The sequence below is a fragment of the Mucilaginibacter myungsuensis genome (genome assembly GCF_015222005.1).
In the GTDB taxonomy this organism is placed as follows: domain Bacteria; phylum Bacteroidota; class Bacteroidia; order Sphingobacteriales; family Sphingobacteriaceae; genus Mucilaginibacter; species Mucilaginibacter myungsuensis.
In genome coordinates this window covers 1-57,671 of the sequence record NZ_JADFFL010000010.1, presented here as the reverse complement: position 1 = coordinate 57,671, position 57,671 = coordinate 1, and the positions used below count along the sequence as shown (strand labels likewise).

General features: G+C 46.4%; 51 protein-coding genes (1 of these 51 running past the window's edge). 21 read left to right on the top strand and 30 right to left on the bottom strand.

Going from position 1 to position 57,671, the window contains the following annotated elements; all coding sequences use genetic code 11:
- From IRJ16_RS20095 to IRJ16_RS20050, 10 genes are all read right to left on the bottom strand, one after another.
- Positions 1-2 carry a 2-nt sliver of a hypothetical protein gene (locus IRJ16_RS20095; protein WP_194113442.1) on the bottom strand. It extends 370 nt beyond the left edge of the window, so just 2 of its 372 coding nucleotides fall inside the window; the start codon is cut by the window's left edge — 2 of its three bases fall inside, at positions 1-2; its stop codon lies beyond the left edge, outside the window.
- A gap of 160 nt (positions 3-162) precedes the next feature.
- Positions 163-1,731, bottom strand: coding sequence for a ribonuclease Y (rny, locus tag IRJ16_RS20090; protein ID WP_194113441.1), 1,569 nt, complete (start codon positions 1,729-1,731; stop codon positions 163-165).
- 368 nt (positions 1,732-2,099) lie between these two features.
- Complete coding sequence (locus IRJ16_RS20085) at positions 2,100-2,393, bottom strand: cell division protein ZapA (RefSeq protein ID WP_194113440.1); 294 nt, start codon at positions 2,391-2,393, stop codon at positions 2,100-2,102.
- A gap of 23 nt (positions 2,394-2,416) precedes the next feature.
- Positions 2,417-2,704, bottom strand: coding sequence for a hypothetical protein (locus tag IRJ16_RS20080; RefSeq protein WP_194113439.1), 288 nt, complete (start codon positions 2,702-2,704; stop codon positions 2,417-2,419).
- Between the two features lie 27 nt (positions 2,705-2,731).
- Positions 2,732-3,100, bottom strand: a complete 369-nt coding sequence (locus IRJ16_RS23240) for a four helix bundle protein (RefSeq protein WP_194113438.1) — start codon at positions 3,098-3,100, stop codon at positions 2,732-2,734.
- 61 nt (positions 3,101-3,161) lie between these two features.
- The gene (pheT, locus tag IRJ16_RS20070) at positions 3,162-5,561 is read right to left on the bottom strand and encodes a phenylalanine--tRNA ligase subunit beta (protein WP_194113437.1); all 2,400 of its coding nucleotides are present in this window, start codon (positions 5,559-5,561) and stop codon (positions 3,162-3,164) included.
- Positions 5,562-5,856: 295 nt separating this feature from the next.
- Positions 5,857-6,186 carry a hypothetical protein gene (locus tag IRJ16_RS20065; RefSeq protein ID WP_194113436.1) on the bottom strand — a complete coding sequence of 110 codons (330 nt, stop codon included), beginning with the start codon at positions 6,184-6,186 and terminating at the stop codon, positions 5,857-5,859.
- Between the two features lie 41 nt (positions 6,187-6,227).
- A complete protein-coding gene (radC, locus tag IRJ16_RS20060; RefSeq protein ID WP_194113435.1) occupies positions 6,228-6,926 on the bottom strand; it encodes a RadC family protein in 699 nt (232 codons plus the stop codon).
- 160 nt (positions 6,927-7,086) lie between these two features.
- Positions 7,087-7,341: a 30S ribosomal protein S20 gene (gene rpsT / locus IRJ16_RS20055; RefSeq protein ID WP_194113434.1), complete on the bottom strand. Its 255-nt coding sequence runs from the start codon at positions 7,339-7,341 to the stop codon at positions 7,087-7,089.
- A 122-nt stretch (positions 7,342-7,463) separates the two neighbouring features.
- Entirely contained in the window at positions 7,464-8,162 is a 699-nt protein-coding gene (locus IRJ16_RS20050) for a DUF4397 domain-containing protein (RefSeq protein ID WP_194113433.1), read from the bottom strand.
- Between the two features lie 175 nt (positions 8,163-8,337).
- Between IRJ16_RS20050 and IRJ16_RS20045 the strand changes: the two genes are divergently transcribed.
- On the top strand, positions 8,338-9,300 hold the full coding sequence (locus tag IRJ16_RS20045; protein ID WP_194113432.1) for a zinc dependent phospholipase C family protein: 963 nt from the start codon (positions 8,338-8,340) through the stop codon (positions 9,298-9,300).
- Between the two features lie 136 nt (positions 9,301-9,436).
- Positions 9,437-9,751, top strand: coding sequence for a hypothetical protein (locus tag IRJ16_RS20040; RefSeq protein ID WP_194113431.1), 315 nt, complete (start codon positions 9,437-9,439; stop codon positions 9,749-9,751).
- Here IRJ16_RS20040 and IRJ16_RS20035 read toward each other — a convergent pair.
- The 3 genes from IRJ16_RS20035 to IRJ16_RS20025 form a co-directional block, all read right to left on the bottom strand.
- Positions 9,748-10,401 (bottom strand): DedA family protein, encoded by a 654-nt coding sequence (locus IRJ16_RS20035; protein WP_194113430.1) that lies wholly within the window; start codon positions 10,399-10,401, stop codon positions 9,748-9,750. The two genes, IRJ16_RS20040 and IRJ16_RS20035, sit on opposite strands and share 4 nt — an antisense overlap.
- 178 nt (positions 10,402-10,579) lie before the next feature.
- The gene (locus IRJ16_RS20030; protein ID WP_194113429.1) at positions 10,580-11,296 is read right to left on the bottom strand and encodes a DUF4397 domain-containing protein; all 717 of its coding nucleotides are present in this window, start codon (positions 11,294-11,296) and stop codon (positions 10,580-10,582) included.
- The gene (locus tag IRJ16_RS20025) at positions 11,293-11,997 is read right to left on the bottom strand and encodes a DUF4397 domain-containing protein (protein WP_194113428.1); all 705 of its coding nucleotides are present in this window, start codon (positions 11,995-11,997) and stop codon (positions 11,293-11,295) included. Before IRJ16_RS20025 ends, IRJ16_RS20030 begins: the two co-directional genes overlap by 4 nt.
- 99 nt (positions 11,998-12,096) lie before the next feature.
- Between IRJ16_RS20025 and IRJ16_RS20020 the strand changes: the two genes are divergently transcribed.
- From IRJ16_RS20020 to IRJ16_RS20010, 3 genes are all read left to right on the top strand, one after another.
- Positions 12,097-13,971 (top strand): M1 family metallopeptidase, encoded by a 1,875-nt coding sequence (locus IRJ16_RS20020; RefSeq protein WP_194113427.1) that lies wholly within the window; start codon positions 12,097-12,099, stop codon positions 13,969-13,971.
- 78 nt (positions 13,972-14,049) lie between these two features.
- Positions 14,050-14,703: a hypothetical protein gene (locus IRJ16_RS20015; RefSeq protein WP_194113426.1), complete on the top strand. Its 654-nt coding sequence runs from the start codon at positions 14,050-14,052 to the stop codon at positions 14,701-14,703.
- Between the two features lie 174 nt (positions 14,704-14,877).
- A complete protein-coding gene (locus IRJ16_RS20010; protein ID WP_194113425.1) occupies positions 14,878-15,513 on the top strand; it encodes a hypothetical protein in 636 nt (211 codons plus the stop codon).
- Between the two features lie 153 nt (positions 15,514-15,666).
- Here the strand turns inward: IRJ16_RS20010 and IRJ16_RS20005 are convergent, their stop codons facing one another.
- The 4 genes from IRJ16_RS20005 to IRJ16_RS19990 all read right to left on the bottom strand — a co-directional run bounded on the left by IRJ16_RS20005 (position 15,667) and on the right by IRJ16_RS19990 (position 20,670).
- Complete coding sequence (locus IRJ16_RS20005) at positions 15,667-16,008, bottom strand: MmcQ/YjbR family DNA-binding protein (protein ID WP_194113424.1); 342 nt, start codon at positions 16,006-16,008, stop codon at positions 15,667-15,669.
- Positions 16,009-16,219: 211 nt separating this feature from the next.
- On the bottom strand, positions 16,220-17,347 hold the full coding sequence (dnaN, locus tag IRJ16_RS20000; RefSeq protein WP_194113423.1) for a DNA polymerase III subunit beta: 1,128 nt from the start codon (positions 17,345-17,347) through the stop codon (positions 16,220-16,222).
- Positions 17,348-17,381: 34 nt separating this feature from the next.
- Positions 17,382-19,778 carry a gliding motility-associated ABC transporter substrate-binding protein GldG gene (gldG, locus tag IRJ16_RS19995; RefSeq protein ID WP_194113422.1) on the bottom strand — a complete coding sequence of 799 codons (2,397 nt, stop codon included), beginning with the start codon at positions 19,776-19,778 and terminating at the stop codon, positions 17,382-17,384.
- A gap of 457 nt (positions 19,779-20,235) precedes the next feature.
- A complete protein-coding gene (locus IRJ16_RS19990; RefSeq protein ID WP_194113421.1) occupies positions 20,236-20,670 on the bottom strand; it encodes an SRPBCC family protein in 435 nt (144 codons plus the stop codon).
- Between the two features lie 337 nt (positions 20,671-21,007).
- Here IRJ16_RS19990 and IRJ16_RS19985 point away from each other — a divergent pair, with 337 nt between their 5' ends.
- Together IRJ16_RS19985 and IRJ16_RS19980 are read left to right on the top strand one after the other, a co-directional pair.
- Positions 21,008-21,886, top strand: a complete 879-nt coding sequence (locus IRJ16_RS19985; protein ID WP_194113420.1) for a DUF4349 domain-containing protein — start codon at positions 21,008-21,010, stop codon at positions 21,884-21,886.
- A gap of 71 nt (positions 21,887-21,957) precedes the next feature.
- Positions 21,958-22,158 (top strand): hypothetical protein, encoded by a 201-nt coding sequence (locus IRJ16_RS19980; protein ID WP_194113419.1) that lies wholly within the window; start codon positions 21,958-21,960, stop codon positions 22,156-22,158.
- Between the two features lie 275 nt (positions 22,159-22,433).
- On the opposite strand, the gene gldB is transcribed toward IRJ16_RS19980, so the two are convergent.
- Positions 22,434-23,483: a gliding motility lipoprotein GldB gene (gene gldB, locus IRJ16_RS19975; RefSeq protein WP_194113418.1), complete on the bottom strand. Its 1,050-nt coding sequence runs from the start codon at positions 23,481-23,483 to the stop codon at positions 22,434-22,436.
- A gap of 74 nt (positions 23,484-23,557) precedes the next feature.
- Here gldB and IRJ16_RS19970 point away from each other — a divergent pair, with 74 nt between their 5' ends.
- Positions 23,558-25,207: an NAD+ synthase gene (locus tag IRJ16_RS19970; RefSeq protein ID WP_194113417.1), complete on the top strand. Its 1,650-nt coding sequence runs from the start codon at positions 23,558-23,560 to the stop codon at positions 25,205-25,207.
- Positions 25,208-25,260: 53 nt separating this feature from the next.
- On the opposite strand, the gene IRJ16_RS19965 is transcribed toward IRJ16_RS19970, so the two are convergent.
- The 3 genes from IRJ16_RS19965 to IRJ16_RS19955 all read right to left on the bottom strand — a co-directional run bounded on the left by IRJ16_RS19965 (position 25,261) and on the right by IRJ16_RS19955 (position 31,499).
- Complete coding sequence (locus IRJ16_RS19965; protein ID WP_194113416.1) at positions 25,261-25,500, bottom strand: hypothetical protein; 240 nt, start codon at positions 25,498-25,500, stop codon at positions 25,261-25,263.
- Position 25,501: 1 nt separating this feature from the next.
- The gene (locus IRJ16_RS23150; protein ID WP_194113415.1) at positions 25,502-30,817 is read right to left on the bottom strand and encodes a T9SS type A sorting domain-containing protein; all 5,316 of its coding nucleotides are present in this window, start codon (positions 30,815-30,817) and stop codon (positions 25,502-25,504) included.
- 232 nt (positions 30,818-31,049) lie between these two features.
- Positions 31,050-31,499 carry a hypothetical protein gene (locus IRJ16_RS19955; protein WP_194113414.1) on the bottom strand — a complete coding sequence of 150 codons (450 nt, stop codon included), beginning with the start codon at positions 31,497-31,499 and terminating at the stop codon, positions 31,050-31,052.
- 111 nt (positions 31,500-31,610) lie between these two features.
- Between IRJ16_RS19955 and IRJ16_RS19950 the strand changes: the two genes are divergently transcribed.
- On the top strand, positions 31,611-35,360 hold the full coding sequence (locus tag IRJ16_RS19950) for a S8 family serine peptidase (RefSeq protein ID WP_194113413.1): 3,750 nt from the start codon (positions 31,611-31,613) through the stop codon (positions 35,358-35,360).
- 39 nt (positions 35,361-35,399) lie between these two features.
- Here the strand turns inward: IRJ16_RS19950 and IRJ16_RS19945 are convergent, their stop codons facing one another.
- Positions 35,400-35,870: a hypothetical protein gene (locus tag IRJ16_RS19945; RefSeq protein WP_194113412.1), complete on the bottom strand. Its 471-nt coding sequence runs from the start codon at positions 35,868-35,870 to the stop codon at positions 35,400-35,402.
- A 161-nt stretch (positions 35,871-36,031) separates the two neighbouring features.
- Between IRJ16_RS19945 and ggt the strand changes: the two genes are divergently transcribed.
- The 4 genes from ggt (at position 36,032) to IRJ16_RS19925 (ending at position 39,945) form a co-directional block, all read left to right on the top strand.
- Complete coding sequence (gene ggt, locus IRJ16_RS19940) at positions 36,032-37,744, top strand: gamma-glutamyltransferase (RefSeq protein ID WP_194113411.1); 1,713 nt, start codon at positions 36,032-36,034, stop codon at positions 37,742-37,744.
- A 92-nt stretch (positions 37,745-37,836) separates the two neighbouring features.
- Complete coding sequence (locus IRJ16_RS19935; protein WP_194113539.1) at positions 37,837-38,268, top strand: MarR family winged helix-turn-helix transcriptional regulator; 432 nt, start codon at positions 37,837-37,839, stop codon at positions 38,266-38,268.
- A 164-nt stretch (positions 38,269-38,432) separates the two neighbouring features.
- Positions 38,433-38,945, top strand: a complete 513-nt coding sequence (locus IRJ16_RS19930) for an FKBP-type peptidyl-prolyl cis-trans isomerase (RefSeq protein ID WP_194113410.1) — start codon at positions 38,433-38,435, stop codon at positions 38,943-38,945.
- Between the two features lie 7 nt (positions 38,946-38,952).
- Entirely contained in the window at positions 38,953-39,945 is a 993-nt protein-coding gene (locus IRJ16_RS19925) for a hypothetical protein (protein WP_194113409.1), read from the top strand.
- A gap of 8 nt (positions 39,946-39,953) precedes the next feature.
- Here IRJ16_RS19925 and IRJ16_RS19920 read toward each other — a convergent pair whose 3' ends face one another.
- Genes IRJ16_RS19920 through IRJ16_RS19905 form a run of 4 tightly spaced genes read right to left on the bottom strand, consistent with a single transcriptional unit; the run spans position 39,954 to position 44,138 of the window.
- On the bottom strand, positions 39,954-41,267 hold the full coding sequence (locus IRJ16_RS19920; protein WP_194113408.1) for a cryptochrome/photolyase family protein: 1,314 nt from the start codon (positions 41,265-41,267) through the stop codon (positions 39,954-39,956).
- Positions 41,260-42,174: a TIGR01777 family oxidoreductase gene (locus IRJ16_RS19915; RefSeq protein ID WP_194113407.1), complete on the bottom strand. Its 915-nt coding sequence runs from the start codon at positions 42,172-42,174 to the stop codon at positions 41,260-41,262. Before IRJ16_RS19915 ends, IRJ16_RS19920 begins: the two co-directional genes overlap by 8 nt.
- 6 nt (positions 42,175-42,180) lie before the next feature.
- Positions 42,181-43,635 (bottom strand): SDR family oxidoreductase, encoded by a 1,455-nt coding sequence (locus IRJ16_RS19910; RefSeq protein WP_194113406.1) that lies wholly within the window; start codon positions 43,633-43,635, stop codon positions 42,181-42,183.
- Positions 43,636-43,670: 35 nt separating this feature from the next.
- Positions 43,671-44,138 (bottom strand): DUF4293 domain-containing protein, encoded by a 468-nt coding sequence (locus IRJ16_RS19905; RefSeq protein ID WP_194113405.1) that lies wholly within the window; start codon positions 44,136-44,138, stop codon positions 43,671-43,673.
- Between the two features lie 96 nt (positions 44,139-44,234).
- Here IRJ16_RS19905 and truA point away from each other — a divergent pair, with 96 nt between their 5' ends.
- Entirely contained in the window at positions 44,235-45,002 is a 768-nt protein-coding gene (truA, locus tag IRJ16_RS19900; RefSeq protein ID WP_194113404.1) for a tRNA pseudouridine(38-40) synthase TruA, read from the top strand.
- Between the two features lie 109 nt (positions 45,003-45,111).
- Positions 45,112-46,908 (top strand): ABC transporter ATP-binding protein, encoded by a 1,797-nt coding sequence (locus IRJ16_RS19895; protein WP_194113403.1) that lies wholly within the window; start codon positions 45,112-45,114, stop codon positions 46,906-46,908.
- A 143-nt stretch (positions 46,909-47,051) separates the two neighbouring features.
- On the opposite strand, the gene IRJ16_RS19890 is transcribed toward IRJ16_RS19895, so the two are convergent.
- The 4 genes from IRJ16_RS19890 to IRJ16_RS19875 form a co-directional block, all read right to left on the bottom strand.
- Positions 47,052-47,255 (bottom strand): hypothetical protein, encoded by a 204-nt coding sequence (locus tag IRJ16_RS19890; RefSeq protein ID WP_194113402.1) that lies wholly within the window; start codon positions 47,253-47,255, stop codon positions 47,052-47,054.
- A 32-nt stretch (positions 47,256-47,287) separates the two neighbouring features.
- On the bottom strand, positions 47,288-49,483 hold the full coding sequence (locus IRJ16_RS19885; protein ID WP_194113401.1) for a tetratricopeptide repeat-containing sensor histidine kinase: 2,196 nt from the start codon (positions 49,481-49,483) through the stop codon (positions 47,288-47,290).
- A 202-nt stretch (positions 49,484-49,685) separates the two neighbouring features.
- Positions 49,686-51,170 carry a glycine--tRNA ligase gene (locus tag IRJ16_RS19880; RefSeq protein WP_194113400.1) on the bottom strand — a complete coding sequence of 495 codons (1,485 nt, stop codon included), beginning with the start codon at positions 51,168-51,170 and terminating at the stop codon, positions 49,686-49,688.
- A gap of 339 nt (positions 51,171-51,509) precedes the next feature.
- Complete coding sequence (locus IRJ16_RS19875) at positions 51,510-52,340, bottom strand: DUF3667 domain-containing protein (protein ID WP_194113399.1); 831 nt, start codon at positions 52,338-52,340, stop codon at positions 51,510-51,512.
- 244 nt (positions 52,341-52,584) lie between these two features.
- Between IRJ16_RS19875 and IRJ16_RS19870 the strand changes: the two genes are divergently transcribed.
- The 6 genes from IRJ16_RS19870 (at position 52,585) to msrB (ending at position 57,405) form a co-directional block, all read left to right on the top strand.
- Positions 52,585-53,676 carry a serine hydrolase domain-containing protein gene (locus IRJ16_RS19870; protein ID WP_228080344.1) on the top strand — a complete coding sequence of 364 codons (1,092 nt, stop codon included), beginning with the start codon at positions 52,585-52,587 and terminating at the stop codon, positions 53,674-53,676.
- A gap of 395 nt (positions 53,677-54,071) precedes the next feature.
- Positions 54,072-54,779 (top strand): ATP-binding cassette domain-containing protein, encoded by a 708-nt coding sequence (locus IRJ16_RS19865; protein WP_194113398.1) that lies wholly within the window; start codon positions 54,072-54,074, stop codon positions 54,777-54,779.
- A gap of 58 nt (positions 54,780-54,837) precedes the next feature.
- Positions 54,838-55,395, top strand: coding sequence for a transporter (locus IRJ16_RS19860; RefSeq protein ID WP_194113397.1), 558 nt, complete (start codon positions 54,838-54,840; stop codon positions 55,393-55,395).
- A 4-nt stretch (positions 55,396-55,399) separates the two neighbouring features.
- Positions 55,400-55,933 carry a hypothetical protein gene (locus IRJ16_RS19855; RefSeq protein WP_194113396.1) on the top strand — a complete coding sequence of 178 codons (534 nt, stop codon included), beginning with the start codon at positions 55,400-55,402 and terminating at the stop codon, positions 55,931-55,933.
- Between the two features lie 279 nt (positions 55,934-56,212).
- Positions 56,213-56,890, top strand: coding sequence for a peptide-methionine (S)-S-oxide reductase MsrA (msrA, locus tag IRJ16_RS19850; RefSeq protein WP_228080343.1), 678 nt, complete (start codon positions 56,213-56,215; stop codon positions 56,888-56,890).
- Positions 56,887-57,405, top strand: coding sequence for a peptide-methionine (R)-S-oxide reductase MsrB (gene msrB, locus IRJ16_RS19845; protein ID WP_194113395.1), 519 nt, complete (start codon positions 56,887-56,889; stop codon positions 57,403-57,405). Before msrA ends, msrB begins: the two co-directional genes overlap by 4 nt.
- The last annotated feature ends 266 nt before the right edge of the window (positions 57,406-57,671 follow it).

The window sequence follows — 57,671 nt, the reverse complement described above, 5'->3', positions numbered from 1 at the left end:
ATGATGATCTTATTTAGGTAACATCACCAATCTACGAATAATTCGTAGAAAAACAAATATTTTATGGACTTAATTTTGGATCGGCACAAAAAACAAAACCCCGATGCTCATCGCATCAGGGCTCAATATTTCCTACCCCCCTTCAAGGGGGTCGGGGGGCTCCTACTTAGCGAACGCTACGGATCTGGTCTCCCTGATCACGGTAACTTTGATCTGACCAGGGTAGGTCATTTCGGTTTGGATACGGTTAGAGATATCAGCTGCTAAGATCTCTGACTGTGCGTCGCTGATCTTTTCGCTCTCTACCACTACACGTAACTCGCGACCGGCCTGTATAGCGAAGGTCTTCTCTACGCCAGGATAAGACATGGCCAATTCTTCCAATTCTTTCAAACGCTTGATGTAGCTTTCAACCACCTCGCGGCGTGCACCCGGGCGAGCGCCTGAGATAGCGTCACAAGCCTGAATGATAGGCGATATCATGCTGGTCATCTCGACCTCGTCGTGGTGGGCACCGATGGCGTTGCACACGTCAGGATGCTCTTTATATTTCTCGGCTAACTGCATACCCAGGATAGCGTGTGGCAGTTCCGGGTTATCATCAGGTACTTTACCAATATCGTGTAACAGACCGGCACGTTTAGCCATCTTCACGTTCAAGCCTAACTCAGCCGCCATGGTAGCGCAGAAGTTAGCTACCTCACGTGAGTGCTGCAACAAGTTCTGTCCGTAAGACGAACGGTAACGCATACGGCCTACCATACGGATCAGCTCAGGGTGCAAGCCGTGGATACCCAGATCGATCACGGTACGTTCGCCTATCTCTACGATCTCTTCTTCGATCTGTTTTTTGGTTTTGGCCACAACCTCTTCGATACGGGCCGGGTGGATACGACCATCGGTCACCAAACGGTGCATAGCCAAACGGGCTATCTCCCTGCGGACAGGGTCGAAACCTGACAAGATGATCGCCTCAGGGGTATCGTCCACAATGATCTCGATACCGGTAGCTGCTTCCAACGCACGGATGTTACGACCTTCGCGACCGATGATACGGCCTTTGATCTCGTCATTCTCGATATTGAAGATAGACACCGTGTTCTCGATAGCTGATTCGGTAGCGGTACGTTGGATGGTTTGGATAACCACCTTTTTGGCTTCTTTGGTAGCGGTCAGTTTAGCTTCGTCCACAATATCCTTGATCTGCATCATGGCTTTGGTACGGGCTTCTTCGCGCAGGTTATCTACCAGTTGGTTCTTAGCTTCTTCAGCAGACAGACCGGCAATGGTCTCCAATTGCTGAACGTGTTGTTGTTTTAAAACCTCAACCTCTTCCTGCTTTTTAACGGCAAGTTCGGTCTGCTTTTCTAAATTTTTACGGGTTGTGTCCAGCTCAGCTTCTTTACGGTTAAAGTTTTCCAGACGTTGGTTTACCGATTGCTCTTTTTGTTTAAGCGTGTTCTCGCGTTGATTGATCACGTTATTTTTAGAGTTAACCTCTTGCTCGTGCTCTGATTTTAGCTGTAAAAATTTCTCTTTAGCTTCAAACATCCGGTTCTTTTTAAGGATCTCGGCCTCGCTCTCAGCATCTTTCAGGATCTTTTTAACTTTATTCTGTGCTGATAATTCCTGGTTTTTGAATAGCTTCCTAAGCAGAAAGCGACCTATCACGATACCCGTTGGGATACCGGCGAGCAGGCCTATAATAATATAGAGTACTAAGTCGTTCATTTTGTTTGGTGGTATATATAGATCGTTTGTTTGGTTATGTGTGTTTATAAATTGCTTTAAATAAAAAGACCGCAACTAAACCTTAAGCGTCATTATTTAAAAACCTCTTTTCTCAGTTATTGGGCTTGGGTTTCGCATCAAACACCCCGGAGTGATGAATACCCTTTTTACTTGCCCGCTGATATTGAAGCGTTAAGTTTTTAATAGTGAAACTCAAGATCTAACTGCGGTCAGATCTTTATGTGCTCTTGCTGTGAGTTAAGTCTTAAGTCAAAAGTAAGAAGTCAAAAGCCATTATAGCTCTCGAAAATTCCCCTACCTTTTATCTTTAGCCTTTTACCTTTCAGCGTACTTTAAAGAACGTTCTATTACTGTTTAGAGAAAAACTCTGTCAGCAAATTATCTAACTGATAAACCTTGTCGGTTACGGCGGTATCCTCTACCGTTACCTTTTTTTCTGCCTTGATGGTTGACGTTGCGTAATGCAATACACACATCGACAGCAGATCTTGCTTATCCCTTACCGCGTAATTTTCCTGATATTCTTTTATACGGTCGTTAATTAATTTGGCTGCTCTTCTTATTATTTCTTCCTCTTCCATGTTCACCTTTAAAGGGTAAACGCGGTCAGCAATATTTATTTTTATAGAGATCTCTCCCATTTGAGCTTGTTCACTTTAGTGCATTACTTTTTTAGCAACACAATGCACTTATCAATTTCCCGGACAAATTCGTTAATTTTTTGCTTGATGTCAAGGCTTTTTTCATTTGTTTCTGAAAACGACTTAGCCAACTTCAATACACGAAGCTTTTCATCCAGCTCTTTTGTCTTATTCTTACTTGCATCCAAAGCCGCCGTAAACGACTGATTTTCCAGCTTCAACAAGTCATTTTCCTCCTGCAAAGCGTTGCAGAGCTGTATCAAACGCTCCGTCTTATCAAGGACTGAATTTAATTGTTCTGCTGTGGTCATTTTTTTCAGTGATCAGTTAACCGGTGATCAGTGATTGGTCTTTTGTGTTCTTAAGTAGTTAATATAACCGTTTATCAGTCTCATACATTCGTTGCATTCTGCATCAAATTTGTCGAAAGTAATTTTATCGATAAATCCCAAGTCCAAAGCAATGATCAAATGGTCGATCGTTTCTGCGGCCGAGCCTCTCGCATTTAGCATAAACTTAGCTTCGTCAGCATAATGAAACCGACCATGGCCTTCGGCGATATTATTACCTATCGACCTTGATGACCGTACGATCTGGTCTGTTAATCGATACTTTTCTTCATTCGGAAACGATTTAACTAAGGTATAAATATTATTCCTTAACGCCCTCGATTTTTTCCAAGCTTCTAAGTCCGTAAACGACCTCATATATTGACCTTAATTACTGATCACCGATTAACCAGTCACTGATTAACTGATCAACCAATCACTACTTCCTGATTTCTGCTCCTGCCTCTTTCCCTAAGTTAAGAATTAATTTTTGCATTAGGCTGTCGATCGCTTTATCGGCCAGGGTTTTCTCGTCGTCCTGAATGATGAAGCTTAGCGCGTATGACTTTTTGCCGGCAGGTAATTTATCACCCTCGTACACGTCGAACACGTTCACTTCCTTGATCAGTTTGCGATCGGTCTTTTGCGCTACTTGTTTCAGTTGGTTAAAGGTAACCGCCTTATCAACCAGCATCGAAAGGTCTCGCCTTACCGATGGATATTTTGGTATCTCCTGGTTGATGATCACATTTTTGCGAACTAATTGTAACAAGAAGTCGAAATTAAAGTCGGCATAAAACACCGCCTGATCAACGTCGGCCTTTTTCAAAGCTTTACCTTTTACCTCACCAAATTTTACGATACGTTTGGGACCACGCATGTAGTTCAGTCCGTATGATAATTTAGAGCAAGTGGTATCTTCGGTCGTAAAGTCCTTAATATTTAAACGCTCTAACAGGCTATCAACGACAGCCTTCAGGTTATAGAACGATACCGGCTTAACCTGCTGGTTCCATTGCTCGGCCACATTGCTACCGGTCAGGAACACCGATAGGTGCTGATCCTCTTTGTACTTACCCTCGGCTATGCTGTAAGTCTTACCAAACTCGTAGAACTTCAAATTACCCGCACGACGGTTAGCATTGTAAGCGATAGCCTCCAATCCCGAAAACAACATGGTTTGGCGCATGATATCCAAGTCGCTGCTCAGCGGATTCAATATCTTCACGGCAGTATCCAGATCATCCGAATAAGCCGACTTAGTCAATGAGTTTGATAATATCTCGTTAAAGCCATTGGCCGACAACCAGTCCGCGATAGCGTTCTGTACAGTATCTTTCTCCGGACGATTTGAGTTATTCAGCGATGCCCTGATCTGTGTAGGGATTGCGATGTTGTTATAGCCGTAGATCCGCAGTATCTCTTCTATCACGTCCACATCGCGGGTCACATCCACACGGTAAGGTGGCACTTTTAAAGACAGGCCCTCTTCGGTCTCGCTCACGATCTGGATATCCAAAGCGGTAATGATACCGCGAATTTCCTCGTGCGATATCTCCTGACCGATCAGTCGGTGGATGTTTTTATAAGTAACCTCCACATCAAAAGGCGCTACAGGCGCAGGGTAGTTGTCAAATATCTCAGACGATACTGTGCCACCCGCAACCTCTCGAATCAACAGGGCGGCGCGCTTAAGGGCATACACGGTCATATCAGGATCGGTACCACGCTCAAAACGGAACGACGCATCGGTCTTTAACCCAAAACGTTTAGACGTTTTACGCACGGCCACGGCGTCAAAGTAAGCGCTCTCCAAAAATATCTTAGTGGTCTTTTCGCTCACGCCCGACTTAGTGCCGCCGAACACACCGGCAATACACATCGGTTCTTCGGTGTTGCAGATCATCAGGTCATCGGCGTTCAGTTTACGCTCTACCTCGTCAAGCGTGGTGAACGGTGTACCTTCCGCGCAGTTTTTAACGATCACTTTGCCGCCGGTTATCGCGTCGGCATCAAAAGCGTGCAGGGGCTGACCTAATTCGTGCAGTACATAATTGGTCACGTCGACCACGTTATTGATCGAACGCACGCCGATCACGGCCAAACGCTCCTTCAACCATTGAGGCGATTCCTTCACTTCCAGGCCGGTCATGGTCAGGCCTGAGTATCTCGGGGCAGATGCAGTATTCTCTACCTCAACGGCGATATCCAGATCATGGTTATCAACCTTAAATGCCGAAACATCAGGCTTGATGATCTGCAATTTCAGGAACGCAGCGATATCACGGGCAGTGCCCAGGTGCGATGCCGCGTCGGCACGGTTAGGCGTAAGGCCTATCTCGTACATGTAGTCGTCGTTCAGTTTAAAGTATCCTTTGGCAGGCGTGCCTATCGGCGCATCTTCAGGCAGTACCATAATACCATCGTGACTTGCACCCAAACCGATCTCGTCCTCGGCACATAACATACCTTGCGAAACCTCGCCACGGATCTTTGATTCTTTTATTTTGAACGGCTCGCCGCTAACAGGGTGCACGGTAGTACCCACGGTAGCCACAACCACCTTTTGGCCGGCAGCCACATTGCTTGCACCGCAAACAACAGAAAGATCAGCCTCGCCGCCTACATCGACCTTGGTCAGGTGCAGGTGATCTGAGTTAGGATGATCTGTACATTCCTTTACGTAGCCTATCACCAAACCCTCCAAACCGCCGGGAACGGCCTGTACTTTCTCCAGGCTCTCCACCTCTAAGCCGGTGCCGGTAAGTATAGCAGATAGCTCGGCCGGGGTTTTATCTACAGCGATAAATTCTTTAAGCCAGTTATACGATATTTTCATTTAATGGCAAAGATACAATTTAGGGTGAAAGGTTAAAGGCGAAAGGTTAAAGGGGAAAGTAAACATAGATGATCGAGGAGAGTTAAAACACGACCTGACTGAAAGAAAGTTAAAAAAGGTTAACACAATTCAAGTTATAAAATATACAAATACCTAATAATCAAATATTTAATAAAATATTCGACAATATTTTTTCCGGATCGCAATTTGGGGTTGATATCAAAATTAGACTGAAGCAACCCGCTCCCTGCACCCAATTAGAGAGAATTTTAATTTCGGATCTTTTAAATCGAATCTAATCGACACCTGATAAAATCTTCAGTACAGTTGCTTCTCCTATCCGATGATGCGCTTCATTGACAAACCATTTACGTCCAACCTCAATATACCTTCCGGCTCCATCATTGCCTTTAAAAAATCTGACAACCACCTCTGCTTCATCGCCTGGAAGCATTTGTTCACGATCAAAAAAGGTGATATCGCCCATATGCGCCCTTATGACCCCATCTTCAAAGGTCTCAAAAACATGGTCAGGCCGATAGCCACTGGAGATAAAACATTTCCGCTCTCCACCTTCATCGGCGGTCAGCACTCTAAATTTTGCCTTTACAACTATAAGATCCATACTAAAAATTAAATCCGAAATTGAACATCCGACATCCGAAATTAAAGAAGCCCCTCATCCGCAAAACTCAAATACCCATCATCTGTAATGATCAAATGATCCACCACCTTGATATCCAGTATCAAACCGGCACTATGCAGCTTCTTGGTCAGGAAAATATCTTCCTGACTTGGTTTTTTATTATTGCTTGGATGATTATGCGCCAGTATCACACTTGATGCCTGGTGTTGCAATGCAATGTGAAAGATGATCTTCGGGTCGGCAATGGTGCCGGATAGACCACCTTTGCTGATGAGTTCTTTGGCGATGAGTTTATTGGATCGGCTTAAAAGTAGCAACCAAAATTCCTCGTGCGGCAGATCCACCAAATGGCGACGCAGGATATTGTAGGCGCTGCGACTGCCATCTATCTTATCAGGAACTTTCGTTTCGGTCTCTCCCCTACGGCGGCCAAGTTCAAGGGCGGCAATGATGGATATCGCTTTAGCTTCGCCGATGCCTTTGAATTTGGATAACTCGGCAATGGAGGCTTTGCCTAAGCGGTTAAGGTCGTTATCGTAATGGTGCAGGATACGTTTGCTTAGTTCTACAGCGGTCTCGTTTCGGCTGCCGGAGCCGATCAGGATAGCGATCAGTTCGGCATCGCTGAGGGAACGTCGGCCCTGGGTGCTGAGTTTCTCGCGCGGGCGGTCTTCTTCGGCCCAGGCTTTTATGCTAAGGTTGTTCTCGTAGGTTTCCACGATGTTAAAGTAGACAAAAAATCTCACCTCTCCCAACTCTCTCCAAAGGAGAGGACTTCATTTTACTCCCTCTCCTGCGGAGAGGGCCGGGGTGAGGTGTAACAAAAAAAGGGATAGCACTAAGTACTATCCCTTTTCAAATATCTAAATTAACTAAACCTTAGTTAAGGCCGTTAACAAATTTGGTCAACTTTGATTTGTTGTTCGAAGCTTTGTTTTTGTGGATAACATTCTTCTTAGCCAAACGGTCAAGCATCGAGATCACTTTTGACAAAAGAGGTTGTGCACTTGCTTTATCAGCTGTGCCTCTTAGTTTTTTGATCGCATTTCTGGTAGTTTTTGCTTGGTACCTGTTGCGTAGACGCTTCGCAGCGTTTGACCTGATCCTTTTTAATGATGATTTATGATTTGCCATTTTAGCTAATATTCTTTTCTTATTTTTCGGACTGCAAATATAAGGGGATAAATTTTAATTGTCAAATACAATTTAAAAAAAGATCAACTTAGTTTACTGACCGTGAACGTTATCCCCTGTTATTAGTTGCTTGCTACCACGTTAAGGGCCAGGGTAGCATTATTGCCGCTCACGCTTTGTGTACTCACAAACACCGTGTAATTTTTACCTGATGTTAAAGTAACCGACTGGCTGCTGGCCAACGTAATAGCTGTTACGCCATTACTCAGGTTAAAAGTGTACGCACCCGGTGCTACCTCTACCGAGTTGGTTATAGCCTTAAATGGCTGTGCCGTGAACAAGCTTGTTGACCCTGCGCTTAAATTAGCCGAATTTAGCTGAGATGATGTTTGCACAAACCGTACTTTAGCTTTACCTGACACAGCGGCAACGTCGTCTAAAACCGGGAACAAACTGTAGCTTCCGCTTACGCCGGTCAAGTAAAATGAATAATAAGAATTGGCATCTAACTGATTGCTAACCCTGGCCAAAACGGTACCCGCACCCGACTGCACTGTAACCTGTTGCTCGCCGGCAAATGCGTTAATATAACTCGAAGCGTTGCCTGTACCAACAGAGCCGGTAACACCCACCTCTTCTTCTAAAATTATTTTTGACGATCCTGCATCAGGGCTGGTGTTAACTAAGCGCAGTTTTGCACTACCTACGCCACCCTCTGCATCAGGGCTTGGTTTTTTGCACGATTGTATGGCGGCAATGCCGATCAATGCTATAAATAGGTAAACGAATTTTGCTGTTCTTGCTTTTGTAAATTGTTTCATAGTAAGCTGCTTTCTAAAAAATAGTGCGTCGCCCTGTACGGACGGATAGTTTTTACCCAAACGTCGGTCGGGTCGCTTTAGTTTTCCAAAAAAAACTAATTTTTACTTAACCTGCCTTATCGGCGTGTAATTAACTTTAAAAATATGTGGCCCAAAAGCGATATTTTAGCCGGGAATGAAAACCTTCTTGCGAGTTTGCTTACTGTTAACTATCTGCCTTATCTGCTCGTCGTGGGGATTTTTCGGGCACCGAAAGATCAACCATTTGGCGGTATTCACGCTGCCTAAAGGCATGGCCGAATTTTATCGTGCCAACATCGTTCACATCACCGAACACTCCGTAGATCCGGATAAACGCCGCTATGTAGATTCGTTAGAAGAGCCACGACATTTTTTGGATGCCGACCGCTACGGCAAAAAACAACCCTTTGCCAACCTGCCACCAAACTGGTACGATGCGGTGAAGAAATACAGTGCCGATACGCTTAACAAATATGGCACCGTCCCCTGGGTGATCCAGTATCATCACTATTGGCTTGTGAAAGCGTTTAAAGCGCACGACACCACGGCGATCCTGAAAACATCGGCCAACCTGGGTCACTACATTGCCGATGCGCATGTGCCGTTGCACCTAATATCTAACTATGATGGTCAGTTTACCGGTCAGGACGGCATTCACTCGCTTTGGGAGACCCGCCTGCCCGAATTATTCAGCGATCAGTATAGTTTGTACGTTGGCAAGGCCCGCTATATCGATAATCCTCTGACCGAGGCTTTCCGCATCTGCAAGGCGTCCTACAGATGTGTGGATTCAGTAATACTGTTCGAGAAGAAATTGAATGCCAAGTTCCCGCCCTACAAAAAGCGAGAGATGACGCTGCGCGGCAAACGCAAAGTGGAGGACTATTCTGTAAAATACGCTTCGGCCTATCACCAGATGCTTAACGGGATGGTAAAGCGCAGGATGCGCTCGTCCATATTAGCTATCGGCAGTTTTTGGTATTCGGCGTGGGTAGATGCAGGCCAACCTGATCTTAATAAGCTGATCGAAACACCATTGACGGCGGAGCAGAAACAAAAATTATTGAGGGAGGAAACTTTGTTTAAGGCAGGGAAGCCTTTAACTTTAGAGAGATGAATAACAAAGCCCAACCTTTCCTATATCTGATCTTATTGTTAGGCTGCCTTACTTTCCCGGCGTACGGAAAGAGGTGATCAGCCAGCAAAAACAAACGAAACGTAACACCGAATGGGCTTTAAAGCAAATAAAGGCCTTGCCTGAAGTAAAAGTATTTCTGTCGACCACACCTGCTTCATCAAAGCCCGACGTGGTGCTTGCTGGAGAACCAGGACAAGACACCCAATATTATTGGATAAAAGTTGGCATCAGCAACAACGACATATTCCGCACCAGTTTTGACCTTTATATTGAACCCGAAACATCACAGATATTTTATTGGGATCAACTTTGCACATCCGAGGGGCGTTATTTGATCACACTACAACAATGGCGCTATTGGCGCACCAAGCCCGAATGGATAAAATCACACATCTATAAAAATAGAAAGCTGATAGCCGTAAAAACCTAAGCTACCGTTTTCTTTTTACGGCTATTAATAGCCGCCACAACAGCCGGGATCACCGATACCAGGATGATACCTAAACTCACCAGCGAGAAATGCTTTTTAAAGAACTCCAACCCGCCTAAAAACTTACCGGCGAACAAAAAGATCACTACCCAGGCTACACCGCCAATAATGTTATACAAACTATAACGGCCAAAAGGCATACGGCCCACACCGGCGACAAATGGCGCCACGGTACGGATGATCGGCACAAAACGGCTCAGGATAACGGCCTTACCGCCATGCTTCTCAAAAAAAGCATTGGTTTGGTGGTAGTATTCCAGTTTAAGGATACGGTTGCCGGGTTTAAACACTTTGTCGCCCAGCCATGCACCCAACAAGTAGTTGACCGTATTCCCCGCAAAAGCAGCTACGATAAGCAGCAAAGCCAGCAGGTAAATATTCATCCCCGTGTTAGGATTTGCAGAGATGATAGCTCCCGCTGCGAACAATAGTGAATCGCCCGGCAGGAATGGCGTCACCACAAAACCCGTCTCGGCAAAAATGATCGCGAAGAGGATAAAGTAAGTAGTGGAGTTATAATCGTGGATGATATCTGCCAGGTGTTTATCAATATGCAGAATAAACTCGATGATGTGTTGTAGTATTTCCAATGGGATAACGTTTTGTGCTGTAAAGATAGGATTTGTGGAGGAAGTCCGAAAGGCGGAAAGACCGAAAGCCCGGAAGATCTTAGGGAACTGGCGGGAGGTCGAAGGAACTATCGCAAAATTTAGGTTGTAAAGTTAGATGGTTCTAACTTTCGGACTTCCCGTCTTTCGGACTAAAAACTCACCTATTAATAATGACATTCGCGTTGAACGCCGCACTATCGGTACGGCCTACCACGCCCTGGGTGTAAATGGTGTACAAGCGGCCATCTTGTATGGTTGTATTGGCCACCTCTTTATAAACGGTAGAAGAATTGGCCAGGTTGATGTTAAATTTATAGATACCGGCAGGTATCTCAATGTAATCGCTTATGGTTTTAAAGCCCCGGTTACGGAACGCCGCTGTACCATTGGCATAAACATCCAAACTTACAGTACGCGCGCAGGCGTTAATAAAGCGCACTTTTCCACGTCCACGGGCGGGTGCCGATGCAGTGTCTGCTACCAAAAAACAGGTATCTGTCTTATCGGCCACAAGTCCGGTCACAAAAAGGGTGTAAGTGCAACTGCGGGCCAGCGCCTCATTGCGACTCCAGAAAGTACGGTTAGCCTGCGTGCGTAATTGCAGCGGCGTCTCCTGGGTATTCATGTAAAAATACTCAGATGGTACTGAGTAATAATAAAACTTGGTGCTATTATAACGGCGCAAACCCACCCACAGGTTAATGGGGTAAATATCCGGGCTGATGTTGATAATGTTAAGCCGCGTATTTAAACCGGCGGGAGTTGCGTTGCTTTGTTTACTGCATGATGATAGCATAGGCACGGTCAGTAAGCCCAGCGCGCCGACCAGCAACAATGTCAATACGTTAATTCTTTTTATTTCTGCTATGCTCATCTGCTTATATTAACAGCCACATTAAGGGCATTTTTACCGGTGCCACCTTGCTCGCCGCTGGTGTACAAGGTGTAATAAGTATTTTGATTAAGGATCACCGTTCCGCTGAAGACCGGCGTATTAGTACCGGCGAGGTTCACTTTTACGGTTTTTTTACCTGGACCAACGCTCACAAACGCGGTCGAGTTTTTAAATGGCTGGTTTTTGAACGATAAGGTATCGCCGACAAAAACATCATAAGCCTGCACCCCTGTCGATGCCTGCACAAAACGGACGCGGGCATTATTAGCATTAGTATCAACTATAAAATTGTCGGCAATAAATATGGGTGTAAGGTTATTTTTACGTTGCTGCCCGGTGAGCACCAGTGTGTACGTAGTAGAATCGGTCAAGGGCATATTAAGCTTGATATCGGCCAGTACAGTCCGGTCAGTATCACTTTTGAACTGGTATTGCTGCTCGCCTTTAGTTACCGAAAGATAACCCGAGGCATTATATAAAAAGATCGCCGAGTTATTATTTTGCCGGGTACCGTTCAGGTAAAAATTAATAGCGCGGATATCGGTCACCGCGTTGATCACGTTCAGGCTTGCAGTAGGCAATATCGGCGGCGGGTCATCGCCCGATCTGTTGCAACCCCACATCCCTCCCATCATCGCACATATGAATATAAGGAAGCTGTATTTCTTAATTTCTTTCATTAGTTATAGCTAAAGCGGCATAGCCCTTGCCTTAGTAAACGCAAAAATAATTCTATTATTCCCTATTTACTAATTACTTTTATCGGCTATACTGATCTTATGGGTGTTAAGTTTTTTGCTTCCGCGCTTATCGCGTTAGCGGTTATTTCATTCGTTCCGGCCGTAGCCCAAACCGGGCTTAATATGCCTGTGGACATTGCGCGTGCTTATCAAAAAGGCACACGTGCCCACAACGGCAAACCCGGCCCCAAATATTGGCAAAATACCGCCAATTACAACATCAAGGTCAATTTCGATCCTAAGACCCGCTTGATCAAAGGCACGGTCGATATCGATTACACCAACAACAGCCCCGATACACTTACGCAGATCCTGTTTAAACTGTACCCCAACTATTATCAAAAAGGTGCGGTACGTGCCAGGCCGGTGCAACCTGCCGACCTGACCGACGGCGTGAACATTGCCAAAGTTGTAGTTAACGATGTAGAGAAACCCAAGAAACGCATCCGCACCTTAGGCACTAACATGTCGGTGCCCGATACTGTTATGCCGGGCCAAAAAGTGAACTGTAAGATCAGCTACAGTTACACGCTCAATAAAACATCTCACAACCGAACCGGACAGGTTGATGATGGCGCTTTCTTTATCGCCTATTTTTTTCCGCGGATAGCTGTTTATGATGATATTGATGGCTGGAACACTCATCCTTACCTTGGTTCGCAAGAGTTTTACAACGATTTTTGCAGGTTCGATGCCGAGGTAACCGTCCCCGGCGCCTACCTGGTTTGGGCTACCGGTGACCTTGTGAACCCTACCCAGGTGCTGCAACCTAAATATATTAAACGCATGGTCGATGCCGGCAATAACGATAGCGTTACCGACGTGATCACCGAGGCCGAAGCCAAAGCAGGTAAGATCACTACGCCCGGCAGAAACCATACCTGGCGGTTCGTTGCCGACGATGTGACCGACTTTGTATTTGCTACCAGCAACCACTACATGTGGAAGGCATCCAGTTTGGCTGTCGACCCTAAGAGTGGCCGGCGCACCCGTGTTGATGCCGTATTTAACCCCGAACACAAGGACTATTACGAAGTGGTGAACTATGCCCGCAAAACTGTGGAGGCCATGAGTTACCGTTTCCCTAAATGGCCGTTCCCGTACCCGCACGAGACCGTTTTTGACGGGCTGGACCAGATGGAATACCCAATGATGGTGAATGACAATCCCCTGCCCGATGCGGCAGATGCCATTGAGCTGACCGACCACGAGATATTCCACACCATGTTCCCTTTTTACATGGGCATTAACGAGACCAAATACGCCTGGATGGACGAGGGTTGGGCCACCATTGGCGAGTGGCTGGTATCGCCTATGATAGACCCTAAGATAGTGGACCTGTACGGCGTAGAACGCACCGAACAGACCGCAGGTACCGAAGAGGACCAACCCATTATGACGCTGACCACCCAAACAGCAGGCGCATCCGAATTTACCAACGCGTACCCCAAACCGGCCATGGCCTATTTGTACCTGAAGGATATGCTGGGCGATGAATTATTCACCAAAGCCCTCCACCATTACATCAGCAACTGGCATGGCAAGCACCCCGGTCCCTACGATTTTTTTAATAGTATAAATGCAGGGGCAGGCCGCGACCTGAATTGGTTTTGGCAACGCTGGTTCTTTGACCGTGGCGTGGCCGACCTGGCGATAGATAAAGTGACCGCCGATAAAGCTAATTACAGCGTGACCATTAGATCGGTAGGGAACAAACCTGTGCCTGTAGATCTGCTGGTAGAATACACCGACGGCACCAATAAGACCATCCACCACGATATGTCGGCTTGGGAAAGATCCAACACGTTTTTACTAAACTTTAAAGCTGAGAAGCCCGTAAAACAACTGATATTGGGCAGCATGTACGTCACGGATGCCAACCGGGCAGACAATGTGCATGTCATCGCTAAATAATATATCGGCATTAGTTAAACCGCCGTGCCGCTTTTTAAGTTTAATTACGATATTGGGACATAACAAAACATACGACCTATGAAATTTTACGCGCTTACCTTAACCTTAGCTATCGGTAGTTTTTGTGCATCGGCCCAGTCGACAGACCGGGTGTCGCCCTATGTGTTCCCGCAGTTTGTTAAAGCTACCGTGCTGCAAAAAGGCGGCGGCAGTACCGATGGTACGCTCAACTACAACACCTTTACCCAGGAGATGATGTTTATGCAGGGCAGCGAGAAGGCCGTGCTTGAGATGGATAACGTGGATACCATTTATCTGGAAAAGAAAAAGTTCGTCCCTGTTGGTAAACTGTATTACGAAAAACTGACCGATACCAAGATCCCGCTGTATGTTCAGCACCTGAATAAAAAACAACTGAGAAAAGATAAAGCCGAATTTGACAAGGTGACCGACAACATGAATTCGGGCCTGACCGCTGCCAACGGTTTTGTTAAAGCCAAAGAAGGCGCCGGCGAATACGATATGCTGTTGCCCGAGCAATACATGCTGCAATCGCAAAGTACCTTTTGGTTGCAGAACGGTAAGAACTTTGTAAGAGCCGACAGCCAAAAGAACATCGCCAAAGCTTTCCCCGGCAAGGAGAAAGCGATAGCCGACTATATTAAAGAGAATAACATCGACCTGAAAAAACTGGAAGACATGGCTAAGCTGATCGTTTTTTGCAATAAATAACGGATAGTCAACTCACTATATTTAAAGCGCCTCATGTTTATGCAGGCGCTTTTTTGTTGCTGTATACTTTGTCAAAATGCACAATAGCGACAATTTATTAACCTTTAACTAAACCAAATCTCCTGCATGCTTGTTGACCTTTAAGTACTTAAACATTTAAAGACAAGTATCATTATGAAACGTTCCCTTATAACCATAGCCCTGCTGGCAGCCACGGTGAGTTGCTTTGCGCAGGCATCGCCATACGTATTTGCCGATTTCAGCAATGCCAAAGTGATCAAAAAAGGCGGCACAGCCGCCGCCAGCATGAACTATAATACCCTTACCCAGGAAATGGTATTTATGAACGGTACCGACAAAGCGGTGCTTGACCCCACCGGGATAGATACCGTGATCCTGCAAGGCAAAAAATTCATCCCTGTAGGCAAGGTTTACTACCAAAAATATACCGACACCAAGACCCCGCTGTACGTGCAATGGGCAAACGAACGCACCGGCCGCTCCAATCAGCAGTCAGCCAACATCAACAAACCAATGACAGGTTCTGACGGTGGCGCACGCCCGGGTATCTCTGCGGCTGATTACGATCTGAAACTAAAAGACGGCGAAGGCTTGCAAGCCGCCAACAACTTTTGGCTGCAAAAGGGCGGTGAATTCCATAAAGCCGGCGACAAAAAGGATATCATTAAAGTTTTCCCTGATAAGGAACAGGTCATAGAGACCTTTGTAAAAGACAACAACACCGACTTTAAAAAAGCCGATGATATATCGAAGCTGATATCGTTTTTGGATAAGGATAGTGGGATGTAATTTTAGACTTGGTGGCAATTTAACCACAAAGGACACGAAGGTTTCACAAAGGACAAAAGCCTTGCACGTTGTAAAACATGCAAGGCTTTGTGTCCTTTGTGTCTTTATGAGATGCAAGTCTTTGTGCTCTTTGTGGTTAGATCATTATCCTAATCAATCCAACCCCGCCTGCACCTTCTTAGGTAATTTACCCCTCACCAGATCGTACGACTGGCGGATATAATGTTCCCAATCCTTTTTATTAAATCGGTGTTCGTCACTTACGTGTATCCATTTATACCGGGCCACATACGGTGCGGGAATAATGTCCTTGCTGGTACTCAATTCTTCAAACTCCTCATCCTTCACTTTAAAAGACACGCCGAACGGGCCATCCAAACCAGTCACGCAAAACATTTTACCACCGATGTTGAAGGTTAGGTCTTGTCCCCATTTCACATCTTCGGTAGCTGACGGTAGACTGAGGCAAAAGATGCGGATCTCTTCTAAATTCATGTCGATATCGATTTTAGTTAACCACAAAGGTCACAAAGTTTTCACAAAGGACACAAAGCCTTGCATGTTTTACAATGTGCAAGGCTTTGTGCCTTTTGTGTTTTAAATAGACCTGCAGGTCTTTGTGTTCTTTATGGTTAGATCGGCGTAGTCCAATATTAAACACAAAAAAGCCCCGGTCTCCCGAGGCTTCAAATATCTAAAGGCTAAATTAATTGTAGCTATTCAGCATTACTGGCATTACCAGCATCAGTACGTCCTCGTTCTCGTCGCCGCCTTGTGGTAAAAGCAGACCCGCACGGTTAGGGGTGCTCATTTGCAGGGCAACCTCTTCACTGCTCAGGTTCTTCAGCATCTCGATCAGGAAACGGGCGTTAAAGCCGATCTCGATATCGTCGCCTTCGTACTGGCAACTTAAACGCTCGTGCGCCTCGTTGCTAAAGTCGATATCTTCTGACGAGATATTTAACTCGCTGCCATTGATCTTTAACCTTACCTGATGGGTAGTTTTGTTAGCATAAATAGCCACACGACTTAACGACCCTAAGAACGCCTGGCGATCGATGGTCATTTGGTTAGGGTTATTTTGCGGGATAACGGCTTCGTAATCCGGGTAGCGCTCGTCGATCAATCGGCACACCAGGTTGATATTACCAAATTTAAAGAAGGCGCTGGTGTTATTATACTCAACCGATACATTCACATCATCGCTTGGTAAAGCCGACTTTAACAAGTTCAATGCTTTTTTAGGCAGGATGAATGAGGTAGCGCTTTCGGCCTTGGCATCTTTACGGCGGTAGCGCACTAACTTATGCGCATCCGTCGATACAAAGGTGAAAGATTGAGGGGTAAGCTGGCAAAATACGCCGGTCATGGCCGGGCGCAATTCGTCGTTACTTACCGCAAAGATGGTCTTGTTGATCGCCTCGGCTAAAACTGACGATGCCAGGTTAACCGACGCGGCATTCTCCACCACCGGTATCTTCGGGAAATCGTCGCCGTTCTCGCCGCTCAGTTTGTATTTACCGTCGCCGGCGCTGATCTCTATAGCGAAGGTCTTATCATCTACCGAAAAAGCGATAGGTTGCTCGGGCAGTGATTTTAAGGTATCCAGCAAAATGCGCGACGGGATGGCTATGCGGCCATTGTCCTTAGCCTCGCTCAAGGCCAGCGACGTGGTCATACTGGTTTGCAGGTCGGTTGCCGAAATGGTCAGGCTGCCGTCCTTTATCTCAAATAAAAAGTTCTCTAATATCGGCAAAACGGTACTGTTGCTAAGCGCTCCGCTTACAGATTGTAGTTGCTTAAGTAACGTAGATGTCGAAACAATAAATCTCATATCGTGTAATTGATCAGATCAAAAATAAAAAAAATTAGTGGGCGTATTTTCTCCGCCTCAAATAATGTTGAAAAATAGCGAATATTAACACCATTGCCAACGGGCCGGCCGTATTTATTAATTGCCAGTAAAGCTTCTCGTTACGGATGCGCGGGCGGTTTAGTAAACGCAGTTGTATCTCCTTGTCCCTTAGCGATATCAGGCGCGTATCACCCGTCAGATATTCCACTGTGTTCAGCAGCAGGTTCTTGTTGCCGAAGTTCTTATTCAGGTAGCGATCATACCCCAGCGGGTACGGGTTACCATCCTGACCGACCTGATTCTTAAAGATATCGCCATCACTGATCACCACCATTTTGGTAGGCTTACTTGCCGATAAAGGCGTGATATTATCCGTCACCCCTTCAGGAACCGGCCTGTTCACAAAGGCCGACTTAAAGCTGCCTTCTAACAACACCGCCACTTGCTTAGGCTGACTCTGGAAATCCTTAGGGTTAGGCACCTGCTCCACCATTTGTAAGGATATCGAAGGCGTATTTAATGCTTTGTTATAGGGCGACGAAGTTAATAAGACCGTTTTCTCTACATTCTTAATGTCCAATATATCTATCGTGCTGGCAAACTCGCTCCGCACACCTTCCAGGTTTTTAACAATGGGGTGTTTAGACTCCGGTATCCATAATGGGTAAAACAACCACGGCAAGTTCTGTATCTGCGGGCTGCCGCCTGCGCTACCCGTAGTGATGGGGATCTGCGCGCAGGTCATATCCATTATCAGATCATAGTTAATGCGGATACCGTAAGTGAACAGTTGATCATCCAGGTTCAATTTCTTGTTAAAGGTCATCTGCTCGCCGCCATGACCGCGCATGCTGTCCAGTTCGGCGCTTACCTGATCAATGGCCCATAGTACACGGCCACCGTTCATCACGTACTGGTCGAGCTTGTATTTCTCCGCCTCGTTGAATGCCGAATCAGGCTTATCGATGATCACCAGGCTCACCTTTTTCAGACTATCAAAAGGTACACGGTTGAAGTTGAAATAGGCCACATCAAACCCGGCATCATTTAAAGCTTGCTTCGCGCCAAACATTTGTAGCTTATTCAATTCCAGGTGCCCGGTAGATATGCCCACCAAACCCTTACCCGGACTTACCGCCTTGCTGATGGCGTTAGTAAATGCGTATTCCAGGTTCTGAACAGAGTTATTCAGTTGTTCGTCATAAGAAATGCCCATCCGCTGCTGCAGCAAATTGACCGGGACATCTTTCCCGTCTGCGCTCACCATCGCACCGGCAAATACCACCTTTTGGATCAGCCCGTCGCTGGTTGGGACGCTCAGGTTAGTAGGTTCGATACCGCGCGACTGCAGGTCCTGAATGATCTGCTCCTGCTCGGCCTCGGCGGCATTTTTTAAGGGATCTACCAGCTCGAACTGTAGCTTGCCGTGGCTGTAGGCTTGCAGATCGTTCAGCATATCGCGGGTGGCATATTGCAGGCGTTTAATTCCCGCGGGCAGGTTATCGCCTTTAAGGTAAAGCGTCACTTTTACCGGCTTAGGCAGGCTATCCATAATGCCTCTGCTTACCGGGGATAAAGTATAGCGGCCCTCCTTGGTAAAATCGATACGGGTAAAAGATATTTTCGATAGCGCCACCAATGCCACCATCGCCATTAATAAACTGGCGGCAGCTTTGGTGTTGATACTTTTTTGGCGCTGACGGGTCAGCACCAATAGTGTCAGTGCGATAAACAAGGTCGCCAATACAATAAAGTAAGCCAGATCACGCGTATCTAAAACGCCACGGCTTACCGATTGATAATGTTCGGAGATACCTAAGTATTGAATAGAAGAATCCTGTAAGGATAATAATCCGCTCAGCGAATCAAATCCACTAAAAATAAAAAAGCAAAGAAACACAGCCAGCGCGAACGCGATGATCTGGTTTTTAGTGATCGACGACGCGAACACCCCTATCGCCGTAAAACATCCGCCTAACAAGAACAGACCAATGTACGAGCCGATGACGCCCCCGCTATCGATATTACCTTGCGGAGAGCCTAAAATGCTGACCGTCCAATAGTAGATGAACGTTGGCACCAGCGAACAAAGTAACAGCAATACAGCCGCGAAGTACTTGCCTAATACGATCTGTACGTCTGTGAGCGGGCGGGTGAGTAATAACTCAAAGGTCCCCTCTTTACGCTCCTCGGCCAACGACCGCATGGTGATGGCCGGTATCAAAAACATGAACAGAAAGGGCGCGATGCTGAACAGGCTGTCCAATCCGGCGTAGCCGTAATCAAGGATGCTGGTTTCGGGGAATACCCATAAAAACAGCCCCAACACCAACAAAAAAAGCCCGATAGTGACGTAGGCCACCAGCGAGCTTAAATAGGATATGATCTCTTTTTTAAATACCTGATACACGGCGACGTTTTAGAATGCCGAAATTACGGAATTCAGTTGGCAGTTTGTAGTAGGCAGTTTCAACGCACTTATAGTTTTTGCTATTGCGAGGAAGGGGAATAGTGCGAAAGCACTACGTGGTTATTTCATAGGCAGATCCTCGTTGCTTGTCCTCTGAGATCGCCGCATCGCCCCAAAAGTTTAGCCCTCCCCTACGCTGCTAACATGATGAGTGGTGTGGCGATATTTTTTTCCTGACAGTGGCACGGCGTTGGGTGAGGCGGTCAAATGCGTTGGGCGTGTGTGCGCCTGGGCTTTGACCGTCTGCAGCGCAGAGGCCTGTGCTTAGAAGCATTGGCACTGTCTTGATTTTTGGTTCTTTTATCAAGAAAAAGAACGGCAATTGCAAAGTAGCCATTGATCCAACGTTATATCGCCTTCAAACCCCGTAATAGTTAAACTCGCAATGAAAAAATAGTTATTTTAACCCTTCCAGCACTTTCTTCATCTCTTGCAAAACCGTCCCCCAGTTCTTATTCATGTGCTCCACCCCTTCCTCGTTCTCTATACCATCCTGGGTGACAGTCACCAGTGTTCCATCGCCATCACGCTCTATATCGTAATAGACATTCACATAGTTCTGCGGTTCATCGGCCTTGCCGCTCATACCGCTCCAGTAGGTGGTGTGGAGGTGTTTAAAGGGTATCACATCCATGATCTGGCCTTTATCCTCGTAGCTTTTACCTTCCCACTCGCCGGTGTAAGTAATGGCGCTGCCCAGTTTCCAGTCCGACGTTACGGTAGTCCCAAATAAGTATTGTTTGATCAAAGCCGGGTCGGTAAGTGCTTGCCAGGCCAGTTCGATAGGGGCGTTTATGCTGATGCTGTTGGTTGATTTTAGTTTGGTAGCCATGGTATTCGGTTTTATCGGTGATGTGATAGATAGAACGTTGATGGAAGGGAAAGGTTTGGACGGTTAGCCAACCACGAAGCGCACAGAGACTTTCACAAAGGACACAAAGATGCATGGCTGAACATTTGCAAAGCTTTGTGTCCTTTGTGTATCTATCCTTTGTGTACTTTGTGGTTAGATCGACACGCATAGTTCTGTAACAATATATTTTACAAAACCCCGGGTTACTTTTCTCCCCATCAGGGTATCAATAATAAAAATAAGGACCACATCTAAAAACACGCCGGCCGGCATTTTTACCTGGGTTATTTTAAAGAACCTTTTAAAAACTAATATCATGAAAACAAGAGTTGTAGTGGCGCTGCTGGCCGGCACCGCATTGTTCGCCGCGTGCAGTGGCGCGGGGAATTACGAAGTAAATAACGCGTCGGCCTCTACTGCCGATTCCATTGATGCGGTGGCCGCTGATAGCATTAGTATCCCCGAAAATAAATTGGTGAGGACGGCTGAATTGCGCTTTAAGGTAAAGGATGTGGTCAAGTCGGGCAAGGACATTTCTGCTTTGACCGCAGGTTACGGTGGCATGGTCACCCATCATCAAATGAACTCGGATACCGAAGGAACAAAAGATACCCGCTTAAGCAATGATTCGGTAATGCGGGTGACCTCGTTAAGTATATCGGCAGATATGATGGTGAAAGTGCCCTCTGCCAAATTGGAAGAGTATATGGACAAGGTATCGGCAATGGGCGTTTACGTAAGTCTCCGCAGGATGGATATTGAGGATAAGACGCTCGACTACCTGTCGAACAAATTGAAACTGAGCAGCCGTAAAGAACTGCTTGATAAGCAGAAGAAAGGTAAGGTGACCATTAAACGCCCGGAAGCAGTGTTGATGCTTACCGACGACATGATCGATCACCAAATAGAGAACCAGCGCGTGAATGACGCGGTGAAATATAGTGTGGTAAGCTTGGATCTTTATCAAAGTAATATCATTAACAAAGAGGTGATCGCCAATGATGACCCTTCGGCGTATGGTTTGCCATTCTCGAGCAGGTTCGGTTTGGCGATAAATAATGGATGGAGCGTTTTTAAAGAAGTGATAATTGTAGCCACTAATTTATGGGTATTGGTGGTAACAGGTTTGGCTATTTGGCTGATCATCCGTTACGCCCGCAGAAAGTATGCTGTTACCCGTCAAGCTGGCGCATAAAATAATCCGGAACAATTGCCTGTTATTACGTAAACATTTTTATTTTTGCACAAACATAAATGTCAACAGATATGAGTAACCCAGCTAAATCGGCAGAGAACGCAAATAACCCAAGCCACTACATTTTGTTAACCATTGCAACCTTTATTGGTCTTGCAGGCGTGTTTGTCCGTTTCCTGGGCGATTCTTTCTTTTGGACCAGCTTATCTAACGTGATCCTGATCGTTGGTATCATCATCTCGTTAAAGGCGGTTTTCGCGATCATGAAATAAGTAACAGGTAACTGTTCAGTATAAAAAGCAAAAGGCGATCTGTTTAGGTCGCCTTTTGCTTTTTAGGTCGATGACTGACCGAAAGCCAAAAAACACATCGCACCGCGCTTATGTATAGTAAGTTTACCGCTAAGCACATCAAACTAAAAACACATTATACGGACAGGACTAAGCAAGGTTCCCTAAAATGATGAATTTTAATTACCTGATATTCAGCATCTATTAAGTGTATATGGTGTATACACCCACACCGTATACACCTACGCTCGTCATACTTAGTCCCCTTTCTCGGGCCGGTACTTACTGCCGTTCAATATCTTCTGGGCATCGTTATCAGCCATTAATTGCGGCAGCGTCACGTTGGGGTTGCGCTCCATGTACTGGCGCACGATCTGCCAGCCGGTCCAAATGCCCAACCGTGGGGCAGATTCATTACCCTCGCCAAGTCCGGGTGTAAATGGTGCTTCGCCAAGGTATTTTTGGGTTTTTAGCTCGTCAGAGTCGAATAGTAGTTTCTCCTCTAAAAAGTAACCCCATATCTCGGCCTTAAATTGCTTACACCATTCCATTTGGGCAGCGGTGTAGCCTATCTTCACGCTGTCAGCAACGTCGGGCAAAACCTGGTCCATAAAGTACATTACCTTGCCGGCGTAGATCATTTTATCCAGAAGTATCTTCTGCTCGTCCGGCTGCCTGAACATGTCTTCCTGCGCAATGGTCTCTACCACTCGCGGAGCGATATAGTCGGGCGTAAAACGGCGCGAAATATAATGCGGGCTTACCTGAACCAACGCCGGATAAAACTTCGACTTCTCGCCCAAAAACATATCCAGCCCGATACCAACATAACCCTGCCCAATGGCAACCTGTGTCTGGAAGCCCGAGATATAGGCATAAACCTTCGGTATCTGCTGCTTAGGGAAATAGTATTTGATGCGACGGAAAGCATCGGTCAGTTGTTCGTTGGCTTTATCCATGTTGGGGTAGATGGAGTCGGTCTCGTGCTTTAGGGCTTGATAATCCGGCGTGCTAAGTATTTGGCCGAGTTTTATTAAATAAGCCGAGTCGGTTATTCTGCCCAAGGGCAAAATGCGTTCCATGTAATCGCGGTAAAATTCGCCGTATTTGCCTTGCATTAAATGGGCCTGCGCAGGCATGGGTTTGCGGCGCATATCGTCCAGATCGTGATCAAAGCGTTCTATTTTAATATCAACGTCAATATGGCTTACATCCACCTTTTTTTTGCCGCTGTCGCACGATGCAAGCAAAAAACATGTTATAAATAATAAGTAAATTTGTTTGGTTCTGTAAATTGCCGTCGCCATAGTAATGCTTTCGGCAAATTTATATTTTTTGGGCTTTACTTATACCCGGTGCCCGCCCTGCACCGATCCTATTTATGAAGATAGCTTTAGCGCAACTGAATTATCACGTCGGCAATTTCGAGTCTAACACTGCCAAGATCATCGATACCATAAAGCAAGCCCGCGCTAAGGGCGCCGAACTGGTAGTTTTTGCTGAATTATCTGTATGCGGCTATCCATCGCGCGATTTTTTAGAGTTCCAAGAATACATTGAGCTATGCGAAGCCGCTGCCCAACAAATTGCCGCCGAGTGTACCGACATTGCCTGCATCATCGGTATCCCGACAGAAAATAAAAACCCCGAAGGCAAGGACCTGAATAACTCGGCCTACTTTATTGCTAATGGCAAAGTGACCGCCGTAGTAAATAAAGCATTGTTGCCTAATTACGATGTATTTGACGAGTACCGCTATTTTGAGCCATCCACCACCTTTAAATGTATCGACTATAAAGGCATCCGCATAGCCTTGACCATTTGCGAGGACCTTTGGAACACCATCGAGAACCCGCTCTACATCACCCGCCCAATGGACGAGCTGATCAAAGAGAAACCTGATGTGATGATCAACATTGCTGCCTCGCCTTTCGCGTATGATCATGATGAGGAGCGTATCGCTATCCTAAGTGATAACGCCCGCCGCTATGCGTTACCATTATTTTATGTGAACCATGTAGGAGCGCAAACGGAGTTGATCTTTGACGGCGGATCTTTGGTGTTCGATAATGAAGGTAACATTGCCGATGAGCTGCCTTACTTTAACGAAGCTATCACTTATTACGATCTGCAACCGGATGCATCCATCAAATTGAACCAACCGTCCACGGTGCGCGCTAACCGCCAAACCGATATCGAGCAGATCTACGAAGGTTTGATCCTGGGCATCCGTGATTACTTCCATAAATCGGGATTTAAGAGCGCAACGCTTGGCCTATCCGGCGGTATCGATTCGGCTGTGGTATGCGCTTTAGCAGCCGATGCTTTAGGTGCAGAGAACGTAATGGCGGTATTGCTGCCATCTAAATTCTCTACCGATCACTCTTTAAAGGATGCCGAGGACCTGGTAACCAATCTGGGCTGCAAGTCCGAAACCATTGCTATCCGTTCTGTTACCGATGCTTTAGAGGCAGTCCTTCAACCTCAATTTGAGGGCTTGCCATTTAATATTGCCGAAGAGAATATTCAATCCCGCAGTCGTGCGGTATTGTTGATGGCGATGTGTAATAAGTTTGGGTATATATTGCTCAATACATCTAACAAAAGCGAGGCCGCCGTGGGTTATGGCACTTTATATGGCGATATGTGCGGTGGTATATCTGTATTAGGCGATGTTTACAAAACTCAGGTTTATCAGTTGGCTAATTACATCAATCGCGATAAAGCGATCATCCCTATCAATTCCATCGTTAAACCGCCATCGGCAGAGTTGCGCCCCGATCAAAAGGACAGCGACTCGTTACCTGAATACGATATCCTGGATGCTATCCTGAAAGAGTATATCGAGAACAAGACCTCATCTAAAGGGATCATCAAATTAGGTTACGACGAGCAGGTGGTACGCCGTGTGATCCGCCTGGTGAATATTGCCGAACATAAACGCTACCAAACCCCGCCTATCTTACGGGTGTCGCCCAAAGCTTTTGGTATGGGCAGGAGGATGCCTATAGTGGGTAAGTATCTTTCTTAAGATCTGAAGTCTCAAGTCAAAAGTTCAAAGTCTCGGGAACAAAAAAGTCCTTCTTAAACAGAAGGACTTTTTTGCTTTTGTATTTGCCGGTAACCTAATAACAGGCCGCCGGCTATAAGTACGATCAACCAGGTATCAAGCGGAGTGGCGCAATTGCTTGGGTCGAAAGGGTCGCAACCGCCGGTGTCCCCGCCACCCGGCAAGCCGCCGGGATCAGCATAAACACAAAGGCTGCTAATGCTGATAACGAACGATAGAATTAAAAATAAGATCAGCTTTTTTATCTTGACCATTTTATAGTTTTATAAACGTTTCGGATCCAATGCTCTCGCCGGTCGATTCCGAAACAGCTTTTACAAAGTAAGCGCCGCTTTTTAAACTACTAACGTCTATTGTGGTTTGTTGTTGCGTAGTAGTACTTGTTAACATGATATAACCTGCGGCATTAACGACCGTGATCTTTACAGAACCCTTTATCTCGGTAACAAATTTAACATTCAACGGATCGCTGGCTACCGGGTTAGGGAACAGGTTAAATTTCTTGTCCTTAGTATTGCCGTCGATCAGCAGCAAAGATAGGTCTTTTGAATAGCTTATCTTGTGATCAATATCATCTTGTTTTATCCGGTACACGTTAACCCCTCTGTTAGGGTTATTATCTATAAAGTTGTAAGTGCCGGCCCCATTCGAGACAAAATATTTTAACGGATCATATTGTTTATTGGCATTCAGCCTTTCAACCGTAAAGCCTACGTAATTACCCTCGTTCTGTGTATTCCAGGTCAGGTTGATCACGCGGCCTGCCACTTGTCCTTTTAACGACAGGAATTTATATGGCGGCATTGGTTTGCGTTTTATCACTAATTTAAAACGTTCGCCGCCATAGGTGGTAGCATCACTACGGGTAATATTGAAACTATGATTATCGGTAACAGTTAAGTTCACCGAATCACTCTTAAGGTTATCTACCAGCCAGATATCATAATTTGTATCCATGTTCTTGATATCCTGGATCCTTAGCGTGTAAGTGCCATCCTCAATAGCGTTAACATAAAGTTTGATAGTTTTGCCACCTTTGTAATCGGCACTGGCATTAATAGCGGTGCGCCTGCCGTCGGCACTATAGCTGGACATGTAAACCTTTGGCGATGCGCCGTCGATATCCAAAGCGTCCTCTTCTTTCAGGTAATTATCGTTATAATCCTTACCAAAGTAAATACCACAGTGGTCGTAATTCTCAATGTCTTTTTCTAACTTAATGTAAAAACCGGTCACCGGCTCGGCAGCCAACGGGTCTGTGCTCATAAAGAAGCCCGCGTTAGGGTTCTGGGCCGACGCCTTTTGCAACTCGGTAAAAGTTACCGTACTGTTGGCGGTTTTAGCCTTTACAAAAAAGCCCTGCCCACTGGCCACATACCGGGTAGCATCCGGCGATGATTGTAGGCCCCTGTTCCATGCCACATACGCTTGTCCGCCGGTATTATCAGAACCTAACTGATAAATATAGCTTTCGATAGAGCTATTAGCGTTAACAAAAGCAGTAAGATCCAGCGTAGACGCATACGGATTACCCAACATATTATAACCCGGCGCTGCAAGAGAAGATGTGTACGACAACTTGCCAGCGCCACCCGTAGGCGTGAACCACAACGTTACAGGAATATTGCCTTGATTTAGGTAACCCTTTTGAGTGATCTTATATTCGGCAGGCGTGCTGCTTGTTAGGTTAGGCGTTGTTTGGCCGGTATGGCCTACGTTATAGATCATAAAACCGTTACCAATAGGTACGTTTTGGTTGTTAACAATGCCGGTGCTAAGCGAAGTACCTGCCGCAATGTTTACTGTTGTTGGTGTTGTACCTGTATTAAGTTGAGTAATGCCCTTGGTTTTGCCGGCATTAAAACCTGCGGCAGGTACGGGCCGTTCATCATACAGATAAATGCTTGGTGTAGCTTGGGTAATGCTGAAACCGGTACCGGGGCCACCGGTGTAAACATTATTGCCATTAAGATTAGCCGCGGCGTTAGCGTTAGCAAAGTTAGCGAAGTTGATATAGAACGGAGTAGTTGCCGATTGGCTTACCGACGCACTAAGCAAACGATAGCTGCGTAGGGCTTTATCGCCGCCCGAAATATAACGCTCGACACTCAATTGCCCGGTGATCACCCCGGTGGATAATGCTGCCACCTGTGCAGATCCGGTAGCGTCGGACAATAAGGTTAAATAATTATTGGTACCAGCTGCAACAGCAAATGTTATACCATTGCTCACGGTTAATGTGCCTGATGGTGCAATGCTGAATTTGCCCCCAGTGGCTGTACCAGTTAAAGTTTTTGTCCCCGAGCCGCTAAGGATAAGGTTATTAAAAGCGACTGATGCAGGTGCCGATATAGAGGCATTGGTATTATTGATAGCTTGCACACCCCCACGGTCGAAATTAACTGTACCCGCACCGTTGCTGACCACCGTGCCCGAGTTAGCGAAGGTGGTAGCCACGATGAGGCTTGTACCCGATGATAGATTAAAAGTACCACTGTTGGTAAAGTTAGTGCCGTTAAAGTCGTGCGTGCCGCTGCCACCATTAAATGTACCGCCATTGGTAAGGTCCGACGCTGCCGAAAGATTACCCGCACCTGCGGTAAAGGTGCCATTATTAGTAATAACGCCGTTAACGCTTGTAGCGCCACTACCCAAGGTAATGGTAGCGCCGGTAACGTTATTAATAGTGTTTGAAAATGTCCTGGTGCCTGCGCCGTTTAGCGTTGCTGTTGCGCCGCTTGTATTATTGGCAAACGCGCCGGTAAAAGTTATTGCACCACCCCCTGCGGTCAATGTACCATTGTTGGTAACCGCGCCGGAGAATGTTGTAGTACCACTGCCCATGGTGATACTTGCACCTGCCGCATTGGCCACCGTGCTCGAAAACAAACTTGTACCACTACCAAGCGTTAAAGCTCCCGGCGAGTTATTGGTCAGCGCGCCGGTAAGGCTAAAGTTGCCACCTGCGGTAAATGTGCCTGAGTTATCTAACGTTGAGGTCAGTGTGATAGCCCCGGTGCCGTTGTGTACAAAAGATCCGTCATTGTTAAAGCCGGCACTTTCAGAGAACGTGCTTGTGCCATTCATAGTAACACTACCGGTCGACGAATTGGTAAAGCCTGTTAAACTATTACTATGGGCTATCGATCCACCGCTGCCAATGGTCATAGTTCCGCCGTGAGTATAACCACCGCCATCTAAGGTAAGTGTAGCAGACGTTCCTAAAGTAGAAGTGGCGGTAGATGGTAAGGATACAAAAACACCGGTTGCAACGATCTTGGCGTTGCCATTATTGGTCACATCTATACCTTTGTTCACCGTCAGGGTATATAAGGTACCGGTCACTGTTAAAACAGGTGTATTGTTTGTGCCAAAAATGATCTTACCAACAGTTGGGATACTACCGGCAGCGATAGTTGGCTGATAGTTATTATAATAACCAATAACCCCGATACGTGCCACATCATTTGCACCAGGCGGAGTAGCTGGGGTACTACCATTTATACGCCAGTTACCTGCTGTACCAAAGGCGGTAGTGCTACTGCCGGCAACCCAATCATACAATCCACCAATAGCAAATGTATTTGCTGTAGTCGTGATATTGTTATAAGATGTATTAGGGCTGCTGCTTACAAATGCTGCTTCGCCTTGCCCGCTTTGAAAATTGAAAGAGTAGTTGGCTACCGGTGTAGTACCCCAAGTGACCGTGTAATCGGCAACTAACCAATAATAATAAGTCGTTCCGGACGGAACAGTCTCATTAACGGATGCTCGAATTAAACTACAACCACAAACGTCTACCCCTGAATAAGCCGGTGACGATACACCCGGAAAAGTACTGCTCGTTGATTTAATCAGTCTGGCATTAGAGAAATAGCCATTTTCTGACCCCGATGTCCTTATTCTGAAATTGGTGAAAGTATGCGAACCAAAAGCTTCTACCGCAAAACCGTATAATACAATATCATTTTGCCCTTGTGCAATAGCACTGGTGTTTAAACCGTTGGTATTGGTAGTAACGTAAATTGTAGGGCTTGGTAATGTTAAAGAGTTACCATTACCCGAAAATGTATTAAACGTTGATGCAGCAGGTGCCGATATAGTGACCGCATTGGCAGATTGCCCACTTGTAAAGTTGAATGCGACACTGGTTGTAGTTGACGCCGGGGCAATATTGTCCATTACTACGTAATAGTAACGGGTATTACTACCTGTAAAAGTATTCTGAGCAGTCATGGTGACCGTAGCGTAATTACCACTAAAAGCAACTGTACCTACCGCCGTACCCCTAGTGCCTGTAGTATAAGTAGCCGAATTAATGTAATACACCCGACCGTTGCCAAAATAGGTCCCTATGCTGTTATTATTACTGTTGATATTGAATTGAGAAACCGTGATAGCGGTTGTAGATGTCATTCTAAAACCAAACGCCACCACGTCGGCCTCTTTGGCGGTAAGAGTACTGCCATTAGCCTTAAGACCTGTTAAACCGGTAGTAGGTACAATAGTGATATTGCTATAATTGATATTGTAAATGCTGCCAAATATAGTGGCAGTGTTAAAGTTCGTCGGTCCGGAAGTAATGATGGAACTGGTGCTTTGTCCCGACTGAAAGTTAAACTGCACATCCGTACTTGCAAAGGCACTTGAATTGCGATCGGCAACAAACCAAAACCAGCGAGTGGCACCTGCGGCTATAGTGTTATTTGTAGTTAGTGTAAATCCGGCATAGCTTGAACTTGTATTTATGGTAGTTGTTCCCCCTACTTGGTTACCTGCGGCCGTAGCGTAGGTATTAGATGTATTGGTGTATAACCTAACAGCGGAAAAATAATTTTGTAAACCTGTTAAATTACTATTGATGTTAACATTGGATATCGTACGCGTAGTGCTTGAGTTATTCTTAATGCTAAAAGCTAAAAGGACGTTATTAGCCATGCTTGCTGTAAGCAAAGTGCTGGTTGATGATAGCCCGGTAGTATTATTAGAAACACTTAAAGGGTAAGGCGAACTTCCGGAAGACCATGTGTAACCGCGATAGTTACTATAATACTGATAATTGTTATTGTTGTTAATATCTGTAGCAAAGTTTCCCGAATTGATGTAGATCTGGCCATCATACTCTATCGAAGCATTATTGTAGATGGCATCGGCAACAAAGAAATAATAAACCTCTGTGCTGCTAACGGTCTCTAATAAATTATCTATGCTGATATTGCTACCGCTAATAGTAGCCGTACCTACCGGCGTACCTTTGGCTGCCGGGTTATAAGTTCCGCCGTTCGTAGTGCTTCGATACAAAGTTCCGTTAGCGATAAAGTTATCTAAGGTTTTGTTTGAACCTATATTGAAGTTTTTGAAAGTTATACTACCCCCGGATACCGAAATACTAAAACCGATCAATGGTACCTGTGTTTGGCCTTGGGTAATAGGGTTGCCATTGCCGGTTGGTTGTAAGCCGCCGGTGCGTGTAGTAAACGTAGCTGTCTGCGCACTCGCTTTCTCTCCCAAAAACACAAATAAGGCAGGCAAAAAGATCAGCAAAAAATAATTTCGTAAAAGTTTCTTCACGTTGTTAGAATTATAGGGATACACGTAGTGCAAAAATAGTACTTAAATACTTATTACTTCATTCCTAAATGGAGTAATAGGCGCCAAAGTTAATAAACATACGTTATCCGTATTATTTAGGTTTCCACAACGGCTAAATAACTGACTGTAAAACGATTGTTACGGTTGCGTCGGGTAAAGCTTTACCCATTTGGGGGATTATTTTTCGTGGTCGTGTTTAATTATTACGAAATTAATAAGCCGCGTTTGCGGTGATGGTTAGATCATGTTTCGTAATAGTATTTTGATCGACTGTTACAGGGTTAATAATGCCGTTGCCATCGCTTATAGAGCCAAAAAAACTATGGCCTTCTTTTACAAACATTGAATAATTTCCTGCCGGCAATTTTGCTTTAAAAAAACCTTTGTTGTCGCTCTTTACACGTAAAATAAGTTTGGTATTTACGCCCGAGAACAATGGCGAACTGCCCGAAACGTCGGAAAAAGACGCAGGTGTGTAGAAAAAAACCTCGCGGCTAACGCCCCGACCCTTACTCGACGGGCGGTCGAAAGATGGCATTTGGTTGCCCGTTCTCAGGTAGATGTATCCGCTGACGCCTTGCTTTATCCCTCCCGGTTGCAAAACATTACAGGCATAGGCAAATAAAAGAGCGATGGGCGCTACAATAAGTTTATATCTCATGGCGTGATAAATATCTGTGAACATAACATTTAAACTAACGTAAAAACGAATAAAAAGATCGCGTTTTATTTGATATTTGCATAGACTTAAACGCCGAGTTGATAACCCTGTATGAGTGTACTTTACCGCCGCTGTGTTGTTGTTTTTTTGATGTGGATGCTGGCGACGGTAATTGCCAACGCGCAAAAACCATTGGTTAGTGCATCTAAACAAACCCAACTCATATCCATGGCCCGCGAAGAAAGCGACACTTTTCAGGCCAATTATCAGCAGGCACTCAGCCAGGCGCAGATCCATGGTTGGCCTGTACGCCAGCAGACCAAAAACGGCGGCCTCATTATGCTTCAAGGGGTTAACGAGCGTGGTTTCCCGCTATATCTCCGTACCGATAATAATGCCACATCGGCTATAACTACCGGCACCGTTGCGGTGCAGCCCGGCGGGGTTTTAGGGCTTAATTTAACCGGATCGAGCGCTAATTTGCAAAACAAACTGGCTATTTGGGATGGCGGTTGGGTATTAGGCACACATCAGGAATTTGCAGGTAAGACCGTCTCTTTCAGGGATCAGGGCGGGTCGGTGATCGAGCACGCTACCCATGTGGGCGGTACCATGTTCGCCAAAGGGACTTATGCTCCTGCTAAAGGGATGGCTTTTGGCGCTACTACCCTATCCAGCTATGATTTTAATACCGATATAGCCGAGATCACTGCTGCGGCGGGCAACTTGTTGTTGTCCAATCACTCCTATGGCGGCCTATCGGGCTGGGTGTTTAATGATAGCCAGAACCGCTGGGAGTGGAAAGGTATGCCGGGCGACACAGAAGATTACACTTTTGGGTTTTATGACAACAGGGCGCAATCATTTGACAGGATAGCCTACAATGCGCCTTATTATCTCATCGTGCAGTCAGCAGGTAACAGCCGGTCTGATAATGGCCCCTTCATTGGGGAGGACTATTGGGGCTACCGCTCCCGGACGGATCAAACGATCATCAATAAAGGTCCGCGCCCTGCAACTATCAGCAGTAATGATGGTTACGATATCTTAAATACTACCGCTAACGCCAAGAACGTGCTCACGGTCGGCGCTATAAACGCCCTCCCATATGGACCCATGAACCGTACCGATATAGAAGTTGCCGCTTTTAGCGGATGGGGGCCTACTGATGATGGCCGTGTAAAACCCGATGTTGTTGGCGCCGGCGTTAACGTGTTATCTACCAGTAATAACAGCAATACTTCCTACGCTACGTTGTCGGGAACATCTATGGCTGCACCTAACGTTACGGGATCACTGTATTTATTGCAGGAGTGTTATTCACAAAAAAACGCCGGCAACTTCATGCTCTCGGCCACTCTTAAGGGACTGGCCTGTCACACGGCTTTTGATGCCGGGACGATAGGCCCCGACTATGTTTTTGGTTGGGGTGTGTTAGATATGAAACGTGCTGCCCAGGCCATTACCGATAACGGTACATTCAGCCTGATCAAAGAGAATATCCTGACACAAAATCAAACACAAAGTTTTGACGTGGTGGCCTCTGGTAAAGGTGTGGTTGCGGCGACCATCTGCTGGACAGATATCCAAGGCGCAGTGGCCACCGGGATGCCCGTGAACGACCGCACCCCAAAACTGATCAACGATCTGGATATCCGCATCAGCGATGGTGGTTCGGTTTACCTGCCTTGGGTAATGGATCCGGCCAACCCATCTGCCGCCGCGCAAACGGGCGATAATATCAGGGATAACGTAGAGCAGGTTTATGTGGCCGGCGCTGTCCCGGGTAAAACTTACACCATCACGGTGACCAATAAGGGCACTTTCCGCTCAGGCCCGCAAGCCTATTCGCTGATCGTTACCGGCGTGGGTGGCAAAGCTTACTGCGCATCAAAACCATTGGCAGATCAGGACAGCAGGATCGATAATGTCACCCTGGCCGATCTTAATTATACCCCCGGTGCCGGCTGCCGCTCTTACAGCGATGTCACCAGCCGGACGGTCACTTTAGAGCAGGCTAAAACATATCCCCTCAGTTTAACTTTAGGCACATGCGGCAATAATTTTAATAAAATAGCCAAGGTGTACATCGATCTTAATGCCGACGGCACTATTGATCCCGTTACCGAACTCATGGCAACCACGCCTGTAACGCCCGGCACAGCAACTTACACAGGTAGCATCGCCGTGCCGGCTTCGGTTACGGCGGAGACTTACAGTTTAATGCGCATTGTGCTAAGCGAGACCTCCGATTCTGCCACCATAACGCCGTGCGGCAATTATGCCAAAGGTGAAACTCAGGACTACCGTGTTCTTTTCACCAAAACATCAACCGACGCGGGCATTACATCAATAAGCACCAGTAACCCGGGCGGCTCTTGCGCCGGGCCAACAAACATTACGGTTAAACTTAAAAACTATGGTAGTGCCGCTATCGCCAATATCCCGGTAACGGTTACTGTAACCTCTCCCAATAACACGTTAACAACATTGAACGGTAACTACATCTATTCTATTGCGCCGGGCGCCGAAGAGAACTTTACGCTAAGCGGGACTTTTGAAGCCGTTGCGGCCACTACCTATGCGGTAACGGCCACTACTAAGCTATCAGGGGACCTTGTTACCGCCAATGACCAACTGGCCGTGAATATCGCTACAGGTACGCCTGCCACAGCTACCGGTTTGCAGGCTTACTACTGTGATGATACTAAAAAATATATCCTTAGAGGTAATGCCGATGGAGGCATCTTGTGGTATAAGAACGCGACGGACTTGCTGCCATTTACAGCAGGCTCTCCTGCGCACACGCTGCAACCACCTGTAAATGGTAAATACTATGCCGGTATAAATGATTTTACCGGGACAGTTGGCCCCGAAGCCAAAACAACTTTCACAGGTGGAAGCTATAACCAATTCACGCCTGATATTTTTGTGAATACCAGTGTGCCGGTAGTGTTAGAGAGTGCCAAATTATATGTTGGTCGGGCCGGTCGCGTAACATTCACTGTCAAAAATGATAACGGGCTTATCGTGTCAACGTCATCCATCAACGTGGGTGCTACCCGTAACCCGTCGGGTGCCGGTGCCCTACCGGATGACCCGACCGATCAGGGCAGGGTTTACGCACTTAATTTATTGTTCCCTGCGGCGGGTAAATATACCATCAGCACCAGTTACGAAAACGGTGCAACGCTGTTCCGCAGCAATGCTGGTGTTAAAGGCTATCCCTTCAGTGTTGGCGGTGTGTTCAGCATTGTCGGCAACAGCGCGGTCAGTTCCGATCTGCAGGATACGGTTTATAACAAGGGTTTTTACTACTATTTTTACAACATCAAGTTAAAAAGCGCGGGTTGCGCATCAACAAGCAGGCAAGAGGTATTGCTGACCAAACCTGTGGTAACCAATAGTGATACCGTGCTTGTATCTAACTTTAGCGTAGGTAACCAATGGTACTACAACGGCGAACTGATAACAGGAGCTATCGGGCAACGGTATACGCCCACCCAAAGTGGGAAATACAAAGTAGGTATAACACTTAATTCGGGTTGTATGTCTTTTTCTGATGAATTTAGTTATGCCCGCGTTAACCTTCACCCCGATAATTCAGCAATAGGACTTTCGGTTTTCCCGGTACCCGCATCCTCTAAATTGAATATCTTGTTTAGATCCCCGGTGAACGATAAGGTGACCATTTCGATGGTCAATACTGCGGGACAGATAATGCGATCGGATACTCAGAATACTACCGTAGGCGATTTTAGTTACGTAATGGATGTGAGTAAGCTCATCAGCGGAACTTATATATTAAAGATAACTACGGGAGGGAAAACCTTCGGCAGGAAAGTAATGGTGATCAAATAAACCAATGGCCCCGTTTTTATGAACGGGTCCATTGGTGTGTTATTTAAAGATGTACTTAATGCCGATACCCGGCGAGAGGTCAAAGTAAGGCCCGCGACCCAGTTCTAACCTTGGGTTCAGGTCGCCACTCAGCGCTATCGGCGAATTTGGTATCACCCATTCCACGCCTACAACGCCATCGGCACCTAATAATAAAGTTTGATTATAACGTGGGTTAGCATGGTCACCTACACCACCTAAGTGCGCGCCAAATCCAAAGTAAAGTTTAAATTTTTCTATCTCCTGGAAACCGATATGCCGTTCCCACAACCCGGTAAGTGCCGCACCATGTGAGCGAAGACCGATCTGTAATTCGAGTGCGTCTGTCTCGTTAATAAAATATTTACCGGCAGGGCCAAACTCGTAGCTGAACTTTAGTCCGGCGGCGGCTTTATAGTCTTGTGCGTTAGCTTTTTTGCTGAAAAATAAAATAGAACTAAGTAAAAGGATAAGTATCGCGCTTTTTTTCATGTAGATGTTTTTTGGCATTTAAACGTTGCATTAGCCGTTTTATGCTAACCGGCAACAAATTTATAGATGTGATAGTTGCGTTAAGGTTTAAAACACGCCTGCCTGATAACGCATTAATTGCAGGAAATTAATTTATTTTAGTAGCAAAAAATGTGCTGTATATGAGTTTATCTATCTCTGCTAAATACTATTTGTACACCGGGATGCTGTTGCTATCCGGAGTGGTTTTGCCCGGATGTGTGCGTGGCCAGTTAGGGAAAGATAACAGCGACCAGTACTACAACGGCATGGTGGTTTGCGCTTATCCCGATGCCGCCCAAGCCGGACTGACCATCCTGAAAAAAGGCGGTAACGCGGTTGATGCTGCAGTTGCAGTGCAGTTTGCTTTGGCTGTGACCCTACCCGAGGCCGGTAATATAGGCGGTGGCGGTTTTATGGTTTACCGATCGGCTAAGGGCAAGACCAGTACGCTCGATTTTAGGGAGAAGGCCGCGGCGGCGGCAAGTGCAAATATGTATCTGGATAGTTCGGGCAATGTGATCCCGAATATGAGTTTAGCCACCCATCAGGCATCGGGTGTACCCGGAAGTGTGGACGGGATGATACAGGCGCACAAAAAATATGGCAAACTAAAATGGACCGAACTTTTAGAACCGGCCATTGCCCTGGCCCGTGGCTTCAAAGTGACCAAACGCCTGGCCAATGACCTGAACCGTAACGCCGCCGACTTTGCCGCGCGCAACCCCGGAAAGAAATACTTTTTAAAAGACACCCAATGGCAAGAGGGCGATATATTGGTCCAGGAAGATCTGGCAAGGACCCTGGAGTTGATAAGAGATAAAGGCCGTGCAGGATTTTATGAAGGCACCGTTGCCGATATGTTGGTTGCCGAAATGAAAAGCGGCAACGGGTTGATGACCAAACAGGATCTGAAAGACTATAGGTCGGTTTGGCGTAAGCCGATAATTGGCAAGTATAAGGACTATAAGATCATAACTATGCCGCCGCCATCAAGCGGAGGGATCGCGTTGCTGCAATTGCTGCGGTCGGTAGAGAAATATCCGCTGAGCAATTGGGGATATAATAAGGATTCGACAGTACAGGTGATCGTGGAAGCCGAGCGCCGGGTTTATGCCGACCGCTCAAAATACTTAGGCGACCCCGACTTTTTTAAAGTCCCTGTTGATAGTTTGCTTAAGCCGTCTTATATAGACGGAAGGATGCAGAGTTTTAACTGGGCCGCCGCTACGCCAAGCACCAGCATCCAACCTGGTAATTTTGCAGGTTACGAAAGTGACCAGACCACGCACTTTTCTATTGTAGACAAAGAGGGTAACGCGGTATCTATCACCACTACACTTAATGGCTCGTTCGGGTCTAAAATAGTGGTTAATGGCGCAGGCTTTTTGCTGAACAATGAGATGGATGATTTTAGCTCGAAGCCGGGTACACCCAACATGTATGGATTAATAGGTGGTAAAGCCAACAGCATCCAGCCCGGTAAACGCATGCTATCATCCATGACGCCGACCATTGTAGAAAAAGACGGTAAATTGTTGCTGGTAGTTGGTACCCCGGGCGGTTCTACCATTATCACCTCGGTTTTCCAAACGATACTCAACGTAATAGAATTTAACAAAAGCATGCAGACCGCTGTTGATGCAAAACGCTTTCATCACCAATGGCTGCCCGATAACGTGAGTGCTGAGGCCGGAGCTTTGGATAGCGTAACTTTAGAGATACTGACCAAAAAAGGTTATAAAATAAACGTTGGCACCACCATTGGCCGCGTAGACGCGATCTTGGTGACCCCATGGGGTTACTATCAGGGCGGGGCCGACCCGAGGGGAGACGATACAAAGTTGGGCTGGTAAACGTGATCAAGCAGGTCGACCGGAGTCGCAATATATTTCTCCGTAGGGCGTTTTGATCTTTTATTGCTAATTTTGACTTTATGGCCGCAAATATCAAACATCAGGAAACCATAGACTATTTTTTAAAGATAGTGTGGCAGACCGTAGCTAATCGCTACAACCAGCTGGTGACCGAATTTGGTATTACGCAATCCATCGGTTATCTGCTAATTAATATTGACGAGACCGAAGGGCGCACGGTATCCGAAGTGGCGGCGCTGTTGGGACTAAAATCGACCAGCCTGTCGCGCATGCTCACGCAGTTAGAGCAGATGGACCTGATCTACCGCGAATCTAACAAAGGCGATAAACGATCGGTACGTATCTTTTTGACCGATCTGGGTAAAGAGAAACGTCACCTGGCGAGGGGTCTGGTAAAGCAATTCAATAACTATCTTAACGATCATATCACCGATAAAGAGAAGGATCAGCTGATCAATACCCTTAAAAAGATCAATACGCTTACCTTAAATTTTAAACCTTGATGACTGTTATAGGCCTTTTAGGTTTAAAGATCTCCTGCGCAAAATATCGGCTTTGTAAATGCGTTTAGCCTATCGGGCAGGGATGCAAGGCCGGGCAACATGTTAAAATATGTTAATCTGCCAATGTTTCCATTTAAAACAATAAATTTGCCCCTTGATATCAAATGATCAGAGCGTTAGCAATTTGTTTTTTGGTGTTTGCACTTGCAGGCTGTAAAAAGTCGGTCACAGGTTTAGCTCAATCCCGCGAACAGGCGGCGATAGACGATAGGCGCATACAGGAATATATTGACGCTAACAATTTGGTGGCGACCAAGGTAATGCGTGGCAACGCCGATACCACCGGTATTTGGTTTGTAAGAACTTCGCCGGGTACCACTAATGCGCTTATTACATCATCATCGTTATTGACTCTGGGTTATGCCGGGCGGTTATTAGGTAATAACACAGCTTTTGTACAGACAGGCGATTTTCACCCTGCGTTTAGGCTGGGCGAAATGATAAAAGGCTGGCAGTACTATTTTTTAAATAAGAATGGCGGTATAAGAAAAGGCGAAAAAATAAGGCTGATCATTGCATCCAGATATGCATACGGGCCGTACGAACAACCGGTGTATAATTTGCCGGCCGATGCCATACTTGATTTTGATATTGAACTATTTGAGGTAACGAACTAATTTATAAATGAAGAGAATATTTTTTACGCTGTTAGTGCTGGGTGTTTTTGCAGGGATGTCATCGTGCCGTAAGGATGCTGATAAGGATATCGACATTAGAGCTTATGATGAGCAGCAGATACAGGCTTACATAAAAAGCAATGGCCTTACCGGCTTCGCCCGGGATCTTACCGGTGGCGATACCAGCGGTATCTACTATAAGATAATTAAGCAAGGTACCGGTGCGGTATTAGACTATCCAGACATGGTATCATTGGTTTTTACTATCAAAAGTTTTGACGGTCAGTATCTGAAACAGGATACGATGATCAATCATATTTATAACTTTTTAGGCCACGTTGATAAAGTAAGATATGCTAATATACCATATGGGGTGCAGTCGGCTATTAAGAATATTCTTAAAAATAAAGGCACTACAGCTCGCGTATTGTTACCATCGCGTTTGGCTTATGGCCGGTCGGGTTTTGGTTCGGGTAGTTCCGAGAGTTCGGGTAGGGTTGCCGGTAACCAAAGTCTGGAATTATATATCAATGTAATAAATGATGCTGAAACCAATGTAATAGACCAGTCGACAGGTAAAAAACTTACCGGTCAGGATGTGTATGATGACATGGTGGTAGCGAACTACATTGCCAATAATAATTTAACAGGTTTTCAAAAGACCAATTCGGGTTTGTGGTACAAGATCACTCAACCCGGAAATGGGTCGACCATTACGCCGTTTATGAGTGTAAATATCCAATGGACGGAAACGCTGCTGAATGGTTTGCGTACCGGTAACGAATTCAATAATGAGACCGGGACGGGTTACCCGTTCGATCTTTCTGTCGATGCACGCCGCGGCGTTGTTGAAGGCTTGCAATTTGCGTCGCCGGGGGCTAAACTAACGCTGTTGATGCCAACAAGATTGATGTATAAATACGCTACGTCATCAAACCTGAATGTTCCGGTGCTAAGCTGTATCAGGTACGATATTAACGTGATCAGTTTCGTAGAATAAAAGTAATACTACTTTGCCAAAGCGGCTTTAAAAGCTTTAAGGCAACGCTCACGTGCGAATGAATGTTCTACAATGGGTCTTGGATATTTGCTGAAGTCGGCATATTCCGGGATCCATTTTTTGATATATTCCAGTTTTGGGTCGAACTTTTTGGTCTGTGATTCGGGGTTGAATATCCTGAAATAAGGTGCAGCATCGGTGCCGCAGCCTGCCGCCCATTGCCAGTTACCTACATTGCTCGACATTTCATAATCGAGCAATTTGCGGGCAAAGTAATTTTCGCCCCAACGCCAATCGATCAGCAGATCCTTACTTAAAAAACTGGCCACGATCATACGCACACGGTTGTGCATAAAGCCGGTAGCATTTAGCTCACGCATACCAGCGTCAACAATTGGGTAGCCGGTGCGGCCTTCGCACCAGGCTTCAAACTCCTCTTCGTTATTATTCCACTTTATCTTGTCATAATCCGGCCGGAAGGCGTGCTCACACGTTTTTGGGAAATGATAAAGCACCATCATAAAAAACTCGCGCCAGATCAGCTCATTCAGCCAGGTCTTTTCGTGATGCCGATGGGCTGTACGTGCCAATTCGCGCACGCTTACCGTCCCAAAACGCAGGTGCAGGCCAATGTGCGATGTGCCTTCAACAGCAGGGAAGTCGCGCCGTTCTTTGTAATCTGATATCACGTGTTCGTATCCGGTGTCGGGTAACTTAAGGCTGCTTTTTTCAAAGCCCATATCCTTTAACGATGGTAGGGCCAGGTGTTTGGTTTGATACAGGTTTTTAAAGTACTTGCTGTTAGGATATGGTTTAAGATAGAAAGGCTTTAATTTGGCATACCATTTACGCATGTAAGGCGTATAAACGGTGTAAGGCAAGCCATCATCTTTGGTCACCTCATCTTTCTCAAATATCACCTGGTCTTTAAAAGAGTAAAACCCTGTATCATTTTTTTCCAGCATTGCTATCACGGCCTCATCGCGCTTGTTAGCGTAAGGTTCGTAATCGTGATTGGTATATACCGATGTTACATGGTAGTCCGTCAATACCTGTTTCCAGGCGTTCTCGGCTTTATCATAGATCACCAATAACGAGCTGCCGTGTTTGTGCAATTGCTCGTGCAGGTTTTCGATCGTTTGGTAGATGAACGTTACACGGGCATCATCCTTATCTTCCAATTTATCAAGGATATTCTTATCAAAAATGAACAGACATAGCACGGGATGTTCTGCCTTTAACGCGCGGTAAAATCCTGCATTATCATCAAGCCTAAGATCGCGCCGGAACCAAAAAATACTGATCGGGTTGGGGTTACTCATATATCTCTTTCAAAGCGCTTTCAATATCGGGGTATTTAAATTGAAAACCGGCTTGTTCTATTTTATTTGCACTTACGTTTGCGCCGCCCAAAACTACTACTCCCATCTCGCCAAATAAAAGTTTGATCACAAAAGCAGGCACGTTAGGTAACCATAATGGTCGTTTTAATTGTTTAGCTACCGCTTTGCTCAGTTGCGCGTTGGTGAGCGGGGAAGGCGCTACCATGTTGTACGCACCATCTAAAGGCTCGTTCTGTACCCCGTAAAGGTATAACCGGGCCACATCTTCGTGATGTATCCAAGGCATATATTGCTTACCCGTGCCAAGCGGCGAACCAACCCCCAATTTTATTGGCGTTGCCAATTGCGGCAATGCGCCACCGTTTTTATCTAACACAATGCCGGTGCGGAATTTCAGCGTAGGGATAGCGAGGATGTTCGCCTCGTCTACCGCTGTTTCCCAATCTATGCATAGTTTGGCCAAAAAGTCGTTGCCTGGTGCGCTATCTTCGTTCAACAGTTCTTCGCCGCGGTCGCCGTAGTAGCCCGTGGCCGATGCCGAAATGACTTTGCTTACCTGGTGCTTTTTATTCTTCAGCAAGTTATAGAGGAGTTGTATGGATTTAACGCGACTGTTATACAATTCCTGTTTACGGGCATTGGTCCAACGTTTTTCGGCCACGCCTGCGCCCGCCAGGTGAATGATAGTATCCACGCCATTAATGCAATTAGGATCGATACGCCCATTAGGCACATCCCAAACAAAGGTTTTTACGTGGCGGTCGGTAGCCGGTTTGCGGGCTAAATGACTAACGGTATATCCCTCATTCAGCAAAAGCAATGTAAGTTGCTTGCCGATCAGTCCGGACGCGCCTGTGATCAATATATGCTTGTTATTTGCTTTCATAGATAGTTATTTGATCGGCTTAGGCACGGTGTAATCTATCATTTGTTGGGCCATACCCCTAAAAATAAAATAATGGAAAGGCCACATCAGATACCAGTAAACACGTCCCCACAAACCACTGGGCCTAAAGGTAGCTATCTGGCTCAGATATTTTTTGGCATCTTTTTCTACGATCTTAAACTCCAGCCAAGCCTCGCCGGGCAAGCGCATTTCGGCATAAAGCAATAATCGTTTACCGGGTTTATCGGCAAGCAAAACCCGCCAAAAATCGATGACATCGCCAGCCGATATCCGAACGCCGCTGGTGCGCCCACGACGTGAACCTACACCACCAAAAAGCTTATCCAGCCAGCCGCGCAGGTTCCATATCCAGTCCCAATAGTACCAGCCACGTTCGCCGCCGACTGCCCACATATTGTCGGCCACTATGTTAGTATCGCGCTCGAACGGAAGTTTCACTTTATAGTCCAGAGTTCCGTGCTGCGGCACTTTGATCTGATCCATAAAACCCGACTCCAGGTATCCGCTATTAAGCGCATCCTTCCAGCTTGATACAACGGAGTTTTGTTCGATCTTAACAAAAGCCAGGTTAAGCGCTTCTTCGTAGCTCAGGCATTTATGCGGGATGGCTTCGTCTATGCTGTGATCACGCATAATGGTCTCATTCTTCATACTGTCCACCAAACTCTGCGCTAAGGAATAGCTGGTAGATGTAATGAAGTACAACCAATAGGATGATAACTTAGGCGACAGGAAAGGTACAGGTATCAAATGGCGCTTCAATTTACGCACCTTGGCGTATCCTAACAAAAGCTCTTTAAAAGATAACACATCAGGCCCGCCGATATCAAAAGTTTTGCCGAAGGTTTTCTCGTTCAATGCTGCACCTTCCAGATAGCCCAGCACATCGCGAATGCCGATGGGTTGGCATTTGGTATTTACCCATTTGGGCACGATCATGATGGGAAGCTTTTCGGTAAGATCGCGAACGATCTCGAACGAGGCACTACCCGACCCGATGATGATAGACGCCCGCAGTACAGTTACAGGTGCATTACCTTTTTTTAGCACTTCCTCTACATGCTTGCGCGAGGTCAAGTGTTTGGATAAGCCCTCATCGTTGCTGATCCCGCTTAAGTAAACAACCTGTTTGCAATTTGTGGGTCGCAAAGCTTCAACAAAGTTTTCTGCTGAGTACGCTTCCAGTTTATCAAAATCCTTATTGCCCGACATAGAATGCACCAGGTAATAAGCCACCTCAATATCAGGAGGAACTGGGGAAATACTTTCAGGTTTCAGTAAATCGCCGGTGATCAGTTCTACCTTGCCATCATAGTCGCTCTGCTCGCGAAAGCGGCGCTTATCGCGCACCATGCAAACGATCTGGTGCCCTTTTTCCAGCAAAACAGGTATCAACCGTGTCCCAATATAACCATTAGCGCCTGTGAGCAGTATCTTCATGATAATGCAACAAGGGAAAGGCGTGGGTGTTTGGACTATCTCAACCTATCGGCCGACTTGATCAGCTTCTCGTCTTTTTGGATGGACTTGGCCGCAAGTAAGATCAGCACAATGCTTAAGCTCGACAAAAATACACCGATGCCGAAATTACTGGTGGTCATAGTGAAACCGCCGGTAGCTTGTTGAACTACTTGCGATAACCAAAAACTGTAACCGATCACGGCAAGCATTGCTATATAGCATAACGTCATCTGCTGTTTGCGGTTCTTGTATAGAAAGATCAATACTATGGGGATCAAGCCTACGATCGCCGTAACGATGGATAAAGTAGTGAATGGAGTTGTTAACTTTTGAGCGCCGTTAACGTCCTGGTAAATGCCGGTAACTTTAATGGTCGATGGTATCGCGTCGATATATATACCGTGGGCAATGGGGAATAAATATAAGGCGAAGATCACCAAAGAGGCGGCAAGCAGGTAAATGCTTTGTATGCGTTGTATCATATGCAGATGTTGTTGTTTGTGTTGTAAGGGCAAATATAGAATAGTTTGACAAAAATACGGCGAAGCGATAGTCGGCAGAATGTTAACTTTGCCCCCGTGAACCATCAGCGCTATTTTATCGAGCTATCCTACAACGGCAATAACTACCACGGTTGGCAGATACAACCCAATGCCGTGACCGTACAGGAAGTACTGAACAAAGCGCTCGGTACCATCTTACGCCAACCTATAGAAACCACAGGTTGCGGGCGGACGGACACAGGAGTGCATGCAACGGAGTTCTTTGCGCATTTTGACCAAGAGGTAGGTGATGAACCGACTTCGGACTTGAAACTTAAGACTATTGACTTAAGAGGTCTCAACGCACTCCTCCCACGCGATATCGCGATCAAACGTATCATTCCCGTTGCAGCTGATGCGCATGCCCGGTTCGACGCTACCTTGCGATCATATCAATACCACGTGCATTTTCAAAAAGATCCTTTTAAAGAAGGTTTCTCCTGGTTGCTGCGCGATAAGCCGGATGTGGCTCTGATGAACCAAGCGGCGGCGATACTGATGGAGTACACAGATTTTAGCTGCTTCAGCAAATCGAATACGCAGGTGTTTACCAACAATTGCAAAGTAAGCCGGGCCGAGTGGGTGGAACAAGCCGATGGTAGTCTGATCTTCCATATCAGTGCCGATCGTTTTCTGCGTAACATGGTGCGGGCGATAGTTGGTACATTAATGATGATCGGCAAAAAAGAAATTGAGCCGGAGGCGATCCGGGATATTATAGAAAGCAAAAGCAGAGGCAATGCAGGCACCTCGGTACCGGCGCATGGGCTATATTTGACGGAGGTGAAGTATCCGTCCCCCTGATCCCCTGAAGGAGGGCCAGAAGGTATGGGTGTCAATAAGAACAATAAAAACTGCAAATTTTTAATTTGCGCATAAATTTAAACTCCCCCTTTAGGGGGCTGAGGGGTCAATGGCAGAAGTAACCGGTAAAGCGATAGATTGGAAACTGTTAGGGCGGGTAATGCACTACGTGAAGCCGTACAGGCGCACGTTCGTTATCTCGGCTTTTTTAACAGTGTTGTTGGCCGTACTGGCGCTGATCCAGCCCATGCTGATGCAGCGTGCGGTGGACAACCACATTGTGGTGAATGATTACTATGGACTAGTTTTCATCGTTTGCCTGATGATAGCGCAATTGGTGATACAGACCATAGCGCAATATTTTCAAACCTTTATGACCAACTCGTTGGGTGAATCTGTTATCCGTGATCTGCGTATCGATATCTTTAACCATATCACTGCTCTGAGGTTAAGATACTTTGACAAGACACCGATCGGCGTGCTGATCACCCGTACGGTATCAGACCTGGAGACTATTGCAGATATCTTCTCGGAAGGTTTAATATCCATCATAGGTGATATGCTACTGGTGGTGGCCATTATTATCTGTATGCTGGCCGAGGATTGGAAACTGGCATTGATCACACTGATCCCGATGCCACTATTGTTCGCGTCGACCTATATTTTTAAGGAGGCTATAAAATCTTCTTTTCAGGATGTGCGAACCCATGTAGCCCAGCTAAATACCTTTTTGGCCGAACATATCTCGGGCATCAGCATCATCCAATACTTTGCCCGCGAAGATCAGGAGATGCGCAAATTCAATAATGTGAATGCCAAATACCGCGACGCTAACATCCGCAGCAACTGGTATTACTCCATCTTTTTCCCGGTGGTGGAGATCTTGTTCTCTGTCTGCATCGGTCTGCTGGTTTGGTATGGTTGCAAGCGCATCCTGTCCGACGAGCAACTATCGCAGATCAGCGCTAACCCTAAAGGGATCACGGCCGGCACGGTGCTGATGTTCATTACCCTGCTCAACTTGCTGTTCCGCCCCATCCGCCAACTGGCCGATAAATTCAATACTCTGCAAATGGGTATGGTAGGTGCCGATAGGATATTTAAGGTGTTGGATACCGACGACATTGCTCCAAACAATGGTAATTACACAACCCCTATCAAAGGTGACATTCAATTTAAAGATGTTTGGTTTGCCTATAATGATGAGAATTGGGTATTAAAGAACATCAACTTCCACATTAAACCCGGCGAGACCTTGGCCCTTGTGGGTGCTACCGGTGCAGGTAAATCATCTACCATTAATATCCTCAACCGTTTTTATGAAATAGGTAAGGGTGAGATCACTGTCGACGGAACAAATATTGATGATTACGAAGTTGGGTACCTCCGTTCGCGCATTGCGACGGTAATACAGGATGTTTTCTTGTTCTCGGATACCATTGCCAATAATATCAGTCTGAATAACCCCAACATCACCCGCGAACAGATCGTTGCTGCCGCCAAAGATGTAGGTGCACATGATTTTATTATGCGTTTACCGGGCGGTTATGATTATAATGTAATGGAACGCGGCGCAACGCTATCTGCCGGACAAGCGCAACTGATATCTTTTATCCGCGCTATGGTCTACGACCCTGCCATATTGGTATTAGACGAAGCGACATCATCGGTAGATACCGAGACAGAACTTTTGATCCAAGCCGCCATAGACAAACTAATGGAAGGCCGCACAGCCATTGTGATCGCTCACCGCCTATCCACCATCCAAAAAGCGGACCGCATTATCGTGCTCGACCACGGCGAGATCATGGAATCAGGCACACATCAGGAACTGCTGCGTATCGAGAATGGCTACTACCGCAAACTTTACGACCTGCAATTTAACTCAGCAGGAATTTCTCGTTAAATCAAAAGTCTTAAGTTCTAAGTCAGAAGTCAAAAATTTTCGATCCACGACTTAGAAAGTTGGTCTTTGTCCAATATCTTAAGAGACTTAAGACTTTGATCTCCTGACTTTGGACTTTGGACTTTGGACTTTCGACTCCTGACTTAAGACTCAGGCGCCGTTTTTACCGGCTCGACAGGTTGCTCCTCGCGTTCGCGTTTTTTGGCGATGTTTTCTTGCTTGGGCTGGTCGGCGTTGTATTGTTTATCCTCTTTTTTCACAACAGCTTCGTCGCCTTGATCGTTAGGGCGGTCGGTAGGGGTATCTGATGGAGATGGTTTATCCGAGGTGTTTGCTGGCTTTGTCATGTCTACATAACCTGCAATGTGCGGGAATGGTTTTAGCGCGATGTTGCATCGCCAACAGGCAACGAAAAATAAAGATCAGCACCTTTGCCCGGTTCGCTTTCGGCCCAGATCTTCCCGTTAGAGTTTTCGATCAGATCTTTACAGAATAATAGACCCATTCCTGTGCCTAACTCGTTGTTGGTGCCTGGTGTGCTGTTCACCTTGCTTTTGAATAACGCCGACAATTGGTGTGGCAAAATACCAACTCCGCGGTCGGATATCTTAAAGATTTGCTTACCGTCCACACCGTTGTAGGCACTGATCCCGACTTCGCCGCCGACCGGTGAGAATTTAATAGCATTCGTCAGAAAATTATGCACCACTATCCGGATCGAATTAGGGTCGGCTATTACGTAGTCGTCTTTACCAACGGTGTTAATAACGGTCAATTGTTTCTGCTGCAATTGCACTTCCAAGATAGATAACTCATTTTCTACCATATCGTACAAACTAAAGCTGGTGACATTATTAGTACCATCAACCTGGCTATTGATCCAGAATAGCAGCGTATCTAAAAAATCGGAAGTATTCTCTAACCTGCTGAATACCTTGGGTGCCATCTCGGCAAATTCTTCGGGAGTGAGATCTTGATCGGCCATCAACCCGAACAGTCCCCTCAGGGTGCTTAACGGAGCGCGGAGGTCGTGGGCCAATACGGCTATCAACCTATCTTTTAAATGGTTAAGATCGTTCAGTTTATGGCTGTGCTCGTCCAAACTGTTCTTTTGGGCAATGATCTCGGTGTTCTTTTGGGTCAGTTCGCGGTTAATGAGGGTCTGCTTGCGTTTTCCCTTGTAATAGACCAAAGCGATAGCTGCGGTGAGCAGAGCAACAACGGCGTAAAAGATGATCATATTCCGCTGATCACGGATGGCCTGCTGGTAGGCTTTTATTTGTGCTTCGTTCTGCCGTTTGTAGGCTAACTGATCTTTAGCAAAGGCGCTTTCCAGATCGTAAGCGGCTAAACGTTGCAGTATCTCGGTATGATTCACGCTATCCTGTAAAGTGCTATATAAGCGTTGTTCGCGGTAAGCCTGTTCAAATTTCCCCGAAGCGGCAAGTGCCTGGCTTAGTTGCAAAGCGGCATCGGCCCTCAAGTCGGCGTTGCCTAAGCCATCGGCGGTATTTTTGGCCAGGCTGGCGTAGGCGAGGGCGTTAGTATGATCGCGAGTAGAATTGTACACCGTAGCCAAACCAAGATAAGCATGTGTTTTATTATAAGGGATCTTATCAGCAGCGGCTGTGGCAAGCGACAGGTTCAGATATTTCAATGCGCTATCCCTTCTGTCGGTATGATGGTAGCACAGCCCAAGATCGTAATAAGCCAGACTGATGCCCTCGCGGTCGTCCATATCATGAAATATCTTGGATGCTTTATTCAATGATGTGAAGGCCTCGGCAAACTTACGCTGCGCCATGTACACCTCGCCATTATTAAGGTAGATGGTGCTGATGCCTTGCATATCCTTGTATTTCAACCAGATCTTTAACGCCGTGTTGAAATAGTTGAGCGCTTTGGGATACAGCTCTAAATGCTGCATGATGATGCCGATGTTGCAGTAACTATCGGCCGTGGCCAGTTCATTTTTATGCTTCAGATAAATGGCCAGCGACTTAAGGTAATAGTCAAGCGCTTTAGAAAATTCGCCTTTATTATCGTACGTAATGCCTAAGTAATTATAACAATCGGCAAGGTCGGCCTCGTTACCTAAGGTTTTGCGAATGGCCAATGCCGAATCCAGATAAATGATCGCCTTGGGGTAATTACCCAGAAAGTCCTGTACACGGCCCAGTCCGATCTGGTCATCAGACATTCCGTAACGGTCGCCCACCGATCTGTGCAATTGCAAAGCTCTACTGAAATTTCTGGTAGATAGAGCGTATTCGCCCCTGAAGGTATTGACCATGCCCACATTGTTAAGACCATCGGCCACGCCCTTTACATAGCCCGATCTACTGCCGAAGGCCATGGCCATGCTGGCATATTTAAACGTGCTGTCGGGGTAAGATTCGTAGTATTCTTCGGCCAGTTCGTTCAGGCGGTCAACATTGGGTTTGGCGGTGGTTTTGGGGCTTTTTAGGTCGGTAGCTATTAACCTTTTGATGCTGTCCGCCTTGCTGTCCTGCTCTTTAGCCCGGGCGTTGCCTGCAAAGGTTAACGTGATAAGTAAGATCAGCAGATGTTTCAATTTAATTAGGCGATAACAGATCAGGGAAGGTACACTTTGTTAGCGTACCAAACGTTGTTTTACGGCGAACTTACTCATAATGTTCCTTTTTTGATGTGCCAAAACAACATAAATATTACAGACATCATTCCACAAAAAAGCCCCCGGAAATTCCGGAGGCTATATTTTTAGTTCCCTGCTACCCCTTTAGGGGGCCGAGGGGCTAAAGCACATTCTTCCAGCTCACCAGATCACCAATGATCTTGTCCAGCTGATCAGCAGCAACACGCTCTTGCGCCATGCTATCGCGATGACGGATGGTCACGGTGTTATCCTCTAAAGTTTGGTGGTCAACAGTGATACAGAACGGTGTACCGATGGCATCCTGACGGCGATAACGTTTGCCAATGGCGTCCTTCTCTTCGTATTGGATATTGAAATCAAGTTTCAAAGTATCCATGATCTCGCGCGCTTTCTCCGGCAGACCATCTTTCTTGGTCAGCGGGAAGATGGCAGCTTTTACCGGGGCTAAGCAAGGGTGCAAACGTAATACCGTGCGACTATCTTGTTTCTCTTCGGTGCTCAGATCTTCTTCTTTGTAAGCGTTGATCATGGTCAGTAAGAACATACGATCCAGGCCGATCGATGTCTCGATCACGTAAGGCACGTAGTTACCGTATGGCTTGTTGGTATCCGGGTCAACCTCTGGGTCAAAGTACTGCATCTTTTTGCCCGAGAATTCCTGGTGTTGACTCAGGTCAAAATCGGTACGGCTATGGATACCTTCTACTTCTTTAAAACCGAACGGGAAATCGAACTCGATATCATAAGCCGCATCAGCGTAGTGGGCAAGTTTAGTATGCTCGTGGTAACGGTATTTGGCAGCGTCGGTACCTAAAGCAAGGTGCCATTGCAAGCGGGTCTCTTTCCATTTATTGAACCACTCTTTCTGTGTGCCGGGGCGAACAAAGAATTGCATCTCCATCTGCTCAAATTCGCGCATGCGGATAATGAACTGACGCGCGATCACCTCGTTACGGAACGCCTTACCGATCTGCGCGATACCGAAAGGTATCTTCATACGGCCGGTCTTTTGCACGTTCAAAAAGTTAACAAAGATACCTTGAGCGGTCTCCGGGCGCAGGTAGATCGTGCTCGAATCATCGGCCAACGCACCTACCTGCGTGCTGAACATCAAATTGAACTGACGAACGTCCGTCCAATCCGGGCGGTCTTTGCTTAGCGGGTCCTTGATCTCGTGCTCCAAGATCAGCTCGCGCAAGCGCGGAAGGTCCTCGGCTTTTAGAGCGTTGTCCATCTCGGTCTGCAGTAACTCGGCCTGGTCGGTCTGTCCGGCAGCGTCGTAAGCGGCGATCTTATCCTCTAATAACTGATCTGCACGGTAGCGTTTTTGCGTCACCTTATTATCGATCATCGGATCGCTAAAGCCATCAACGTGGCCACTTGCTTTCCAGATCTTAGGGTGCATAAAGATGGCCGAATCGATACCCACGATATTGTCGTGCATTTGCACCATGGCTTTCCACCAGTAGGTTTTAATGTTGTTCTTCAGCTCGGCGCCGTTTTGGCCGTAATCGTAAACGGCACTCAGGCCATCATAGATCTCGCTGCTTGGGAAAACAAAGCCATACTCCTTGGCATGGGCAATTACATTCTTAAATATCTCGTCGGTATTTGGTGTACTCATAACACTGCAAAGGTATATTTTAGATGTGAGATGTGGGATGTGAGATGTGAGAAAATACGACTTAACTGGTAGTAAATGACTACGGTAGCTTGCCAGTACACCAAACCGCGTTCTTGTTCACGCGTGAACACACGGTAGTCGATGTGTGTAACTACCTGATAGTCAGTATCTAAAATTTTAGCCGTGAACACGGGCTCGTGAACGGATCGGATATTTTGTTTTTAAATATCTAATTATCAATTGGTTATAAATTAAGGAAATTCAATTTGTCGGAAATGACCCGTGAACATCGGTATCCGACATCTTTTACCTCCCGTACAACTTACTTTAGTACACCCATCAATGTCCCCAGGGATTAAAATGGGTGATCTTATAAAACAAGCCCATGCGGTAATACTGTATAGGCGCAAAGAAGAAATAACCTACCACCAGGGCAATGATGAGCGTGTAAAATATCGGCGTGCGATAAAACCTGTGAATAGCAAAACCCGCGTACACGCCTATCAGTATCCGCACGGCCCAACTGTAAAAAAAGTCGAAATCGGCCGATTCTTTCCCGACGATCATAAAGTAGGGCAGCATGATCAGGTATCCGCCTAAAAACAACATCACCAGCACAAACGACATAAAATGCGTCGCGAACACCAGATGCTCTACAAAATACTTCTTCTTCCAAAAAAAGAACAACGCGAAGAACACGCCATAAACCGGGATGAACGCGAAGATGAAAGCCTTTGACGAACTCTTCATTTTCTCGTTAAACACAGCCGTGTATTCAGCCAGCGTGGTATGCTCCTTCGCCAGCACATCGTTAATGATCTGCTTAGTGTTAAAAGTTATGAACGGTTTAAAGTTAATGTAGTTATAGAGCTCCAAACTATACAGGTTATGCAGCGCCGCGATAAAAAATATCAGGTTGACCACCAAAAACAACTGGATCGGTTTCATGTGGTTTACCCGCTTTCCCGCGCAAAACTCCAAACTTAACTGTCCGGGCTTAAAGATCAGCGTTTTAATAGTGCGGATAAATTTGGTATCGAAATGAGAGAATCCTTCGAAAAGTTCTTCCACAAATTCCTTTAAGGATAGCTGATGCGGTTCAAAGGTCTTTTCGCCGCAGGCCGGGCAATATTTCTCGTTGCGGGTGCTGCCGCAGGTTTGGCAATCCATTGGTGGTTAATTGTTTGGTGTTGATATTGCAAGATAATGGTTTAATGTGAATAGGCACAAATTCTTTCGAATGAGGACGAATTACACGAATTTTTAGAAATAGGATTCGTGTAATTCGTATAAATTGTTGCCCCGTATAAGGCAATTCGCGCCAATTTTTTTCATTCGTGCATTGATCTTTTGCTTTGTCCCGTACCTGTAACCTCTTCTCCACTACCCGCGTCTCAACTGTCAAAACAAAATTATGATGCCCTTTATCCGTCCGTTCCTTTCCATCGCCTTATGCCTTACGCTATTTGTATTATTTACCTACGCCCAGATCCCGCAACGTAAAATCGATAGCCTGATCAATAAAGAATTTGACGACCTTAACGGCCCGGGCGGGGTATTCCTGATCGCGCAGCATGGTAAGCCTATCTATCAGCGCGCGGTAGGGAAGGCGAATATTGAATTGGGGACGGATATGGTGGCAGATAACGTATTCCAACTCGGCTCCATGACCAAGCAGTTCACCGCCGTGGCCATACTGATGTTAGAGCAGCAAGGCAAATTGAAAGTAAACGACCCAGTATTAAAATATATCTCCGACTATCCCGGTGGTGATAAGACAACCATCCATCACCTGCTCACCCACACATCAGGCATTAAAGACTTTACCAAAATGCCGTCCCTGCAAAGCATCGCCCAAAATGAAATGTCGCCCAAAATGATGGTCGACTTTTTCAAGAACGAGCCTGTCGACTATCCGCCCGGCGAAAAATTTGAGTATAACAACTCGGGCTACATGGTGCTGGGCTATATCATCGAGCTGACATCGGGCCAAACCTACGAGGAATTCATCTGCAAGAACATTTTCCAAAAACTGGGCATGATCCATTCCCGCTATGCCAGCGATAGCGCAATCATTAAAGATCGCGCTTATGGCTACCAAAAAAAGGCTGAAGGTTATGTGAATAAAACACAAATCAATTTTAGCGTGCCATTCGCGTCCGGCTCGCTTATATCCACCCTGCAAGATATGCTGATATGGCAGAACGCCCTGAACAAGAACATCCTGCTCAACGCCGTCGAAACCAAAAAGGCGTTCACCAAGTATCACACCAACGATGGCAAAGAATTCACCTACGGCTACGGCTGGCACCTGAAAGATATTAATGGCACAGCCACCCGCGAACACGGCGGCAGCATTTTTGGCTTTAAAACCATGGGCGTGTACATACCCGAGGGCGATATCTATGTATTAGGACTGAGTAATTGCGATTGCCATTCGCCCACGCAGTTAACCCGTGATATTGCGGCATTGGCGGTGGAGGGGTTGAAGAAGGGTAGAAAGTGAACATGCACTAATTTTATTGAATGAGGACGAATTACACGAATTTTTAGAATTGGAATTAGTGTAATTCGTTTAAATTGTCGCCGAACGTAAGGTAATTCGTGTCAATTTTTGTAAACGAACGTTCCATCATTCATGGCCCCGGTAGCCCCGTCATCCGCTGCAACTCCTCGCTCGTCCGTAGCTTAGGCCCGCGCCCGCTGTGGGGTTTCCGCTACTACCGGGTTTACGTTCAAAGGTCTTTTGTCTGAACCGGAATTTGTTGAATTAATGAATTTTCAGAATTAGGCTCCTTGTTTCTTTGCCTGGCCGCTGCGTTTTGACTTTGGACTTTCGACTCCCGACTTTTCTCACATCTCATATCTCACATCTCACGTCTAAAAATTACCTTTACCGCCATGAGTATCCAGGTTACCGATCTTACCAAGGTTTACGGCGCACAAAAGGCGGTCGACGGCATTAGTTTTAGTGCAGGCAAGGGTGTGTTGGGTTTTTTAGGGCCCAATGGCGCGGGTAAATCAACCACCATGAAGATACTGACGGGCTACCTGCCCCAAACATCGGGAACGGCCGAGGTGGCCGGGTTTGATGTGAATAGCAAGTCGCTGGAGGTGCGTAGCCGCATTGGTTACCTGCCCGAGAATAATCCGCTTTATCAGGATATGTACGTGAAAGAATCGTTGGCCTTTATTGCCGGTGTACACGGCATGAAAGATCCGCAAGCCAGGATACAGGAAGTGATCGAACTAACGGGCCTAACACCCGAGCAGCATAAAAAGATCGGTCAGTTATCGCGTGGGTACCGCCAACGGGTAGGTTTAGCGCAGGCCATCCTGCACGATCCGGAAGTACTGGTGCTGGACGAACCAACATCAGGACTTGACCCGAACCAACTCATCGGCATCCGCCAATTGATCCGCGATCTGGGGCAGACAAAGACCATCATCCTCAGCACACACATTATGCAGGAGGTGGAGGCCGTTTGCGATCATGTGGTCATCATCAGCAAAGGGCGCATCGTAGCTAACGATACGCTGAAAGGCCTGACCGATGCACACGGCGGAAAAACGTTAGAACAGATCTTTATCAGCGTAACAAATAGCTAATTGGTAACGTACCATATTTTGTAAATTTGCGTTAACCATACATATCCCTAAAAAAACAATGAAGAAAATTTTTACCCTGATCCTTTTATTGGCCGGTATAACTTTTGGCGCAATGGCGCAAAAAGCCGATGGCGTTAAAATAAACCTCGGTGCCGATGGCAACTTGCCGCTCAATGCTGACTATTCCTTTGGTGCCGGTCTGAACTTGAAAGCTGAATTTCCTCTGGCTAATGCGTTAAAACTGACCGCAAGCGCGGGCTTTACCCGTTTCTTTTATAACGACGAATTGAAATTCGCTCACGAAGTGAATGGTGATAACGAAACCGCGGCGACCTTTGTACCACTGCAAGTAGGTCTGCGTTATTTTTTCTGCCCGCGGTTTTATGGCGAAGGCCAGTTAGGTGCTTCTTTTGGCACTAAGTCGGGCAAGGGCGTGGCCGGCGAGATCTATCCCGATACGGGTACTGCTTTTGCTTTTGGTCCGGGAGTTGGTTACCTGTTCCCGTTAAAAAACGGCGAGGCTATTGACCTTGGCCTGCGTTACGAGGGTTGGGCCAAAGATGGTTCGACCCTGAGCTTTTTAGGCTTGCGCGTTGCTTATAAATTTAACCTGTAGGCAGATGAAGAAATTATTGTTGTCGGTTTTGATATTAGGGGCTTGCTTCACCGCTAAAGCGCAATTTCAAACGCCGCCTGATGAGGTGAAGAAAGCCTCGTTCAGCGCCGGTCCCGAATTTGTGATCCCCGCCCGTAGTGTTTTCAGTATAGGTTACGGCGCGTCTGTACGGGGCGAGATACCTGTTAAGAACGATTGGTATGCGTCGGTATCTGCCGGATATACCTACCTGAAATTTAAAAGCGCGTGGAACGGCATTGCCGGCTCGCAACCCAATGCCGAATACGTTCCGATCAAGGTGGGCGCGTTCTACAAGGCTGGTCCGGGCCTTTACCTATTGGGTGAACTGGGTACTGCTTTAGAGGTGCGCAACTCGGTAAACCCTAAAGGCAACCCGTTCATTTTTGCTTTTGGTCCCGGGTTTTTATTCAAACTGTCCGAAAAGCAAAATATAGACCTTGGTGTGCGCTACGAGCAATGGTCAAAAAGTTTGCTAACGCAGACGGGGGTGAGAGTGGCTTATAAGATAAGTTTATAGTTTTTGCAAAGTCCCTCCTTGGGGAGGGGCGCGAAGGCCTGTGAAGTGGCAGGGAGGGGTTTAACCACAATGCATTGATGGCTAACCCCTCCCTGCATTTGCGCTCATACCGACCGCACCCCTCCCCAAGGAGGGATTTAGCTTGGAGACAAATGCGACACCCATTGTCAGCCATCTATCATGTTTCCAAGCCCAGACATCTGTCGGAGGCATTTTTTTCGTTTATAAACATGACCGCGGGTGATAAACCCATTATCAGCGGCCCCTTTATACCAAAATATGAGAAAGCATTTTTTTTATTTAATGGTGTTTTTTGCCATGGTAGGCTTAGGTACCGCTTGCGCACAGGAGCCTCATCAAGACATCAGTAATAGCAGCAGTTTTAAAGAAATGACCGGCAAAAAAGCCGACCCTAAGAACAAAAAGCTGGAGACCGCCACATTCGCGACTGGGTGCTTTTGGTGTACCGAAGCCAAATTCCAGCAACTGGATGGGGTGAAGTCGGTTACATCAGGTTATACCGGTGGTAAGGTGGCCAACCCAAGTTATGATGATGTTTGCACCGGCAACACCGGCCATGCCGAGGCTTGTAACATTGTTTACGATCCGTCGGTGATCAGTTATGATGAATTGTTGGCGGCTTTCTTTACCGCGCACGATCCTACGCAACTGAACCGCCAGGGTAATGATGTGGGCACGCAATACCGTTCGGCCATATTTTATAACAATGCCGAGCAAAAGCAAAAGGCCGAGTATTATATTGCCAAACTCAATCAGGAGAAAGCTTACCACAGCAAGATCGTAACTCAGGTGAACGCCGCCGCGCCTTTTTACAAGGCCGAAAATTACCATCAGAACTATTACAAACTGAACCCCAACCAGGGCTATTGCAAATATGTGATACAACCCGAACTGGAAAAGTTTAAAAAGGTATTTAAAGACAAGATAAAAAAATGAGAGCATTAATAGCAATGATCGCGCTGCTGGCGGGGATAACCTCATGCACACAGGCACAAAATATAAAAACAGACAAGGGACACGAAAAGAACCCTTACTATTCTAACACCGACACCAAAAAGCTGAACGTTAGCAACGCCGAGTGGAAAAAGGTATTATCACCGGCTCTGTATGCCACCGCCCGCGAGGCCGCAACCGAGCGTGCCTTCACCGGCAAATATTGGAATGCCGAGGCCAAGGGTACGTACTATTGCGCCGCTTGTGGTAACCTGCTATTCCGCAGCACGGCCAAATTTGCCAGCGAATGTGGCTGGCCAAGCTTTTTCCAGGCCGAGCGGAAGAACGCGGTAACCTATAAGTCGGATAGTTCTGTTGGCATGGAGCGCGTAGAAGTTTTATGCGGCCGTTGCGATGCCCACTTAGGCCACATCTTTGACGATGGCCCGGCACCGACTTATAAACGTTATTGCATGAATTCGGTATCGCTGGATTTTAAACCGGACGGCGCGAAATAAGTAAATATTTGCCATTGCTGTAAGGAGCGACGGTGAGGGCTGAAGCGTTTGGGGCGACGCGGCGATCTCAGAGGACAAGCAACGAGGATCTGCCTATCAGATTGCCGCGTCGCCCCTTAACACAGGCCTCCCCTTCCGCTCCTCGCAATTGTAAAGGTTAACTAATTCGGTAACAGAATTAGCTTAAAAAGAGTTAAGCTAAAACGTTATGCGGAACATTAATAATGACCTTACCCTAAAGCGGAACTATCTAAGTAAGTATCGCT

Bases quoted from the DNA above. Each gene is read 5' to 3' on its own strand.
- rny (WP_194113441.1), bottom strand. From the start codon at position 1,731: ATGAACGACTTAGTACTCTATATTATTATAGGCCTGCTCGCCGGTATC.
- IRJ16_RS20085 (WP_194113440.1), bottom strand. From the start codon at position 2,393: ATGGGAGAGATCTCTATAAAAATAAATATTGCTGACCGCGTTTACCCT.
- IRJ16_RS20080 (WP_194113439.1), bottom strand. From the start codon at position 2,704: ATGACCACAGCAGAACAATTAAATTCAGTCCTTGATAAGACGGAGCGT.
- IRJ16_RS23240 (WP_194113438.1), bottom strand. From the start codon at position 3,100: ATGAGGTCGTTTACGGACTTAGAAGCTTGGAAAAAATCGAGGGCGTTA.
- pheT (WP_194113437.1), bottom strand. From the start codon at position 5,561: ATGAAAATATCGTATAACTGGCTTAAAGAATTTATCGCTGTAGATAAA.
- IRJ16_RS20065 (WP_194113436.1), bottom strand. From the start codon at position 6,186: ATGGATCTTATAGTTGTAAAGGCAAAATTTAGAGTGCTGACCGCCGAT.
- rpsT (WP_194113434.1), bottom strand. From the start codon at position 7,341: ATGGCAAATCATAAATCATCATTAAAAAGGATCAGGTCAAACGCTGCG.
- IRJ16_RS20050 (WP_194113433.1), bottom strand. From the start codon at position 8,162: ATGAAACAATTTACAAAAGCAAGAACAGCAAAATTCGTTTACCTATTT.
- IRJ16_RS20045 (WP_194113432.1), top strand. From the start codon at position 8,338: ATGAAAACCTTCTTGCGAGTTTGCTTACTGTTAACTATCTGCCTTATC.
- IRJ16_RS20030 (WP_194113429.1), bottom strand. From the start codon at position 11,296: ATGAGCATAGCAGAAATAAAAAGAATTAACGTATTGACATTGTTGCTG.
- IRJ16_RS20025 (WP_194113428.1), bottom strand. From the start codon at position 11,997: ATGAAAGAAATTAAGAAATACAGCTTCCTTATATTCATATGTGCGATG.
- IRJ16_RS20020 (WP_194113427.1), top strand. From the start codon at position 12,097: ATGGGTGTTAAGTTTTTTGCTTCCGCGCTTATCGCGTTAGCGGTTATT.
- IRJ16_RS20015 (WP_194113426.1), top strand. From the start codon at position 14,050: ATGAAATTTTACGCGCTTACCTTAACCTTAGCTATCGGTAGTTTTTGT.
- IRJ16_RS20010 (WP_194113425.1), top strand. From the start codon at position 14,878: ATGAAACGTTCCCTTATAACCATAGCCCTGCTGGCAGCCACGGTGAGT.
- IRJ16_RS20005 (WP_194113424.1), bottom strand. From the start codon at position 16,008: ATGAATTTAGAAGAGATCCGCATCTTTTGCCTCAGTCTACCGTCAGCT.
- dnaN (WP_194113423.1), bottom strand. From the start codon at position 17,347: ATGAGATTTATTGTTTCGACATCTACGTTACTTAAGCAACTACAATCT.
- IRJ16_RS19990 (WP_194113421.1), bottom strand. From the start codon at position 20,670: ATGGCTACCAAACTAAAATCAACCAACAGCATCAGCATAAACGCCCCT.
- IRJ16_RS19985 (WP_194113420.1), top strand. From the start codon at position 21,008: ATGAAAACAAGAGTTGTAGTGGCGCTGCTGGCCGGCACCGCATTGTTC.
- IRJ16_RS19980 (WP_194113419.1), top strand. From the start codon at position 21,958: ATGAGTAACCCAGCTAAATCGGCAGAGAACGCAAATAACCCAAGCCAC.
- gldB (WP_194113418.1), bottom strand. From the start codon at position 23,483: ATGGCGACGGCAATTTACAGAACCAAACAAATTTACTTATTATTTATA.
- IRJ16_RS19970 (WP_194113417.1), top strand. From the start codon at position 23,558: ATGAAGATAGCTTTAGCGCAACTGAATTATCACGTCGGCAATTTCGAG.
- IRJ16_RS19965 (WP_194113416.1), bottom strand. From the start codon at position 25,500: ATGGTCAAGATAAAAAAGCTGATCTTATTTTTAATTCTATCGTTCGTT.
- IRJ16_RS19955 (WP_194113414.1), bottom strand. From the start codon at position 31,499: ATGAGATATAAACTTATTGTAGCGCCCATCGCTCTTTTATTTGCCTAT.
- IRJ16_RS19950 (WP_194113413.1), top strand. From the start codon at position 31,611: ATGAGTGTACTTTACCGCCGCTGTGTTGTTGTTTTTTTGATGTGGATG.
- IRJ16_RS19945 (WP_194113412.1), bottom strand. From the start codon at position 35,870: ATGAAAAAAAGCGCGATACTTATCCTTTTACTTAGTTCTATTTTATTT.
- ggt (WP_194113411.1), top strand. From the start codon at position 36,032: ATGAGTTTATCTATCTCTGCTAAATACTATTTGTACACCGGGATGCTG.
- IRJ16_RS19930 (WP_194113410.1), top strand. From the start codon at position 38,433: ATGATCAGAGCGTTAGCAATTTGTTTTTTGGTGTTTGCACTTGCAGGC.
- IRJ16_RS19925 (WP_194113409.1), top strand. From the start codon at position 38,953: ATGAAGAGAATATTTTTTACGCTGTTAGTGCTGGGTGTTTTTGCAGGG.
- IRJ16_RS19920 (WP_194113408.1), bottom strand. From the start codon at position 41,267: ATGAGTAACCCCAACCCGATCAGTATTTTTTGGTTCCGGCGCGATCTT.
- IRJ16_RS19915 (WP_194113407.1), bottom strand. From the start codon at position 42,174: ATGAAAGCAAATAACAAGCATATATTGATCACAGGCGCGTCCGGACTG.
- IRJ16_RS19910 (WP_194113406.1), bottom strand. From the start codon at position 43,635: ATGAAGATACTGCTCACAGGCGCTAATGGTTATATTGGGACACGGTTG.
- IRJ16_RS19905 (WP_194113405.1), bottom strand. From the start codon at position 44,138: ATGATACAACGCATACAAAGCATTTACCTGCTTGCCGCCTCTTTGGTG.
- IRJ16_RS19895 (WP_194113403.1), top strand. From the start codon at position 45,112: ATGGCAGAAGTAACCGGTAAAGCGATAGATTGGAAACTGTTAGGGCGG.
- IRJ16_RS19890 (WP_194113402.1), bottom strand. From the start codon at position 47,255: ATGACAAAGCCAGCAAACACCTCGGATAAACCATCTCCATCAGATACC.
- IRJ16_RS19880 (WP_194113400.1), bottom strand. From the start codon at position 51,170: ATGAGTACACCAAATACCGACGAGATATTTAAGAATGTAATTGCCCAT.
- IRJ16_RS19875 (WP_194113399.1), bottom strand. From the start codon at position 52,340: ATGGATTGCCAAACCTGCGGCAGCACCCGCAACGAGAAATATTGCCCG.
- IRJ16_RS19870 (WP_228080344.1), top strand. From the start codon at position 52,585: ATGATGCCCTTTATCCGTCCGTTCCTTTCCATCGCCTTATGCCTTACG.
- IRJ16_RS19865 (WP_194113398.1), top strand. From the start codon at position 54,072: ATGAGTATCCAGGTTACCGATCTTACCAAGGTTTACGGCGCACAAAAG.
- IRJ16_RS19860 (WP_194113397.1), top strand. From the start codon at position 54,838: ATGAAGAAAATTTTTACCCTGATCCTTTTATTGGCCGGTATAACTTTT.
- IRJ16_RS19855 (WP_194113396.1), top strand. From the start codon at position 55,400: ATGAAGAAATTATTGTTGTCGGTTTTGATATTAGGGGCTTGCTTCACC.
- msrA (WP_228080343.1), top strand. From the start codon at position 56,213: ATGAGAAAGCATTTTTTTTATTTAATGGTGTTTTTTGCCATGGTAGGC.
- msrB (WP_194113395.1), top strand. From the start codon at position 56,887: ATGAGAGCATTAATAGCAATGATCGCGCTGCTGGCGGGGATAACCTCA.